This window comes from Paenarthrobacter nitroguajacolicus (assembly GCF_007786235.1).
In the GTDB taxonomy this organism is placed as follows: domain Bacteria; phylum Actinomycetota; class Actinomycetes; order Actinomycetales; family Micrococcaceae; genus Arthrobacter; species Arthrobacter nitroguajacolicus_A.
In genome coordinates this window covers 1-56301 of sequence record NZ_VNFK01000003.1, presented here as the reverse complement: position 1 = coordinate 56301, position 56301 = coordinate 1, and the positions used below count along the sequence as shown (strand labels likewise).

Here is a 56301-nt window from a genome sequence, read left to right as displayed (position 1 = left end):
AAGGCTTTTGGAAATTCGCCGGCCCTGCAGCGCGTCCTCCAAGCCCACTTTGGCTCGGCCTTGGGATGGGCGACCGACAGGATTGACGAATACGCAGACCTCGAGGCCGCGCGCGAGGCCAATGGCGTGACCCAGGTGCTCAACGAGATGGTGGAGGACCGGCTCCTTGAGGTGGGGCGCAGTTCCCGCGACTTTGAGCTCACCATTATCGAGCTGCCCCTTAGTGAACCGCGGGCCTGGTATCTGGAACCCAGCACCATGATCATGAGCCACCGGTTGCTGTCCGAGCCCGATGTTTTCCGCAGCTACGTCCAGCCCGTTGTGGAACTCCTCGCCTGACTGGAGTTTTTGTACATCTCCTGCCCTTATTGGCGGCTTTTGAGGGCAGCAGATGTACAAAAACTCACGTGGGTGGGGCGGATACGGTAATGGTGACGCCCGCGGAGGCCGCAGCCGAGGCTTGCCAACCGTCGCGCTTCTCGCGATTCCACGTCTGGCCCGCGACGTCAACTTGCGTGATGGCCAAGGTCTTGGCGTTCGCCACTGCCCAATGAGCCAGTGCCCAGGCTTGGGTGCCGGTCGCCTCCAGCTGGACCGAGCGGCCCTGAACCGTGGCCGCTTGGGTGCCGAACGCCGTCGTCAGTTCATTTACGACGGCGGCAGGGTCACCTGCCCCCTCGGGCATGCGCAGTTCGCAGCTTAGCGATGATTCCGAGTGCCCGGTCAACGCCGAAGCGAAGGCCCGGCCCATGGGTTCGTGTTGGGCGTAGGCGCGGGGGAACGCGGAGCGCTGGACTGCTTGGGCGGCCTGGGTGATCTCCATGGTCTCGTAGCCGGGTACTTTGACCAGGCCGTCGTAGAACGCGTTGGTGGCGTAGACGGGGTCCATGACTTGAGCCTCGGTGCCCCAGCCCTGGGACGGCCTCTGCTGGAACAACCCACGGGAATCGGGTCCCGCTTGGTCACCGTAGTTGATGTTCCGCAGCCTGGATTCCTGCATGGCGGTGGCCAGCGCAATGCTCGCCGCCCTGGGCGGCAGGCCACGTTGGACGGAGATGGCAGAGATCAGCGATGCGTTCGCTGCCTGGTCGGTGGCCAGTTCATGGGTTTCGGCGCCGACGACGGCGACGCAGCGCTCCGTGACCAGGGTCTCGGAGCGCTGCAGCACAGCAACGATCGCATAAATGGCACCTGCTACGAGGCCCAGAGCCAGCACCGCAACGATGGCGCGGCGGAACCGGCGCACGGATGTCCTCCTGCTAATTGGCGTGAAGTGCCTCGTTCAACTCCACCGTCTGGCCCTTGCGCGGAAGGACTTCCACGCCACCGGTGGTGGAGTTGCGGCGGAAGAGGAGGTTGGGGACGCCTGAGAGTTCCACGGCCTTGATGATCTTGCTGGTGTCTTCACCGTTTTCGTCTTTCGGACCCGGGACGCGGACTCGCGTTCCGGCCGTTACGTAAAGACCGGCCTCAACTACTGAGTCATCACCGATGCTGATGCCCACGCCGGAGTTGGCGCCCAAAAGCACACGCTCGCCGAGTGCGATCTTTTCCTTGCCGCCACCGGAGAGCGTGCCCATGATGGACGCGCCGCCGCCGACATCCGTGCCGTCGCCGGCCACGACGCCAGCGGAGATGCGGCCCTCCACCATGGAGGTGCCCAAGGTGCCGGCGTTGAAGTTCACGAAGCCCTCATGCATCACGGTGGTGCCTTCAGCGAGGTGGGCGCCCAAGCGGACGCGGTCGGCGTCTGCAATGCGGACGCCGGTGGGGACAACGTAATCAACCATGCGCGGGAACTTGTCCACGCCGTAGACCACCACGTTGCCGCGCTTGCGCAGGCGTGCACGGGTGAGTTCGAAGCCGTCTACCGCGGCCGGACCGAAGTTGGTCCATACAACGTTGGGAAGCTTGCCGAAAACGCCGTCGAGGTTGATGCTGTTCGGCTTCACCAAGCGGTGCGAGAGGAGATGCAAACGGAGGTAGGCGTCTGCGGTATCTGCCGGCGCGGCATCGAGGTCGATCTGGGCGAAGACCACCTTCTGCTCGGTGCCACGATCGGCATCGTTGCCTTCTTCAGCGAGGGCGGTGAGCGCAGGGTCGGCGTTTTCGACGTCGCGCAGGGTCTCGGCTGCAACGCCCAGGGCCGGAGCGGGGAACCAGACATCCAGCACGGTTGCTTCCCCGGAGGCCGAGGTGGCGATGGTGGCGAGGCCGAATCCGTAAGCTGATCGGTGGTTAGCGGGTGCGTTTGCGGGCACAGCAGAGGAAGCAGTTTCAGTCATGGGCCAAGTGTATCCAGCAGTCGGAGGTCGGTTAAAACCCGTCTCACACCGTGCAGGTCGCATTCGTGGTGCTTGCGGGGGATTAAGCTGTACGGGTGACCCTGAACCCTGCTCCCGCCCTCCTCGACCTGCGCCAGGACGTTGCCGTGCTGACGGCGGCGCTGATCGATTTCAACAGCGTCTCCGGCAACGAGACCGAACTCGCCGACGCCGTCGAGTCCGCCCTGCGCGCCATTCCGGCCTACACGGTAGTTCGGGACGGTGATGCCATCATCGCCCGCACCGAGCTTGGCCGTGCTGAACGTGTCATCCTGGCCGGGCATCTGGACACCGTGCCGCTGCCCACCGTTGAAGGCTCCTTGGGCACTGTCCCGGCGACGTGGGAGTCCGGTGTACCCGGCGAAGGCGTGCTCTATGGCCGCGGAACCACGGACATGAAGGGCGGTGTAGCGGTGCAACTCGCGCTGGCCGCAACACTGTTCGACGACGGCCGGCAGCCGGACAAGGATGTCACTTTCGTCTTCTACGACCATGAAGAAGTGGAAGCTGTGAAGAGTGGTCTGGGCCGTTTGGTCCGCAACCACGGAGATCTGCTCCGCGGCGATTTCGCGATCCTGTTGGAGCCAACGCACGGCACTGTGGAGGGTGGTTGCAATGGAACCAGCCGCTTCGAAGCCACCACCATCGGCGAAACGGCCCACTCTGCGCGCGCATGGATGGGCGTCAACGCCATCCATGCCGCAGCTCCCATCCTTGCCCGGTTGGCGGCATATGAGCCCAGGACCATCAACGTCGATGGCCTGGACTACCGTGAAAGCCTCAATGCGGTGAAGATCAATGGCGGCACAGCAGGCAACGTCATCCCTGACCGCTGCGTTGTGGAGATCAACTACCGCTTCGCTCCGGACAAGACTCCCGACCAAGCGGAGGCGCACGTCCGGGACCTTCTGGAAGGCTTCGACGTCGTCCGCACGGACGCCGCTGCCGGCGCGCGACCCGGACTGAACCACCCCGCCGCCGCGTCGTTCGTTGCCGCAGTGGGCGCCGAGCCCAAGCCCAAGTACGGGTGGACCGACGTCGCGCGTTTCAGCGAACTGGGCATCCCTGCTGTGAACTTCGGGCCGGGCGATCCGCTGCTGGCGCACAAGGACAACGAGCACGTCGACGCCGACGCTGTCCGTGAGTGCCTCCGTGCACTGAGGACGTGGTTGGCGCCGTAGCCAGGCTCCAACAAAAGAAGGTCCGCAGCCGGATGGCTGCGGACCTTCTTTGTATCGGGGTTGTTACTTCTTGTCAGGTCCCTCGACGGAGTCCTTTGCGATGGGGTCGTCTCCACCCACCATGAGGCCCGTTCGAAGGCTGGGGGCTGCTACGCCGCCGGCGGCTTTCTTGGAACCGCGGCGCTCGATCAGGATGGCGATCCTTGACACGGTGAGGTTGATCAGGATGTAGATCGCGGCGCCCACGAAGAACGCCGGGAACAGGAAATCCGGACCCAGGAAGTCCGCCATGATCTGGATCTTCCGCAGGAGTTCCTCGTAGCCCACGATGTAGCCGAGCGAGGTGTCCTTGAGCAGGACCACCAGCTGTGCAACCAACGACGGAAGCATGCGGCGTACTGCCTGTGGGAACTCGATGGACATCCGTGATTGGAAGCTGCGCAAGCCGATGGCAAGGCCAGCCTCGCGCTGCCCCTTGGGGAGGGACTGAATGCCTGCACGCAGGATCTCGGCGAAGATCGCGGCGTTGTAAAGCACCAAGCCAACCACCACGGCTTGGAACTGCCCTGTGGCGAAAACCAGCAGGACGAACAACATCATGAGGACCACGGGCATGCCGCGAAGGAACTCAAGCACTACCTGCGTGGGAACCCGGATCCACGCAATCAGGGAGATGCGCAGGAGGCAGAGGGCGATGCCGAGTGGGAAGGCGATCACGGCCGCTACGGCAGCCGCAGCCAGCGTGGAGAGGATGCCTTGACCAATCAAGCTCCAGACATCCGGCGCCATGGGGCCGTAGAAGATCTCCCAGCGGTCGGCGTCGAAAATGCCCTGCTGGGCCAGCGTCGTGACAGCGATGGCCAGGACACCGAGGATGATCAGGATTCCGGCCGCGGATCCAAGGAGTGAGTAGAGGCGGGCCTTGGGCCCGGGGACGTCGTACAGGACCGAGGTCATCGGGCAATCGCCACCTTTCGTTCAACAAAGTGCGCCAGGAGGCCCAGCGGCACCGTGATCAGGAGGTAGAAGAACGCCACCCCAAGCAGGATCCAGAGAACTTGATCGCCGTAGTCGTTGGAAAGCTGCCGACCGTAGCCGAAGAGCTCAAGGACGAAGAATGCGCCGGCCACGGAAGAGTTCTTGACCAGTGCGATCAGGATATTGATCAACGGGGGTATGACGGTACGGACGGCTTGGGGAAGAACGATGAAACCCAAAACCTGGGTAAACGTCATGCCCACGCTGCGGGCGGCTTCGGCCTGGCCAACGGGCACGCTGTTGACACCGGAACGGACGGCTTCGGCGATGAAGGCCGCCGTGTAACTGCTCAACGCGATGATGGCGGCAACTTCGAACTGTTCGAACTTGACGCCCAGCCGGGGGAGCACGATGGCTGCGAAGAAGAAGATGATGGTCAACGGGGTGTTTCGGGCGACTTCAACGTAGAACATGCTGAATCCGCGGAGTGCAGCCACGGGGGATACCCGCATGGCCGCCAGGAGTGTGCCGACGATGAGGGCAATGATTCCTGAAATGACGGAGAGATAGAGGGTTCGGAGAAATCCGTCCCAGTATTCGGGGAGGCTTGCTATGACGGCGTCCATGGCTTCCTTTGGCTGCAGCTAATCAGGGAACAGGGTCCTGGAGTCGTCAACTGCCGCCGTCCGGTTGGGCGGCGGCAGTTGACAGGTCTGACTAGTAGCGGTTGATCGCAGGAAGTTCAGGGGTGGTCTTGATGACCTTGCCTGCAGTGGCTTCCCAAGCCTTCTTGTAGGTGTCGCCCTTGGCGAAGCCCTCAAGCTGGTCGTTGATCCAGTTGCGGAAGACGGTATCGTCCTTCTTCAGGCCGATGCCGTAAGGCTCCTTGGTGAAGGTTTCATCCGAAGCGAGCTTGAAGGCATCCGGTTCCTTGTCCACGTAACCGGCGAGGATGACGTTATCCGTGGTGACGGCGACAACCTGCTTGTTGCGCAGCGGCTCCAGGCAAGCGGTATACGTGGCCGCAGGGACTACCTCGGCGTTGTACTTTTCGGCGATGGTCTTGGCCGGGGTGGAACCCGTGACGGAGCAAACCTTCTTGCCGGCAACGTCCTCGGGCTTGGTGATGGAGTTGTCGTCCTTGTTCACCAGCAGTGCCTGGCCTGCTTCGTAGTACGGTCCTGCGAAGGAGACCTTTTCCTTCCGGGCGTCATTGATGGTGTAGGTGGCAATGACGAGGTCAACGCGGCCCTGCTCAATGAACGATTCGCGGTTCTGGGAGACGGTCTCCACCCATTCGATCTTGTCAGCCGGAATGCCCAGGTTCGCAGCGATTGCCTTGCCGATCTCGACGTCGAATCCGACAGGCTTGCCGTCCAGGCCCTTCTGGCCGAAGAGCGGCTGGTCGAACTTGGTTCCGATGGTGATCTTCTGAGCCTTGTTCAGCTTCTCCATCGTGGTGCCGGCCTCGAAACTTGCCGAGGCAACAGGGGCAGGCGTCGAGCCGCTTCCGCCACCGCAAGCGCTCAGCGAGAGAGCAAGCGCAGCCGATGCGGCCACCAGGAGTGACTTCCTCCGGGTAATAAGAGACTTCATGACGTTCCTTTCATTGGATGGCCGCCTTACGGCCGGGGTGCGGGCGGTAAGGAGCTAGTGGGTCAAGAGCTTGGACAAGAAGTCCTTGGCTCGGTTGCTCTTGGGGTTGGTGAAGAATTCCTCGGGGGTGGCATCTTCCACGATCTGGCCATCAGCCATGAACACCACGCGATCGGCAGCCTTGCGGGCGAAGCCCATCTCGTGAGTGACCACGATCATGGTCATGCCTTCCTTGGCCAGCTGGATCATGACGTCCAGGACCTCATTGATCATTTCCGGGTCCAACGCCGAAGTGGGCTCGTCGAAAAGCATCACTTTCGGCTTCATGGCCAGTGCGCGGGCGATGGCTACACGCTGCTGCTGGCCACCGGAAAGCTGGGCGGGAAGCTTCGGTGCCTGGTGCCCGACGCCTACGCGTTCCAGGAGTGCCATGGCCTCTTTGTCAGCCGTGCCCTTGGCCACTTTCTTCACCTTGATGGGGCCCAGGGTGACGTTCTCAAGAATCGTCTTGTGGGCGAACAGGTTAAAGGACTGGAAGACCATTCCGACGTCGGCCCGCAGGTGGGCGAGGTCCTTGCCTTCCTCGGGGAGCTTCTTCCCGTCAATGGCAATATCGCCGTCGTCAATCGTTTCCAAACGGTTGATCGCGCGGCACAGCGTGGATTTACCGGAGCCGGAAGGTCCGATTACCACCACGACTTCACCCTTCCGAACCTGAAGGTTGATGTCCTTCAGGACGTGCAATTGACCGTAATGCTTGTTGACGCCATTCAGTGAGACGAGGGCATCGCCGGACGCTTGAGTAGTCATACGACGAATCTAGCGAACAAAGAGGCAAATATGACCACGGTCACGGCAACTTCCCCAAGATCGTGACTGAACAGAAACCTGCTCTCCAGCGATATACCAGACTGCAATGCAACAACCGGGTCGCTGCGACGGAGCTGGCGTCCATAAGCGCTAGCCTTGGGCAATGAGCATCAGCCAGCACTCAATTCCCAACCCGGATGCCAACGGCCACGGCAGGACCACCCATGTGCCCCTGCCTTCGGAGATTGCGCCCGCCAAGCACAAAGGCTCCCTGGAGCTTCGGCGCAAACAGGCCGATACGGGAATGTCGGACCAGCATTTGCTGGATACGAGCGGTGCCGGACAATTCATCCATACCGATCCGTGGCGCGTCCTTCGGATCCAAAGTGAGTTCGTGGAAGGCTTCGGTGCCCTGGCTGATCTCGGTCCCGCCGTCAGTGTCTTCGGCTCTGCCCGCACCAAGCCGGGGACCGAATACTACGAAATGGCCGTGGACGTAGGGCGGAAGCTGGCGGAGGCCGGCGTCGCAGTCATCACCGGCGGAGGGCCGGGTTCCATGGAAGCAGCCAACAAGGGTGCCGTGGAAGGCAACGGAGTCTCCGTAGGCCTTGGCATAGAACTGCCGTTCGAGCAGGGACTCAACCAGTGGGTAGACCTGGGGATCAACTTCCGGTACTTCTTCGCCCGGAAGACCATGTTCGTCAAATACGCTCAAGGATTCGTTGTCCTTCCGGGTGGGCTCGGAACTCTCGACGAACTCTTTGAAGCGATGGTCCTCGTCCAAACCCGCAAGGTGACATCTTTCCCCATCGTGCTGTTGGGCGTACGGTTCTGGGGCCCGATGATCGAATGGATCAGGGAGACACTCGTGGCCGAGGGCATGGTGTCGGAAAAGGACCTCGACCTGATCCAATTGGTGGATGACCCCGCCGACGCCGTGCACCGCGTCCTGCACGGGGCGCCGCTTCCTCCCGTTCCTAACGGAAACCAACGCCCGGAATAGGTATCCCTTTCTGGCACGATGGACCTTGTGAGCTTTTTCCTGGTGTTTCTCGCCATTGTCCTGGTCGGCGCTGCGCTGTATGTCGGAGCCGGGATCGTCCGGGGCCGCACGATGGGTGCGGGGTTGGACGACCCCGTTCCCAACCTGCCCCCGGTGCTGTTGCCGGCCGAGGCGCGGCCGTCCGACGTCGATTCCCTGCGCTTTGCCCTGGGGTTGAGGGGATACCGAATGGACCAGGTGGATCAGGTTCTGGACGAGCTCAGAGATCAGCTGCAGGCCAAGGACCGGGAAATCGAAAGACTTGGTGTCCTCGCACAGCAGCGGCCTGAGGATGGCGAAGCCAGCGGGAACCCCGAGTGACTGCAGAAGCCCCGGTAAGGGATGCGGAGGGCCTCACGGCGCGGTTGTCCCGTGCGGTGGCAGCCACGGGAGCAAGGATGGCCAGGTGGCCTTGGTGGTTACAGGTATCCATCGTTTTCGTTGCAGCACGGCTGGTGAGCGCCTGCATCTTCATGGCGGCCGCCATCCATCAAGGAACCAACCCCTGGTTCCCGCCGGCTCCGGATTACTGGAACTTCATCACTATCTGGGACGGACGCTGGTATCAGCAGGCCGCGGAGAAGGGGTATCCCTCCGTCCTGCCGGTAGACGGCAACGGGGTGGTCACGGAAAACGCCTGGGCCTTCTACGCACTCTTCCCTTTCCTGGCAAGGGCTCTTTCCGCCCTGACCGGGTTGGGTACCTTCCAAGCCCTCACTGCCATCGCGATGGTGGCCGGGCTGGGAGCAGCACTGGTGATTTTCAAGCTTTTCCGCGAGTTTGCAGGCAAACAGGCAGCCATGTGGGGCGTCATCTTCGTCTCCACTTTTCCGGTCTCGCCGATTCTCCAGGTTCCCTATGCGGAGTCGCTGAACCTCTTGCTCCTCTCCGCCTCCTTGCTGCTCATTGTTCGCCGCCACTACGTGGCCGCAATCCCCGTGGTTCTCTTGATGTGCTTGTCCCGGCCTACGGGTGTGCCGTTCGCGGCCATGGTGGGGCTTCTGCTCCTGTGGCGTTTGTGGCAACGGTTCGGGCCCGCGAAGACGGCGTTGGATGCCAGGCGTGACAATGATCCGACTTCGGCCCGCAGCCTGCTGTCCCTGGCAGCCTTGGTGGTCGCTGCGGGCGTCGGAGCCTTGGTATGGCCCGCAGTCGCCTGGGCAGTGACCGGCGACCCGGCAGCCTATACACGTACGGAGACGGCGTGGCGCGGCCATGACCTGGTGCCGTTCAAGCCGTGGTTCGACACCGGCCGAATGCTGTTTGGGCCGGTTCTGGGGGTGCTGGCGCCGTTTGTCTTTGCGGCCCTGTTCGTCCTGGTCATGATCTCCAAGCCGGTCCGGGCCATCGGAACGGAGCTGCGACTGTGGTGTGCGTGCTACATGGGCTATTTGCTGGTTTTCCTGCACCCACAAACCAGCACGTTCAGGATGCTCCTGCCGCTGTTTCCGCTGGCGCTTGGTGCGGCCCTCTTGTCCAAGTCCAAGGCGTACCGGGGCACGGTAGTGGTGATGTTTGTCCTCCTCCAAATCGTCTGGGTTGTGTGGCTCTGGGCGTGGGCACCCCTGCCCGGCGGCGGTGACTATCCGCCCTGACGTGGACCTTTGTTGGGGAATGGCAATATGTACAAAGCCCGGACAAATACGCGGTTGATTTCGCTACGGGCGGGTAAGTACGGGATAATGGACTACGAGCAAGGACAAAGCACCTAAAAGTGCCCGGCCAAGGCGGCCTCCCAAACGGTGCCGCCGGCTGCAATTGCGACGCGGATCCAGCCCGGCCGGGTTGGGCGTGACTTGGGACAAATGGAGGGGATTTTCCTAATGGCGGCTATGAAACCACGTACTGGCGACGGCCCTATGGAAGTTACCAAAGAGGGACGCAGCCTCATCATGCGTGTGCCGCTGGAGGGCGGGGGACGACTTGTGGTCGAGCTCAACGCAGCCGAAGCGGAAAACCTCAAGGAATGCCTCGTAGGTGTGACCGAATAGATTTACAAGGCAGGGCCCAGCGTGAGCTGGAGCCCTGCTTTTGTTTAAGGACCGTTTTGTCCCGGGTCCAGCCCAGGCCAAGGGTGCCTACTTCTTGACAGCTACCAGGAGCCCGTCGCCGGTAGGGAGCATGGCCGAGGCCAGCCGCTCGTCATCGCGGATTGACTTGCCAATCTGCCGCAACACCACGGTGGTGGAGTCCCGCGCGGCGGGGTTGGCCACCCGGTCCTTGTCCAGTGCGTCGTTGATGACCAAGGTGCCGCCGGACTTAAGAAGGCGGATGGCCTGCTCAACATACTTGGGAAAATTGGGCTTATCGGCATCGATGAACACGAGGTCGTACGCAGAGTCAGTGAGGCGCGGCAGCACGTCCGCTGCCCTCCCGGAAATGGTGCGGGTGCGGTTGGCCGGGCTGCCTGACTCCAGGAACGCTTCCCTTGCGGCCTTGAGGTGCTCCACATCGACGTCGATGGTGGTCAGGACGGCCTGGGGGCTGAGTCCACGCAGGAGGCAGACACCGGACACCCCTGCTCCTGATCCAACTTCCACCACGGTCTGCGCTTTGGACGCGGCAGCGAGGACCGTGAGCACAGCACCCACGCCGGGGCTGATGGGCGTTACGCCAAGTTCGAAGGACCGTTCGCGGGCGCGCAACAAGACGTCATCCTCAGCCGGCAGATCTTCCGCATAGGACCAGCTGCTTGACTTGTCGGCACTCATGAAGGTTTCGCTTTCCGCGGGTAGGGGTGTTTGTACCAGACTACTGTGTCCAACCCCGTACCCCTGTTGTTGGGGAGCCGCTCCGGGCTGTGTCCATCGACGTTTTTCGCGTTGCGGGGAAAACGTCCACCAGTCAGGAAATTCCCAGACAACCTTGGGATGATAATGCTCCGGTCATCCATGAGGTGGACGGCACCGAGACTCGGTGAACCACAGTTTGAGGGGAGTGGACGATGCCGGCATCGCATGCTGCGCCAGTCCAAACATCGGAGGGCCTTGAGGCCGTTGCTGAGTGGGTCATGCCCAGCTGGGAGGAAGTGGTCGCGAACCACTCCGCCAAGGTATATCGGCTTGCCTACCGCCTGACCGGCAACAAGTTCGACGCCGAAGACCTCACCCAGGAGGTCTTTGTGCGCGTCTTTCGTTCCTTGGAGAACTTCAAACCAGGAACGTTGGATGGCTGGTTGCACCGCATAACCACCAACCTCTTCCTGGACCAGGCCCGCCGCAAGAGCCGGATTCGTTTCGATGCCCTCGCCGAGGATGCCGAGTCCCGCTTGCCTGGCCGTGAGCCGGGCCCCGAGCAGAGCTTCGAGCACAACAACCTTGACCTCGACGTCCAGCGGGCGTTGGAAGAACTGCCGCCCGACTTCCGCGCCGCCGTCGTGCTGTGCGATCTTGAGGGCCTCTCGTATGACGAAGTGGCAGAGGCTCTCGGTGTGAAGCTGGGGACCGTCAGGTCCCGGATCCACCGCGGCCGGACCATGCTGCGCGAGAAGCTTGCCCACCGCGATCCCCGTCCGGCGGAGGCCCGCAAGCCGCGCCTGAAGATGCCCCGCATCGCAAGCATGCTTTAGGTCGTCCATGCCTCGACGACCACTTGGTCCGGGAGCCCTTTCCCGGCGCAAACTGGCTGCGCTGCGCCACACACGAGTCCCGGAACACCTGCAGGAATGCGCGGAATGCCGCGCCGCACTTCGCCGGGAACGGCAGTACTTGGAACGCCTGCGCGGCGCAGCTGTTCCTGAAGCAAGCCAGGACCTCGCCGCGAGATTGATCCAGCACACTGAGCGCCTCGCCAACGAGCCAGGTCAGCCGCTCGGGAATCCGCCGTATCCGAGCGGGCTGCGGCGGAGTCTCCGGATCGCGGGAGTCGCTGCGGGCACGCTGGCGGTCAGCGCAGGTGCGTTGGCTGCGTCCGCCTACGTCGTGGCGGGAGATACCGAGCCGATGGCCCTAGCCGAAACCTCACATTCAGGAGCCCTTGCCGGACTGTGGACGGGCGGCAGCGCCGAGGCAATGCTCCTGCCCGCGGTTCCCGCCGGCGGCACGGTCAGCTTGGATGCTGCGCAGTTGGACGTTCTGCGGGACGAAGGGTGGGCCTGTCCTGAGCTGCTCGGGATGGGCTTCCAGGTAGTGTCTGCCAATGCGACAGTGCGGAACGGCCACCCTGCTGTGGAGATGAGGCTCGAAAGCAAGGGGCATTACGCCACCATCGTGGAAGAGCATCTGCCGGTGGATCGCGACCTGCGTGGGCAGTCGACGTCAGCACAGCTTTCTGTCACGCAGGGAACCCCGTGGAAGGCCGTCTACGCCATGCCGGATGCCGTGATCAGCTACGTCTCCGACCTCCCTGCCGACACCGCGGATGACGCCGTTCCCGAAATCGTCAGGGCCGGCGAGTCCATGGCGCGTGGGTCCTCCGACGAGACCTCCGAGGCATGGTATGCGAGGCTGCTTCGCGGACTCCAAACCCTGCTCCGTCCCGCCGGTTTATGAGCGGCACCACAGACAAGGTAATCTTCGTAGCGTGTTTGGAATCAACGGCCCGGAGTTCATACTCCTTCTGATTATCGGCGTACTCGTCATCGGTCCCAGCCGTTTGCCCGAATACACTCAAAAGCTTGCCAACCTGGTCAAGGAAGTCCGGCGGATGGCCTCGGGTGCCCGCGAGCAGATCAAGGACGAAGTCGGCATCGATATCGACGAAGTCGACTGGAAGAAGTACGACCCCCGCCAGTACGATCCTCGGCGCATCATCAAGGACGCCCTCCTTGACGACGAATCCAAGCCGGTCAGCGCAGGGGCGCCCGCCGTCGCAGCTACTGCCGTCGCCGCCGCTTCCGCGGACGCCAAGCCAAAGGCCCCTATACGGACCATCGAGCGCCTCGCTGAGGGCGAAGCTGCGCCTTTCGACTCCGAAGCCACCTGATTCCGGATCGGGTTTCCCGACCGGAGGATCTAGCGGGGTTGAATTCCCAGCGGCAGGCCGGACAAGCCCCGAGGCCGCGCAGCGAGGGCTGAGGCGATCTCCTCCATGGCCTTCGCAGCCGCTGTGTCGGGTGCAGCCAGTACCACGGGCTTCCCGGAGTCGCCGCCTTCCCGCAACCGGATGTCCAAGGGAATCTGCCCCAGAAGCGGAACGTCACTGCCTACGGAAGCGCTCAACCGCTCAGCCAGGATGGCACCTCCGCCACTGCCGAACAGTTCCATGCGTCCGCCGTCGGGCATGTTCAGGAACGACATGTTCTCGATGACGCCGGCCACCTTCTGGCCCGTCTGGGTGGCGATGGTTCCTGCACGCTCAGCGACGTCGGCGGCGGCTGCTTGAGGTGTGGTCACCACCAGGATCTCTGCGTTGGGGAGCAATTGAGCCACGGAAATGGCGATGTCCCCGGTGCCGGGGGGCAAGTCCAGGAAGAGGGCATCGAGGTCACCAAAGTAGACATCTGTGAGGAACTGTTCCAAGGCCCGGTGCAGCATGGGACCGCGCCACGCCACAGGCTGGTTGCCGGCAACGAACATGCCAATGGAGATGACCTTCACGCCGTAGGCCACAGGGGGCAGGATCATGTCGTCCACCTGCGTGGGTTTTTGCGTAATGCCCATGAGGGCCGGTACAGAGAAACCATGTACGTCGGCGTCCACGATGCCCACGCGGAGCCCCTGGGCGGCCAGTGCACAGGCCAGATTAACGGTGACGGATGATTTGCCCACCCCGCCCTTTCCGCTGGCTACGGCGTAGACCTTGGTCAACGATCCCGGCTTGGTGAAGGGGATGCCGCGCTGTCCACCCGGGCCGCGGAGCTGTTCCTTGAGAGCTTCGCGCTGGGCTGGACTCATGACCTTCAGCTCCACGTCCACGCCGGTAACGCCGGGCACCTTGGACAATGCCGCAGTGGCGTCTTCCGTGATGGTCTCACGCAGCGGGCACCCGGCGATGGTCAGCAGGACGGCCACGTGAACGGCGCCGGTGTGGTCGGCAGAGACCGATTCCACCATTCCGAGTTCCGTGATGGGGCGGCGAAGCTCAGGATCGATGACGGTTGCCAGGGCAGCGTGGAGCGCCTCGGCAGATGCGGTGCTCATACGATCAGGCTCGGCTTTCGGGGTTTTCAGGCGTTGGCTTGGCGGTGGAATGCTGTGGACCCGCGGTACGTGGCGGGCGGACCTTCGGGATCTGCTGTGTGCGGGGCCCACGCGACTTGTCGCGCTTCTCCTTCAGCTTCTCCTTGACCTTCTCGCCTGGCGACTCCGTGCCATCTGGGGAGCCTTCATTCTCACGGAGTTCTTCCTGGGCATCGATAATGTCTTCCAGGAGGCTTCGGAGCTCTGCACGGACGTAGTCACGGGTGGCTACCTCGCGCAGGGCTATGCGCAGTGAGGCCAATTCACGGGTGAGGTACTCGGTGTCGGAGAGGTTGCGTTCTGCACGCTGGCGGTCCTGCTGGAGCGAGACGCGGTCCCGGTCATCCTGCCGGTTTTGTGCCAGAAGGAGGAGCGGCGCTGCGTAGGAGGCCTGCAGGGACAACATGAGCGTCAACAGGGTGAAGCCAAGCTCCATGCGGTCGAACTGCCAGTCGGTGGGCGCGAACGAGTTCCACGCCAGCCAGAACACGCAAAACACCGTCATGTAGACAAGGAAGGTAGGCGTGCCCATGAAGCGGGCGAAGCCCTCCGTTGCGTTGCCGAAGGCGTCAGGGTTCGGCGAGAACTTGGGCAGGATGCGTTGACGCCCGCTCAGGGGCGTGTCCAGGCTGCTGCCGGAACGTCCGGTGGACTTGGGGGATCGGGTGGCGTTGTTATCAGCCAATGCGGCCTCCAAGTCTCCTTATAGGGGCGTCGTCCTCGTGGGCGCGCCAGTCATCCGGCAACAGGTGATCCAGCACGTCATCAACAGTCACCGCCCCCACGAGGCGGCCGTCGTCGTCGACAACTGGAAGTGAATTCAGGTTGTACGTGGCCAGGGTCCGGGCAACCTCGCTGATGTGGGCTTGGTCCGACAACGGCTCAAGGTTTTTGTCCACGAGATTGCCCAAGGGTTCCGGCGGAGGGAAGCGCAGAAGCTGTTGGATGTGCACCACGCCCAGGAAACGGCCCGTGGGCGTCTCCAAGGGAGGGCGGGCGATGAAGATGGATGAGGCCAGTGCCGGAGAGAGCTCCTCGCGGCGGACGTGGGCCAGGGCCTCGGCCACAGTGGCCTCCGGCGGCAGGATGACCGGGACGGGGGTCATCAGGCCACCAGCGGTGTCTTCGTCGTATTCCAGGAGCCGGCGGACATCTTCGGCTTCCTGGGGCTCCATGAGCTGGAGCAGCTCTTCGGCCTGCGCGGAGGGAAGCTCGGCGAGGAGGTCGGCGGCGTCGTCGGGATCCATCTCTTCGAGGACGTCAGCGGCGCGCTCCACGTCCAAGGCGGAAAGGATTTCAACTTGGTCGTCCTCGGGGAGTTCCTGGAGGACGTCTGCAAGGCGCTCGTCCTGGAGTTCGCTGGCGACTTCGAAGCGGCGCTTGTCGCTCATTTCCTGCAGGGCTTCGGCAAAGTCCGCAGGCTTGAGGTCCTCGTGGGTGGCAACGAACTGCGTGGCCGCCTGCGGCTCGTTATGGGCGCCAGTCTGGGCGTCGGCCCAATCAATGATCAGTGTTTCGTTGCGGCGCAGCCTGCTCAAGGGCGACAGAGAATGTCCGCGGCGCACGAACAGCTTGCTGACAAACCAGTCCTTGGACCGGTGCTGGTCCATGGCGATGTCCTCGATCGTTGCGTCACCGCTGCCGTCGGCTAGCGTCACACGGCGATCGAACATCTCCGCCACTACCAACGTTTCGGCGCCGCGCTGCTCAAAGCGGCGCAGGTTGACCAAACCGGTGCAAATGATTTGGGTCTGGTCGATGGACGTAATCCGCGTCATGGGGACGAAGACCCGCTTCTTCCCAGGCACTTCCACCACAATGCCCACCACGTGGGGCGCCCCACGCGTGCCGCGGGAGAGCACCACGACGTCGCGCAGCCGGCCCAGACGATCGCCCAAGGGGTCGAAGACGTCCAAGCCGAGCAAGCGCGCAACAAAGACGCGTGAGGGATGTGTGCTCATGTTTACAGGCTACCGAGTCTGCTCTCTTTTAGCTGAATTCCAGCCGCTTCACATGTCAATGGGACACAATGGGGCTATGTCTAACATTTTTGGTGCTCCCAAAGCCATTGAGGAATCCCGCAGCGTCCCCCAAGGCGACACTGTTGGTTCGTACACCTCGTATTTGGATGCCCAGAAGGCGGTGGACTACCTCGCGGACCAGCAGTTCCCGGTTCAGCTGGTGTCAATCGTGGGCAACGACCTCAAAATGGTGGAGCGGGTGACCGGCCGCCTGAGCTACCCAAGGGTGGCCTTGTCCGGTGCCTTGAGCGGCATGTGGTTCGGCCTCTTTGTGGGCGTCATGCTCTCCTTCTTCACTCCTGCCGGAGGTCCGTTCTCCATCATCACCTCGGTGCTGATGGGTGCTGCGTTCTTCATGCTGTTCGGCATCGTCACGTACGCCACCCAACGGGGGAAGCGTGACTTCACCTCAACCAGCCAGGTGGTGGCAACCAACTATGACGTCATTGTCGCGGTAGAGGCCGCCCACGAGGCACGCCGTCTGCTCCAGCAATTACCCATGAACCCTTCGCAGGCAGCCACGCCGCAGGCCACCAACTACAACCCGCACAATGCGCCGCTGCAGCAGCCGGGTCAGGCGCCTGAACGTCCGTCCACCTGGAATGACCCGTACGGCCAGCGTGGCCCCGAGTCAGGTGCCGCCGGCGCCCCGGACAGCCAGAACGCTCCCACCACCCAGCCTGCACCGAATCCTGCACCGGCGGCCGTCCGCTACCCGGACTTGCCCGATGGTCGCCCTCAGTACGGCGTTCGCGTGACCGAAGGCCAGAACGTGCCCCAGGACAACGGCCAGCAGTCCGACCCTGAAGGCCAACCCAAGCAGTAGAAGCGCCTCCGGCAATACACACAGGGAAGGCCACCGGATCTCCGGTGGCCTTCCCTGTGTGCGTGAGTCGTGCAGCGATCCAGCCCTAGGCTTGCGCTTCCTGGTAAATGCCGGCCATCCAGGACTCGACGTCCTCTGCCTTGCGGGGCAATGCGGCGCTGAGGTTCACTGGGCCGTCGGCAGTCATGAGGATGTCGTCTTCGATCCGGACGCCGATGCCGCGGTATTCCTCCGGGATGGCCAGGTCTTCATTCTTGAAGTACAGGCCAGGCTCGATGGTGAAGACCATGCCCTCGGTGAGGATCCCGTCCAAGTACAGCTCCCGCTTTGCCTGGGCGCAGTCGTGGACATCAAGGCCCAGGTGGTGGCTGGTGCCGTGCGGCATCCAGCGGCGGTGCTGCTGTCCCTCGGGACTGATGGCTTCCTCAACAGAAACCGGCAGGAGGCCCCACTCGGCGAGGCGTTCGGCCAGGACCGTGGTTGCCGCCGTATGGATGTCGCGGAACTTCACACCCGGCCGGGCAGCGGCGAAACCGGCATCAGCGGCGTCGAGCACAGCTTCGTAGACCTTGCGCTGGACATCGGTGAACGTACCAGTGGCGGGAAGGGTGCGGGTGACGTCGGCAGTGTAGAGGGAATCTGCTTCCACCCCGGCGTCGAGGAGGAGGAGTTCGCCCGCATTGACGGTTCCGGAATTGCGGTTCCAGTGCAGCACGGTGGCGTTGTTACCGGACGCCGCGATGGTGTCGTAGCCGAGCTCGTTGCCTTCCTCGCGGGCGCGGGCAAAGAAGGCGCCCTCAACAACGCGCTCACCCCGCTTGTGGGTCAAAGCGCGGGGAAGGGCACGAACGACGTCGGCGAAGCCCTCCACGGTAGCCGCGACGGCAATCTTCATCTGCTCGATTTCCCACTCGTCCTTGAGGAGGCGCAGTTCGGACAGTGCTTCGCTGAGCTTCTCATCCAAGGCGTCGAGCTCGCCGAGGTCCAGGGTTTCCGGGTCCTTTGCGGTGTTGTACCGGGCGGTGTCCACCAGTGCGTCAATGTTTTCATCCACCTTGCGGACCAGGCGGATGGAGATACCACCGATTTCCGGAGCTCCGACGTTCTTGGTAATCGCCATTTCGAGCTCGGAGATGTGTGCGGTGGGCAGGCCCAGGCGGGCTTCGAATTCGGCCAGCGTGGGGCGTGCACCGATCCAGAACTCACCAGCGCGGGAGTCTGCGTAGAACTGCTCGGTATCGCGGCCGGCGAGTGGACGGAAGTAGAGCGTCGCGCTGTGGTGACCGCCGTCGTCGCCCTTTCCAGCAGCAACCGGCTCCAGGATGAGGACGGCGTCGGGCTCATGGTCGAGGCCCAACCCGGTGAGGTGGGCGAAACCGGAGTGGGGGCGGAAGCGGTAGTCGCAGTCGTTGGAGCGGACCTTCAGCGGACCCGCCGGGATAACAAGCCGTTCGCCTTTGAACAGTTCGGAAATGGTACGACGGCGGCGGGCGGCATGGTCCGCGACGGCGTCACGCGCAGGGGTCACCTGCGGGGCGGGCGCCCAATTGCTGGCCATGAATGCCTTGAAGGCATCGGATGTGGGCCTCTGTGAGCGGTTGTTGACGCGCTCTTGCAGTGGCTGGGAGGACGAGTTCTGGGTGTTTTCGGCATCGTTCACCGTTACATCGTCCCACCAGTTAGGTGAGGAGGCCAACGGCGCAACGCTCCAAGCGGGCCCACATCCCATAGGCTGGGAAAGTGAGGATAGACCTGCATGCGCACTCCAATGTTTCCGACGGAACCGAGACACCGGCCGGGGTGATCATTTCCGCCGTCGCGGCAGGCCTCGACGCCGTAGCCTTGACGGACCACGATTCCACCGATGGCTGGGAGTCTGCGTCCGCGGCGGCACGCGAACACGGCATTGCGTTCGTTCCGGGAATGGAGATCTCGTGCCGGACAGAGCAGGGCATCAGCGTCCATCTGCTGAGTTACCTCCACGATCCCGCCCACGTGGGCTTGCTGGAGGAGATCACCAAGTCCAAGGACGCACGGCTGACCCGCGCCGAGCACATGGTCACCCTCTTGTCCGAGGATTACCCGCTGACGTGGGACGACGTCATCCACCACGTAGCTCCCGGTGCGACCGTGGGACGCCCGCACATCGCCGATGCCTTGGTGGCCGCCGGGGTAGTCGCGGACAGGACGGAAGCTTTCACGTCCATCCTCACGTCCCATTCGCGCTACTTCGTGCAGCACTATGCGCCCAACCCGGCAGTCGCCGTCGAGCTCGTCAGGGCCGCCGGCGGGGTTCCGGTTTTCGCTCATCCCGTGGCTTCGTCGAGGGGACGCATCGTGGGGGAGCGCACTTACCAGGACATGATCGACGCCGGCCTGCTGGGGCTTGAAGTGGAGCACCGGGACAATCCCGAGGAAGGACGCACTTTCCTGCGTGGGCTTGCGGCTGAGCATGGGCTGCTGATGACGGGATCCTCGGACTACCACGGAGCGGGCAAACCGAACCTGTTGGGCGAAAACACGACGCCGCCGGAGGTCTTGGCGCGGATCGAGGAGTTGGCAACCGGCAGCACGGTAATACGGTGAAGGGGTTCCGCTGATGGATCTGCAACTGCTCGCATCGGTGATCGTCACTCTGTTCGTGATCATGGACCCACCGGGAACCGTGCCGATTTTCATGTCGTTGACGGCTCAAATGTCGGCAAAGGACCGCAACCGTTCGGCGTTCCAGGCGCTCCTGGTGGCCACGGGCGTGATCGTGGTGTTCGCGATTTTCGGCCAGTCGATCCTGAACTACATGCACATCTCGCTGGCCGCATTGCAGGGCGCCGGCGGCCTGCTCCTGGTCCTGATCGCCCTGCAGCTGCTGACAGGATCCACCAGCGGCGAGGAAAACGCCGCCAAGTACAAGAACGTGGCCTTCGTTCCGCTGGGCACGCCGTTGATGGCAGGACCTGGCGCCATTGTGGCAGTCATGGTCTTCGTCCAGCAGTCCACTCAACTGGCGGAGTACTTGGCTGTTGGGCTGGGCATCGCGGTGGTGCTGGCGTCGTTGTACCTGGCCATGCGGTTCGCAGGTGTGGTGCAGCGGGTGCTGGGCGAGAACGGCGTGGAGCTTGTCACCAGGATCGCCGGCTTGCTGCTCTCAGCCATCGCCGTTCAGATGATCGCCGACTCCGTGACTGCCTTCGTGAAGGGCGTTGCCTGACTGAGCCCCCCCAGGAAGCGGGCTCAGGAGGCCGTCGGCTGGATCTGGTGGAACTCAGCTTTGCCACCTAAGCGTTTTTGCATGACTGCGATCGCCTGTTCGTTCTGGTCGACGCACACAAAGCTGCGGCCCAGTTTGGCGGCAACGGCGCCGAGGGTGCCGGAGCCTGCGAAGAAGTCGAGGCACCAATCGCCTTCACGGCTGGAGGCGGAGACGATCCTGCGTACCAGGCCCTCGGGTTTCTGGGTGGGGTAGCCGGTTTTTTCCCGGCCGGTTGGTGACACAATCGTGTGCCACCACACGTCCGTAGGCAGCTTGCCAAGCTCGCGTTTGGCCGGCGTGACCAGGCCAGGCGCCATGTAGGGCTCACGGTCCACTTCGGCGTTGTCGAAGTGGTACCTGGTGGGGTTCTTCACGTACACCAGGATGTTGTCGTGCTTGGTGGGCCACCTGTTTTTGGCGCGGGCGCCGTAATCGTAGGCCCAAATGATCTCGTTGAGGAAGCACTCCCGGCCGAAGATGGCATCGAGCATCACCTTGGCGTAGTGGACCTCGCGGTAATCCAAATGCAGGTAGAGGGTGCCGTCGTCGGCCAGTAGCCGCCAGGCCTCCACGAGTTTCGGCTCCAGGAAGGACCAGTAATCGCTGAAGGCGTCGTCGTAGCTGTGGAGGGCGCCCTTGATGGTGTCGTACGAGCGGCCCTTGAAGCCGACGCGGTCACCGTCGCCGTCCGCGTTACGGACCATGCGGGTTTCCTGGCGTCGCTGGACTCGGCCCGTATTGAACGGAGGGTCCACATAAATGAGTGTGAAGGCGCCGTCCGGCAGCGTAGGGAGGAACTCCGCGTTGTCCGCGTGCACCACCAAGTTGCCGCCGTCCGGCGCCCAAACAGTTTCAGTCATTGAGGGCTTTAGGCCTCGGCGTTGCTGGACTGGGCCGCAGTGGCCTCACCGGAAACCACTTCGCCGTTGCGGCGACGCGTGCGGGTACGACGCGTGCGCGCCGGCTTCTCGGCGTTGTCGGCGGTTGCTGTACGTGTTTCCGAGGCACCGGCAGCGGGGGCTGCTTCACCATCAGAGGTACGACGGCGGCGCGTACGGTTGCGTCCGCCTTCGCCCTTGGATTCGCTGGAGGCGGAGTCGCCGGACTTGCCGGAGCGGCCACGGCCGCCATCGCGTCCACGTCCACCATCCCGGCTGCCATTGCGGTCGGAGCCACCGGTGCGTGCATTCTTCTTGCCGGTCTCGCCCAGGTCTTCGAGGACCTCGGCGTCCACGCCTGCGAGGACGCGCTTGTTGCGCGGCAGGCGGCCCTTGGTGCCCTCGGGAATGTCGAGGTCCGTGTAGAGGTGCGGCGACGAGGAGTAGGTCTCGACGGGCTCCGGAACGCTGAGTCCCAAAGCCTTATTGATCAGGCCCCAGCGCGGCATGTCGTCCCAGTCAACGAACGTAACTGCGGTGCCCTTGTTACCGGCGCGTCCGGTACGGCCAACACGGTGCAGGTAGATCTTCTCGTCTTCCACGCACTGGTAGTTGATGACGTGGGTGACGTCATCAACGTCGATGCCGCGGGCGGCGACATCCGTGGCCACCAAAACGTCCACCTTGTTATTGCGGAAGGCGCGGAGCGCTTGTTCGCGTGCCCCTTGGCCGAGGTCGCCGTGGATGGCTGCCGCAGCGAAGCCGCGGTCGACGAGCTCCTCAGCGACCTTTGCTGCTGTGCGCTTGGTCTTGGTAAAGATGATGGTCCGGCCACGTCCGCGGGCCTGCAGGATGCGGGCCACCACTTCGGTCTTGTCCATGCTGTGCGCACGGTAGATGAGCTGGCGGATGTCGCGCTTGGTGAGGCCCTCATCGTTCGGGTCGGCTGCCCTGATGTGGGTGGGCTGCGTCATGTAGCGGCGGGCCATGGCGATGACCGGGCCGGGCATCGTTGCCGAGAAGAGCAGCGTCTGCCGAACAGCAGGGGTACCGGCGATCAAGGTCTCAACGTCCGGGAGGAAGCCAAGGTCCAACATTTCATCGGCCTCATCAAGAATCACCATCTTGACGTTTTTCAGGCTCAGGTGCTTCTGCTTGTAGAGGTCGATCAGTCGGCCAGGGGTGCCGACCACAATTTCGACGCCCTTTTGCAGGGCATCAATCTGGGGCTCGTAGGCACGGCCGCCATAGATGGTGGCGATCCGGGCATTGCGCTTGCGCGAGGCGGTCTGGAGGTCGTTGGCCACCTGGACGGCAAGTTCACGCGTCGGGACAATGACCAGGGCCTGGGGTGCGCCGGGAACAGCGAGCTTGGCGTAACCGGCGTCGTCACGGCCAGCGACACGCTGCAAGGCGGGAATGCCGAAGCCCAGCGTCTTGCCGGTACCCGTCTTGGCCTGGCCGATGATGTCGTGCCCGCTGAGGGCGACCGGCAGCGTCATGGCCTGGATGGGGAAGGGGTGCGTGATTCCGGCGTCGGCCAAGGACTCCACGATGTCGGCGCGGACGTTGTAGTCGGCGAACGACTTTTCTTCGATCTCGTGGGGCGTCTCATCCGAGATGATCGTTTCCTCGGGTTCGATGGTTTCTGTTCCGGTGGAGTCGGTCAGGACTTCATGGGTATGCAATTCACTCACAGGGAGTTTCCTTATTCATTTGGGCATTGGCGCTGCATGCTCAACGGGGGCGGCGGAGCCGTACCGGAGCACGAACGGGCGCGCAAGCAAGTCCAGTGGAAGCCGATCGCGGGCTATCTAAGTACTGGCACTGGTGACCAGTTGGTACATCTCAAGATCGCGTAGGGGCGGGCTTGTTGAGTTCAAAAATTAACTGAATCAACGACCGGGCATCCATTACTACAGGCCCAGTCTATCCTCTGGGAGCCCTAAAGCCCGGATCGCGTGTTTAAAGGGGTCACGCCAATAGTTCGAACCTGATCTCCCGGCTGGCGATGTCGGCCTTCAGGAGACGTACCCTGACCTGGGTCCCGGACTCCAGTTCGCCGTCACAGCGGGCCGTGACGGCCGGCTCGGCAATCTGGACAACGCCGTAAGGGCCATTGCCGTTCCCATTACTCCTGCCGTTGCCGTTTCCGTTGCCATTGGAAGGCTTCGATCCGGAAATCACCACAGCATCAAACTCCTGGCCAATATGGTTGGCGACGAGCGCCGCTTCCACGGTATCCAGGGCTGCGCGCTCAAGGCGTCCGGCCAGCTGGTCCGAACCCGCCATGATGTCGGGCAATGTCGGCAGGGCATCACGCGCCCACGCGGGGATGTCATGGTTGTTGCTGAGGGCTTCACAGATCACCAGGACGAACCGGTCAATCAGGCGGCGCAGGGGAGCTGTGGTGTGGGCGTAGGGTGCGCCGATGGCTGCCTGGACGATTGTGTCAGGCACCTCGCCGTCAAAGGGCGTGTAGCCGGCACCTCGGAAGAGGGTCCCAGCCGAATGCAGGATGGCCAGTTGCTTGGGATCGGAGGCATCCAAGGTCCGCAAATACTCGCCATACGTGACTTGTCCGTCCCACGGTTTGCCGAGGGCGGTGGTTTGCCGTTTGAAGTGCTGCAACGAACGCTCGTCAGGTGCGGGCATGGTGCGCAGGATGCCCACTTTGCCATCAAGCATCAGCCGGGCTGCGGCCATCCCGGTCATGAGGGAGATCTGTGCGTTCCAATCCTCTACGGGCAGCGAGGGAGCCGCGGCGATCCTGTACCCGCCGCCGTCGGTCGCTTGGACTATCTCTTGTTCCGGCATGTTGAGGCTCGCGCCACCACGGAGCCGTTCCAGTTCGACCCGCTTCAGCCCCACTTCCTTGAGAAGCGCCAGGACGGGCGGGGCCGAGCCGTCGTCGATCTGCTGTTGGGCGCCTTTGTAGCTGAGCTTGGCACGGCTTCGGACCGTGGCACGTGCCACGGAAACGGTGACAACCTCCGCGTCGGTGTCCAGGTCAAAATTCCACACGAAGGCGCTGCAGTCCTGATCCGGCAGCAGGCTGCCGGCATTCTCACTGATTACCTCCGGGTGCAGCGGGATTCGGCCATCAGGGGCGTAGAACGTCTGCCCCCGCTGTCGGGTTTCGGCGTCCAGGGCGCCGCCCGGAGCCACGAAGGAAGGCACGTCGGCGATGGCGTAGAGAACCTTGTAGCCGTCGCCTGCGCGGTCTATGAAGAGGGCTTGGTCCAGGTCCGTGGAAGTCGCCGGGTCGATGGTCACGAACGGAATATCGCGCAGGTCCCGGTCAGGGAGCTCAAGGGTGTCCACGGCTTCCTGGGCTTCCGCGACTGCCTCCGCTGGGTAGGCTCCAGGCAGCTCCAGCTCCGTCCTTAGCGCGGCAAGGGCCGCCGCGAGCTGGTCCGTTGAGTCGTCGACGTTGGGAGCTATCCGATGATGTGACACGAAAATCAGGTTAGCCCTAAACACACGGATAGTCTTGGACGCCCTCACGCAAATGCCCGCTGTCCAAAGGACAACGGGCATTCGAAGCGCAGTGAATCCGGAGGAGCTGCTAGCTGGCCGGCGTCAGCGTGACCGTGGCAGCCTTATCGCCCAAGTCGTCGTTGACCACCACCGAGGTGGGGCCTCTCTTGATGTCGAAGGCGATGACGCCCTGACGGACTTGTCCGGGTCCGACTTCCTCGGAAGGCAGGCTCCCCATGGCTTCCTCAAGGTAGATCTGCTCTCCCTTGTTGCCGTCAGCGTCGAAGACCTCGAAGTTTGTCGGAGCCGAAAGGCTGGTTCCCGTGACCGTTTCCCACGAAACCTCCATCAGGAGGAACCCTCCGTTTTTCGGCTTCATGTAGGACATGTCGGGAATCTCGGTGGTGTACCCGGAGTTGACGATGCTGACTTTCACCGTGTTGCCGTCGGAGACGGTGACCATGAAGGAGTTGGCATCAGTGACAGGCCCCGGCGACGGCAGAGGCGCTTCCTGGGAAGTCGAGGGGAGGGCCGGGACAGGCGTGGTACCTCCCTGGACTGCTGCCGCGACGAGCGTCAAAGACACCACCGTGGACACGATTCCAATGATGAGCCCGGCGAACCATACGACGATCGTGATGATCCAGGCCTTCTTCTTGTTCTCCGGATACCCCGCCAGCGGACGGCCTTGCTTATCGCGTGCATTTCCTGTGAGCGTGATGATGAGGTCCACGATGGACCAGATGCCCAAGCCGCCCGCCGTGAGCAACTTCGCAATGCCGGTACCGATCTTGCCCAAGTAGAAGCGGTCCACGCCGAGTCCACCCAAGAGCAGGGAGAGAATCCAGGTAACCATGAAGGACTTGGCGGGACCACCAAACCCTGGAGCCCCGTACTGTGCTGAACCCGGGCCGGGTTGGAAATCGTTCTGCGGCCCGGCCTGGTACTGGCCTCCGTAGCCGACGGGCGCGGTGGGGATCTGCGGAACTCCTGCTCCGGCATCGTTCTGGGGCGAGGGCGGGTAGCTCGGGTGACTCATTAATGATCCTTCAGTGGGGTGGGTACGAGGTGAGGGCAGGGGCACGTTTGGGACGCCTCGCTGCCAACTCACTTCGAGCCAGCCTAGTAGGCCTCAGGGTTAGTCTTGGACCATGGGCACTTCACCGGACCCACCCGCCTCGGCCGATCAACTCGCAGCAGAGCTCTTCGGAGCCATGGCATATGGCGAGTTGTCCGCGTTCGGGCGGCTCTCATTCGATTCCCGCTACGCGCCCACACTCCATGACCGGTCGGTACTGGCCAAGATAGCCGTGGGTGCCTACGGAAACTTCGCCCTCCTCAGCGATCGACTCTCCGAAATGGGGATCGATCCCGAGGAGGCCATGCTGCCCTTCCAGCGGTCCTTTGACCATTTCCACGAGCGCACCAAACCGGGGGACTGGCTCGAATCCGTGATGAAGGCCTACGTCATCGATACCGTTTCCTCGGACTTCTACCGTGCTGTTGCAGGGTTCCTCGATGCCGGGACGCAGCAGTTCGTTGAGCGGGTGGCATCTCCCGACCAAGCCACCGAAGTCCTCCGCGTCCTGTTGAGGCGGGCGTTGGCCGATGACCCGAGGCTGGCCTCCCGGCTGGCGTTATGGGGCCGCCGGTTGGTAGGCGAAGCCCTGACGCAGGCACAACGCGTGGGAATGGAACACCCCAGGGTGGGGCCAACGTTGAAGAACGGCGGCGACGCCCGGGCCGCGGTGAGGAAACTGACCGGCGAGCTCGCCGAAAGGCACGCGCGCCGAATGACGGAACTCGGACTGACCGCCTGACTGCCCGCCGCGTTGGCGCTACCCGGCGTCCAGGGCTTCGAGCAGCGACTTGGCTGCCGCCGTCGGGTCTTCCGCCTCGGTGATGGCGCGCACGACGACGATCCGGCTGGCTCCGGCGGCCACCACTTGTTCCACGTTGTTGAGGTCGATGCCCCCGATGGCGAACCACGGCAGCTCGACGGCGCCCTGGGTGGTTTCGTCTGCGCGCTTAGTGGCTTCTGCGGCATATGTGACCAAGTCCAGCCCCACTGCTGTCCGGCCCGGTTTGGTGGGTGTTGCCCAGACCGGACCAACGCAGAAATAGTCCAAGCCGTCGTTCCCGGGGGAGGCCGTGATTGCCGCATTCACCTGCTCCGGAGTGTGGGTGGAAAGGCCGATCACTGCGGGCTTGGGAAGGAAGGTGCGGGCAACCTTCAACGGAAGGTCCTTTTGCCCGATGTGGAACACGGGAGCCGCGGAAACACTGGCAACATCGGCGCGGTCGTTGACGGCCCAGAGTCGTCCGTGCCGCTGCGCAGCGCTGCGCAGGACGGCCAGTATTTCCAGTTCCTCGGCCGCTTCGATGGTCTTGTCGCGGAGCTGGATGATATCCACTCCGCCGGCAAACGCGGCGTCGACGAAGTCTTCAAAATCGCCCTGCCGTTTGCGTGCATCCGTGCACAGATAGAGGCGGGCTGAGGCGAGGGATTCAGGCTGGGTCATGGAAACCAGAGTAGTTCCTCTAAACTGGGCACGTACTGCGGGAGCCGCGACCTTCGTCATATGACTGTCCGGCTGAGAGGGCTTCAGCGCCGACCGCTTGACCTGATCCGGCTAGTACCGGCGTAGGGAAGGAACCGAATGGCAGAATCCCGCCACGCTCCAGGCAACACATCGACAGTTCGCGCGGACGTCGCCGTCATCGGCGGAGGCATCATCGGCCTTGGGATAGCCCACGAGGCCCGTCGGCAGGGTCGCTCAGTGGCGCTCATCGACCCAGCCCCGGCATCCGGCGCCACGTTCGCCGCCGCCGGAATGCTTGCACCGGTCAGCGAATTGCACTACCAGGAGGAAGACCTCCTGGAGCTCATGCTCGAGTCTTCCCGTCTGTGGCCGGCTTTCGTGGGCGGCCTTCCCCGAGCCGGGGAAGGCACCGGATACTGTACGACGCCGACCCTCGCCGTGGGTGCCGACGCCGCCGACCGTCGCGCGCTCGCCGATCTGCGGTTGGTGCAGCTCGCCGCTGGTTTGGACGTCGAGCCGCTGGCATTGCGGGCGGCACGGGAACGCGAGCCCCTGCTCAGCCCCCAAATTTCCTGCGCCTTCGACATTCCAGCCGACCACCAAGTGGATCCCCGGAAACTGGCAAACTGTCTGCTGGCGGGGTTGGCCGCCCATTCGCCCGGCGACGACACCTGGGTGGCCGGTGCCGACCATGGATTCGCCGTAGCCGACTCCGCGCGCGGAGTGCTGTGGAATGGGAACCGGGTTTGCGGAGTGGAACTCGAAGCCGGAGGCACAGTCCTCGCGGGTGAGACAGTGGTGGCCAACGGACTGGGTGCTGCGCACTTGCTCGGCCTCCCCGAGGGCACGGGCCTCCCGGTGCGGCCGGTCTACGGCGACATCCTCAGGCTTCGAGTCCCGGCGCACCTCCAGCCGTTGTTGACAGCTACCGTCCGGGGCATGGTCCGCGGGGTGCCCGTGTATATCGTCCCCAGGGACGACGGAACCGTCGTTATTGGAGCGACCCAGCGCGAGGATGCCCTGTCGGCGACGTCCAACGCAGTTTCCGCCGGCGGTGTCTACCAGCTCCTGCGGGACGCCCAGGTCCTGGTTCCGACAGTGGCTGAGCTCGAATTGCTCGAAGCCACGGCCCGTGCCCGGCCAGGCACCCCGGACAACGCTCCACTGCTCGGACGCGTGGCCGATTCACGCGGGGACATCGCGGGGCTGGTCATAGCCACAGGCTTCTTCCGTCACGGTGTTCTCCTCACACCTGTAGCCGCCAGGATCGTCTGCGAACTGATCAGCGGTTCGTCGGACTCCCGGTGGTCCCGCTTCCGGCCGGACCGTTTCGCGACCAACTTCCCGGAACCCCACACAACCACGCCAGCAGCCGCTCCCAGCAAGGAATCAGTATGAACATCAAACTCAACGGCGCCCACCATACAGTGGCGGACGACGCCTCGGTCAGCACCCTGGTCAGCTCCATCACCGGCCGGGTCCTGGACCACAAGGGACAGGCAGCCGACGGCGGAAAGCTGGGTGTCGCCGTCGCGCGTAATTCCGAAGTTGTACCGCGCAGCCAATGGTCGACGACGACGCTCGCCGACGGAGACGAACTCGAACTCGTAACCGCAGTCCAAGGAGGCTGAACCATGACCACAGCAAGTACTGAAATCCGCACAGACGCCTTGGTGATTGACGGCGTCGAATTCGGCTCCCGCCTGATCATGGGCACGGGAGGGGCGCCCAGCCTGGACGGCCTCGGAGCCGCCCTCCTGGCATCGGGGACCGAGCTCACCACAGTCGCCATGCGGCGTTATTCGCCGGCTGAGGCCGGCTCGCTGTTCCAGCTCTTGGTGGACAACGACATCCGGGTGCTGCCCAACACGGCTGGCTGCTTCACGGCCAAAGATGCCGTCATGACGGCGGAACTGGCACGGGAGGCACTGGAAACCGATTGGGTGAAGCTGGAAGTCATCGCGGACGAGCACACGCTTCTTCCTGACGCCGTTGAACTGGTGGACGCCACCGAGCAACTGGTGAACCGCGGCTTCAAAGTCTTCGCCTACACCAATGACGACCCCGTCCTGGCGCTGCGGCTGGAAAACCTTGGCGCCACAGCCGTCATGCCGCTCGGCTCGCCCATTGGAACCGGCTTGGGCATCCTGAATCCGCACAACATCGAGCTCATCGTGTCCCGGGCCTCCGTGCCGGTGGTTCTCGACGCCGGAATTGGAACCGCTTCGGACGCAGCGCTTGCCATGGAACTGGGCTGTGACGCCGTTCTGCTGGCCACAGCCGTTACCCGTGCGCAGAACCCCGTGCAGATGGGCGAAGCCTTCAAACACGCTGTCATCGCCGGTAGGCTGGCCAAACGGGCAGGCCGGATTCCGCGGCGGGAGCACGCACTCGCGTCCTCGGCCATGGAAGGCCGGGCGGAGTTCCTCTAGCCGAAGGAGCAGTCATGGCCGACCAGGCAGACCACCTGACTCAAGCCGCGGTCGACGCCGCCCTCAGGGACCTTCCGGATTGGAAACTTCACGGCGGCCTGGTAGCTGTCTACAAAACCTCGACGGCGGCCAAGGCGTTGGCATTGATCGCCGCGATTGGCCGGATCGCCGAAGAACAAAACCACCACCCGGATCTTGACTGGCGCTACAACCGGGTGTTCTTGCGCTATGTCTCACATGACGCCGGCGGTCAGGTGACCCGGCGCGACGTCGCGGCCGCGGCCTCCGTGAGTGCAGCCGCGGCGGCGGTTGAAGCCGTTGCGGAGCCCGGGCGTTACCCGGCCGCTTGAAAAAGACTTGAACGCCACAAGCAATGGCCACCACCCTGGGGGTGGTGGCCATTGCTGTTGTGTAGACGTGATGCGGGACCGGGTGTGAGCCTAGAGCCGGAGGGCCTTGGTCATCACCGCGGTATCGTGCTTGGTCCGCGTCCGGCCCAGATAGACCACCACGCCGGCAGCTGCGGCAGTACCCAGCACGATCGGCAGGATCCAAGGGATCCATGTCGCGCCCGGCTGGTACCCCAAGCCGGCGCTGATGAACGCGATCCAGCTCAGCGTTCCGACAGCCGCCGAGACACCTGCCGGCAATGCAATTCCATACTTGCCGTGCCGCTTGTCATTCGCCCACACAATGAAGCCGGTGGCAACGGTGGCGAGAACCACCACGACGAGTGAAAGCATGAAGACTCCTTAGCGGGCGACGCGGGGTGGGAAGACGCTAGAGTGCACCGAAACCGACGCGGCGGACTTCCTCGGCGCCGATCTCAACGTAACCCAGGACGTTTCCGGGAACGATGATCTGGCGGCCCTTCTCGTCAGTGAGGCGCAGTTCCGAGCCCTTGGTAACGGCCTCGGCCACGATCTTGGCTACGGCATCGGCATCCAGGGCGGATTCGAGCACAATTTCACGGCCAACGTTCTGAATGCCGATCTTTACTTCCACAGCAAGGCCTCCAAGCCAATCAAGTGTTAAGTCAGTCCTCTATTTGTAGCCTAGGACTCTTTGGGGAATCGACTGATTCCGCGCCAAGCTAAACGATAGATCAGATCGCTGGCCACATCGAGGTCCAGGTTTCCGTCCGTTTCAAGCCAATACCGGGCGCTGACCTGCGCCATTCCGGCCAGGCCGCGGCCCAAAAGCTGCGCCTCAAGGGGAGGAAGCTTGGTGTCCTCGGCGATCACGTGCGCCACCGCGTCAGCGAACGTCTTATTGAAAGTCTCCAGGCGGGAGCTGACATCGGGATCGTTAATAAGGTCCGATTCAAATACCAGGCGGTGGGCTTGGTCGTCGTCGGCAATGAACCTGTAGTAGGCCCGCATGACGGCTTTGACGCGCTCCTTGTTATCCGTAGTGGAGTTCAAAGCACTGAGCATCAAATCCGTCAACGTGGCCAGATGGCTGTCCAGGAGGGCCATGTAAAGCTCGCGTTTGGACGGGAAGTGCTGGTAAAGCACCGGCTTGCTGACATGCGCAGTTTCTGCGATTTCGTCCATGGCGGCGCCGTGGAAACCATTGGAGACAAACACTTCCAACGCGGCGTTGAGCAACTGTGCCCGGCGCTCGTCCCGCGGCAACCTTGGTGAACGAGGTGAACCTGTCCGTTCCTGCTTCGCGGGTGCCCCATCGTTTGCCCGTGTGCCGTCAGCCACAGTCTGCCGCCTTTCCTTTGCAGTTATGACCACTCTACCGGTGGGTAATATGACCGGGCGGCATCGGCAGGCATACATTGGGGTATGGCCTCAATTGTTGCTGCCCACTCTGCTGCGCCCACTGTCCTGCCGCCCCTTGTTGAACCGGCCGCCGAGCTTACGCCGGCCGAGGTGGAGCGGTACTCACGGCATCTCATCATTCCGGAAATTGGCGCTGTGGGCCAACGCAGGCTTAAGAATGCGAAAGTGCTTGTCATAGGGGCAGGTGGGCTCGGATCGCCCGCATTGTTGTACCTGGCCGCTGCCGGAGTCGGGACCCTGGGGATCGTGGACGACGACGACGTGGACCTCACCAACCTCCAACGCCAAGTGATCCACGGAGTGAAGGACGTAGGCACCCCCAAGATCGAGTCTGCGCGCAACGCCATTGCCGAGCTCAATCCGCTGGTCAACGTGGTCCTGCACAACGTCCGGCTCGATTCCTCCAACGCCATGGAACTGTTCGCGCAGTACGACCTCATCCTTGACGGTGCAGACAACTTTGCCACTCGCTACCTCGTCAACGACGCCGCTGCCATCCTTGGCAAGCCCTACGTCTGGGGCTCCATCTTCCGCTTCGATGGACAAGTCAGCGTTTTCTGGGCCGAGCACGGCCCCACGTACCGGGACCTGTATCCGGAAGCCCCTCCAGCCGGTTCCGTCCCGTCCTGTGGGGAGGGCGGCGTCTTCGGCATGCTGTGTGCAGCGGTTGGATCGCTCATGGTGACTGAAGCGGTGAAGCTGATCACCGGCGTCGGGCGTTCTCTGCTTGGCCGCGTGGCGCTGTTCGACGCCCTGGGTGGAAGTTGGCGCGAGATCAAGGTATCCAAGGATCCGGAAGCCGAACCCATCACCGAACTCACGGACTACGAGGCGTTCTGCGGCGTGACGCCTTTGGCGCCAACCGATCAGGACCACACGGTCTCTGCCAAGGAGCTCGCCGGGATGCTGGCGGAGCGGGAGTCGGGGGAGCGTGACTTCGAATTGGTTGATGTCCGGGAGTCGGGAGAACACAGCATTGTGAGCATCGACGGTTCAGTGCTCATCCCGCAGGGCCGCATCCTCTCAGGTGAGGCGTGGGTGGAGTTGCCGCAGAACAAAGACATCGTGTTCCACTGCAAGGCCGGGACGCGCTCTGCTGCTGTCCTGGAGGCTGCTCAGAGGGCGGGTTACACCCGGGTCAGCCATCTCGACGGCGGTATTCTCGCCTGGGTCCGGGACGTCGAACCCGGGAAGCCGGTCTACTAGGCGGCGTGGACCGCCCGGCCGTGGGGGAGCGGCCTGGGAAAGGGCCCGGGTAAGAGGGTGCCGCCTTGGAAATCCGTCAGGCGCTTTCGGAGCGGAGTTGCTCGTGGTCTACGGGGCATTCCGCAGCAGGCGCGGCGGCCCGGGGCTGTTCCACCTGGATGCCGTACAGAGCCTCAAGGGCTGCGACGTAGTCTTCCTGCTGGCCATTGGCCGCGAGTTCCCGCGCCCGAACCGTGGGGATGTGCAGGAGCTGCTTGACCATACGGCGCAGCGCGAACTCCACCTCTTCGGCAGCAGCAGTACAACCGTGGCGGGCACGGACCTTTTCCATCTCAGCGTCCAGGACGTTCATGGTGTGGCGGCGCAGCGCCACGATGGCCGTGTCCACGGAACGTGCTTCGCGCTCCGTCTCGAAGGACGTAGCAGCGCCGTTGACGATGGCGCTGGCCTGGGAGAGCGACTCTGCCTGCTCCTGGGGTGCGGCGAGTCGCACTGACTCCAGCGTCAGCAGTTCGACGCCGTCCAGCTCGCCCACGGCAGGATCGAAATCATGGGTAAGGGCGAGGTCGATCGCGATCAACGGCTTGCCGGAGTTCTCCCGTACGCGGGCAAGGTCTGCTGCTTCCACCCGGTTGTCCGAACCACTGCAACCGATCATGACGTCGGCTGCGGCAACGGCGGCGGGAAGCGTGTCGGCGTCGAGGGCCGTACCGCCACGGGTGGCTACGAAGCCTTCTGCCCGGCCGGAAGAGGAGTAGACGGAGATGTCCGTGCAACCGCGTTCCCGAAGAAGGGACATGGTGGCCCCGGCGTACGCCCCGGTGCCGAAGACCACAACCTTCTTGGTGGTCCAATCGTCGTTTTCGGCAAGATCGGTGGCAAGGTCCAAAGCGACGGAGACGATGGAAAGGCCACGGGAGCCCAGGGCGGTCTGTGCACCGACGTCCTTGGCAGTCTTGGAAGCCGCTTGGAAAAGCCGGACGAGGCCGGAGCTCGCGGTGCCTTCCTGCTGGGCGGTGATGAGGGCCCGGCGGACCTGGCCTGCGATCTCACGTTCACCCACGACGGCGGAGTCCAGTCCAGCGCTCACGGCGAAAAGGTGGCGGGTGACGTCAGGGCCCGTGTGGGTGGCGAAGGAACGGGAGACGAGTTGCTCGTTGAGGCCGCTCAGTTCGCTGATCTGGGAAACAAGGGCGGAGCGGGCTGCTTCAAGGTCAGCCCCGTTGGCCGTTTCGCCGTAAACCTCATAGCGGTTGCAGGTAGCCAGCACAACGGCTCCGGAAACCACCGGGGAATCCGTCAGGGCTGCCGAGGCAAGCTCAGAGGAACCGTTGCTCAACTGAGCGACAGTTTCGAGGTCGATGTCGGCGTGTGTAGCCACCAATGAGAAAAGAACCACAGCACCCCAATCATAGCTTTTTCGTAGCCCGGTAGAACAATGTGGCGCCGTGGTGATCCACACGCAGGTGGGTGATCCCCGCCACAACGGCCCGGGCGGGGCGCGACGTGACAGCTTGTCGTTATCTTTTGCCCCGGATTTTCGGCACAATCGAAGGCATGACTTCTAGCGCGGCAGCATCCAACAGTACGGCCTCCACCGCCCCGGCGGGAACCCTCGACGCCAACCACCCGCTGAGGGACGGCCGGACCTCGGATTCGCCGCTGATCACGGCTTACCGCGGTGGCAAGCCGTCCCGCAGGCCCGTGTGGTTCATGCGCCAGGCCGGCCGTTCGTTGCCTGAATACCTCAAGGTCCGTGAAGGTGTTGCGATGCTCGATTCGTGTCTCAGGCCCGAGCTGGCCGCCGAGATCACGCTTCAGCCTGTTCGCCGCCACGACGTCGATGCCGCCATCTTCTTTTCCGACATCGTGATCCCCTTGAAGCTGGCGGGAGTGGGCGTGGACATCGTCCCCGGCGTAGGCCCGGTGCTGGACAAGCCCGTCCGCACTGCCGCGGATGTCGCAGCCCTGCCCACCCTGACGTGGGAAGCCCTTGAGCCGATCCGTGAAGCCGTGCGCCTGACCGTTGCCGGGCTCGGCAAGACTCCGCTCATTGGATTCGCCGGTGCGCCGTTCACCTTGGCCGCCTACATGGTTGAGGGCAAACCGTCCCGCGACCACCTCGGTCCACGGACCATGATGCATGCCGATCCGGAAACCTGGACGGCGTTGGCCAATTGGGCTGCCGATGCTTCCGGCATGTTCCTCCAGGCGCAGCTTGAGGCGGGCGCCTCGGCCGGACAGCTCTTCGACTCATGGGCGGGTTCGCTCGGCTTGGCGGACTACACCAGGTTCGTGGCGCCGGCCTCGGCCCGCGCGCTCGACCATGTCCGCGGCCTCGGCGCGCCGCTGGTCCATTTTGGTACGGGCACATCAGAGTTGCTGGTTGCCATGCGCGACGTCGGCGTCGACGTGGTGGGCGTCGACTACCGCCTGCCGCTCGACGAGGCCAACCGTCGTTTGGGCGGAACGGTTCCGCTGCAGGGCAACATCGATCCCGCGCTGCTCTCGGCGCCCTGGGAGGTCCTTGAAGCCCACGTCCGTGAGGTCATCGCAGCAGGAGCGCATGCACCGGGCCACGTCCTGAACCTTGGTCACGGAGTTCCCCCCGAGACGGACCCCACTGTCCTGACGCGGGTGGTGGAGCTCATCCACTCGATCCCCGCAGAGTAGGAATCATGCGCGGGGGACGAGCAACGCCCAATCCGCACGCCGGACGGCCGGCGGCCGTGGTGGTGGGCGGCGGCATCTCAGGGCTGCTCGCTGCCCGGGAGCTGGCCATGGTGGGCACATCCGTTACGGTCCTTGAGGCCAGCGGGAACTGGGGAGGCTGCGTCGGGAGCCACGTTGTTGCGGGATTGCACCTGGACAGCGGCGCCGAGTCCTTCGCTACGCGGTCCACGGCCGTGGCCGACCTCGCGCGCGAACTCGGCTTGGAAGACAAGATCGTCGCTCCCCATCCGGGCGGCGCGTGGGTTCAGTTGCCGGACGGTCCTCAGGAACTGCCCAAAACGGGAGTCCTCGGCATTCCGGCCAACCCTTGGGATCCTGAGGTCCGGCGTTCGCTCGGGTTGGCGGGGGCGGTGCGCGCCTCTCTTGACCGTTGGCTGCCGGCTTCGCTGGGTACGTCAGCCGAGGTCACCAGTGTTTCAGCGTTGGTCCGTTCCCGCATGGGCAAGAAGGTTTTGGAGCGGTTGGTCGCCCCGGTGGTAGGTGGCGTTCATTCGGCCGATCCGGCCCTCTTGGATGTCGACATGGTCGCGCCTGGACTCCGTTCGGGACTCCGCGAACATGGCTCCCTGGCCGCAGCGGTTGCCGCCCAGCGCAAGGTCGCCCAACGCAAGGCAAGTGCAGGTTCGGGTCCCGCCAAGGCCGGTTCCGCCGTCGCCGGTCTGATGGGCGGTATGAATACGATCGTCGAAGCGTTGGTCGCTGACCTGCGGGAGCGTGGCGTGGAACTGCTGACGGGCAAGCGCGCCGAGGACATCGTCAAGACGCAAGGCGGCTGGCGGGTCGCCGCCGGCGATTCTACGTACGACGCCGGGCGGCTGGTGGTGGCGCTGGACGGTCCTGCTGCCGTCGGGCTGCTGGAAAAGTCCATGCCGGAGTTGTCCGGCTTGCGTCCTGCTCCCGGACCGTTGGTGAGCTTGGTGACCATCGTGGTGGACCTGCCGGAACTGGACCGCCGGCCTCGTGGCACCGGAATCCTGGTGGCACCGCAGACTCCCGGGGTGAAGGCGAAGGCATTGACCCATGCCACCGCCAAGTGGGACTGGTTGGCCGAAGAAGCAGGTCCTGGAACGCATGTCCTGCGTCTTTCCTATGGTCGGCGCGAGGAAGCCGGTGGGGGAGCCGACCTTGTCCTTGATGACGACTCGCTCCTGGCCGCAGCCCTGGAGGACGCCTCCACGTTGTTGACTGTTCCGGTGACCCAAGCTGACATTGTGGATTGGGACGTGGTGCGGTGGGCGGGTGCCTTGCCGTTTGCCGCCGTCGGTCATAAACAGCGCGTAGCGCAAGTGCGGAAGGCCTGTGCCGCCGTGGAGGGCCTGACGGTCGTCGGGGGCTGGTTGGCCGGTAATGGCTTGGCGGCCGTGGTCGCAGATACGAGGTCGCAGCTTGCCGCCGGAAATGCCGAGGGGCCGTCGATTCCGTGATTTGCGTCACTTCTACGCCTTGTAGAACTGATCCGTTTCGACTTAGTGGCTGGCACGGGGCAAACTTGAACCATGAGCCACACTTCTGCCGAATCTGTCACTAAAACTGCTGGTACCGAAGAGCAGTTCTTCACGCTCTGGACCGTCTTCAAGCGCTCGGCCGATGTCCTGCGCAGCGGCGATGCTGCCCAGGAATTCGAAGCCCTCGTGGAAAAACTTGCCGAAGATGGCGTGATCCTGCGCGGCAGCTACGACGTTTCCGCCATGCGCTCGGACGCCGACATCATGGTGTGGCTCCACGGCGCCAAGCCGGAAGACCTGCAGTCCGCCGTCCGCTCCATCCGCCGCAGCAAGCTTTTCGCGGGAACCGAGATCGTCTGGTCCGCCATGGGTGTGCACCGCGAAGCAGAGTTTGCCAAGAGCCACGTGCCGGCTTACGCCCGTGGCGTCGAGCCGAGCACCTGGCTGTGTGTCTATCCCTTCGTCCGTTCCTACGAGTGGTACATCCTGCCTGCCGAAGAGCGTGGCGCCATGCTCCGCGAGCACGGCATGCTCGGCCGTGAATTCCCGCAGGTCATCTCCAACACCGTTTCCTCGTTTGCCCTGGGCGACTGGGAATGGATCCTTGGCCTTGAGGCCCCTGAACTGGTGGACCTCGTTGACCTGATGCGCCACCTGCGGGCCACCGACGCGCGCAACCACGTCCGCGAAGAAATCCCCTTCTACACCGGCCGCCGGGTGACCGCAGCCGAGATTGCCGAGGTCCTGGCGTGAACGAGCTTGCAATCTCCACCGCCCGTAACGACGTGACCGAGCGCGGCCGGCAGGAACCGAAGCAGTACGATGCCGTGTTGCTTGCCTCCTTCGGAGGTCCCGAAGGGCAGGAAGACGTCATTCCCTTCCTCCGCAATGTCACCCGTGGCCGCGGAATCCCGGACGAGCGCCTCGAAGAGGTCTCGCACCACTACCGCGCCTTTGGTGGCATCAGCCCCATCAACCAGCAGAACCGTGAGCTGAAGGCCGCCATCGAGGCCGAACTGGCTCAACGCGGGATCGAGCTCCCAGTGCTCTGGGGGAACCGGAACTGGGACCCGTACATCGCGCCGGTCCTGCAGGACGCCTACGACGCCGGCCACCGCCGCATCCTGATGCTCACCACCAGCATCTACTCCTGTTACTCCAGCTGCCGCCAGTACCGCGAAGACATCGGCATCGCGTTGACGGAAACCGGTTTGGACGGCAAGCTGCAGGTCGACAAGATCCGGCAGTACTTCGACCACCCCGGCGTGGTCCAGCCCTTCCTTGAAGGCACCGCCTCCGGACTGCAGGAAATCCGCGAGAAGCTGGCAGCGGCGGGTGAAGCCGACCCGGACTCGAAGATCCGCGTCCTATTCGCCACGCACTCCATCCCCACCCGTGACGCCGAGGCAGCTGGCCGCTCCGAGGACGAGCCCCGCGAGTTCGCGGAGGGTTCCGCCTACGCCGCCCAGCACCTGGCCAACGCCAAGGCCATCATGGATGTCGTCGCGCCGAACGTCGCATGGGACCTCGTGTACCAGTCCCGCTCGGGCGCACCCCACATTCCGTGGCTGGAGCCTGACATCAACGACCACCTGGAGGAGATCGCACCCCAGGGCGTTCGCGGCGTCGTTATCGTGCCGCTGGGATTCGTCAGCGACCATATGGAAGTCGCCTGGGACCTCGACACCGAGGCACTGGAAACCTGCAAGAACCTGGACATCGAAGCCACGCGCGTTCCCACTCCGGGCACGCATGCAGCTTTCGTGTCCGGCCTTGTGGACCTCATCTGCGAACGCACCGTGGACAACAACATTGCTGACCGTCCGCACGTGACCGACCTCGGTCCTTGGTACGACGTCTGCCGCCCGAACTGCTGTGAAAACTTCCGTGGTGCCAAGCCCGTCATCGCTGAGGTTGGGACCACCATCGGCAGCGGCCACGATGCCTACCCTGCGTCGGAGGCAGCCAAGTGACTGTTCGCATCGGCACCCGGGCGAGCAAATTGGCCCTGACGCAGACGCAGCAAACCGCCGATAAATTGGCTGCTGTTGGCGGCTTCCCGGTGGAGCTCGTGCATATCAAGACCGAAGGTGACGTCAAGACCGGGTCACTCTCGCAGATGGGCGGCACGGGCGTGTTCGTTGCGGCTTTGCGTGACGCTTTGCTGGCTGAAACCTGCGATGTCGCCGTGCACTCCCTCAAGGACCTGCCCACAGGGGCAGCACTCGGCCTCAGCATTGCCGCGACGCCCAAGCGCGTGGATGTGAGGGATGTTCTCTGCGCACGCGAGGGCATGACCCTCGCCGAACTGCCCGGTGGCGCCAGGGTGGGCACAGGCTCGCCCCGCCGCGCAGCGCAGCTTAGGGCAGCGCGCCCGGACATCGAGGTCCTGGATATCCGTGGAAACGTCGATACCCGCCTTGGCCGCGTGCCCGGACTTCCCGGCAATACCAGTGACGAGGTTGTTCCCGGTAAGTCCTGCGACCTGGACGCCGTGGTGCTGGCGGCCGCCGGCCTGGAACGGATCGACCGGCTGGACACCGTCAGCGAGTTCTTCGAATTCGACGTCATGCTGCCCGCGCCCGGGCAAGGAGCGTTGGCCATCGAGTGCCGCACGGACGACGCTCCGCGGCTGGCAGGTTCCACTGAAGGCTCCAGCGGGGTGCTGGCACAGGCCCTCGCTGCACTGAACGACGACGACACCCGCCTCGCGGTAACCGCTGAGCGTGCAGTACTGGCCAGGCTTGAAGCGGGGTGTGCAGCTCCCGTTGGTGCTTACGCCTTCCGCAAGGGCAGCATGCTGCACCTCGAAGCAGTGGTTTGCGCCGTGGACGGAACCAAGACCGTGCGCGAAAAGAAGGCCACGGACGGGCTGACCGAAGTAGGCGCCACTCTGCTCGGCATCGAAGTGGCTGAGCTGTTGCTCGCCGCCGGTGCCGCGGAGATCGCGGACCTTGCAGCATCCTGAGCGGTTGAAACTCAACGGCTTGGCAGGTCGGCGTGTCCTGATCACCAGGACCGCCGACCGTGCCCGGCCACTGGCTTCGCGCCTCAGGAAACTGGGTGCTGAGCCGCTGGTCCTGCCGCTCATCGACTTTGAGCGGGCAGAGGACCAAGCTTCGCTGGACGCAGGGCTGGACCAGCTTTCCGCGGGCAACTTTGACTGGCTGCTGATCAGCAGCACCACCACCGTGCGTGTCCTGCTGGAGAAAGCGGTTGGACGGAACACTACTGTCGCGCGCCTCGTCCCCTCCGGGACGAGGGTGGCCACCATCGGGCCGTCATCCCGGCAGGTCCTTGAAGCCGTCGGCCTGACCGTTGCCTTGGCCCCCAGCGAGCTGCAGTCGGCAGAAGGGCTGCTTGGCCAGTGGGGACAAGGTCCGGCAAGGGTATTCCTTCCGCAGGCCGATATCGCAGCGCCGAACCTGCGGGAAGGCTTGGCTGCCAAAGGCGCGGACGTAACAACCGTCATCGCCTATCGGACCGTTGACTACCCGGCCCGAGACGAACTCCGCCTTACAGCCGAACTGCCGTCCGCCGTCGCGTACTCCGACCCCGTCCAGCCGCTGACCGTCAGTCCGGAAGAGGCGAAGACTGCGGTGCACGCCGGCACTGTGGACGCGGTTGTTGCCGCCTCACCCAGCGCCGCCCGGCGCATCGCCCAGCTGTTTCCGACGCTGCGCACCTGCCGTTTCATCGCAATTGGACGCCCGACGGCGGCTGAAGCCGGCCGACTCGGCATCACCGTTGCAGCCATCGCCAAAGAACCAACCCCGGACGGCATCGTGGCCGCCCTGGAATCTGTTTTCGCTAACGAAGGGAACCTGCCATGAGCTTTCCAAACCACCGTCCCCGCCGCTTGCGCACCACGCCCGCCATGCGCAGGCTCACCGCCGAAAACCGACTGGCACCCGCAGACTTGATCCTCCCGGCGTTCATTCGGGAGGGCCTCACCGAACCGAGCCCCATCAGTTCCATGCCGGGCGTCGTCCAACACACCACTGATTCGCTCAAGCGCGCAGCTGCCGAAGCCGTTGAATTGGGCGTCGGTGGCATCATGCTCTTCGGTGTTCCCGCGGTTCGTGACGCGCAGGGAACCGCTTCCCTTGATCCCGACGGTGTCTTGAACAAAGCCATCCGCGACGTCCGGGCAGAAGTCGGCGATGACCTGGTGATCATGGGCGATGTTTGCCTGGACGAATTCACTGACCATGGCCATTGCGGCGTGCTGGATGCCGATGGCTATGTGGACAACGATGCCACCCTGGAGATCTACGGCCGGATGGCGGTGGCGCAGGCTGAAGCAGGCGCCCATGTGCTGGGCCCGTCGGGCATGATGGACGGCCAGATCGCCGTGATCCGCCAGGCGCTGGAGGAATCCGGCCACAAAAACACCGCCGTCCTTGCCTACGCCGCCAAGTACGCATCGGCTTTCTACGGCCCGTTCCGCGAAGCTGTCGATTCACAGCTCAAGGGGGACCGCCGCACCTACCAGATGGATGCGGCCAACCGCCGGGAAGCCATCCTGGAGGTTGAGCTGGACCTCGAAGAAGGCGCGGACATGGTTATGGTCAAGCCGGCCATGAGCTACCTCGACATCCTGGCCGATGTGGCCGCCATGAGCCCCGTGCCGGTCTCGGCCTACCAAATTTCAGGCGAGTACGCCATGATCGAAGCGGCTGCCGCCAACGGCTGGATCGACAGGCGTGGTGCCATTACCGAATCCGTGCTCGGCATCAAGCGTGCCGGAGCCGATACTGTCCTGACCTACTGGGCCTCCGAACTGGCAGGCTGGCTGAAGGAGTCCTGATGACATCCGATCCCACCGCACCCGTAGCGGCACACGAGATCCTGCTCGGCCTGAACACCTTCGGCGATGCAGGGCTCGACGCCGACGGGAACCCCAAGGAGCACGCGCAAGTCCTGCGCGAGCTGCTGGAGGAAGCAAAGCTGGCTGACGCCGTCGGGATTCACGCTTTTGGCGTGGGGGAGCACCACCGCCGCGATTTTGCGGTGTCGGCCCCCGAAGTCTTCCTGGCCGCGGCGGCTGCGGTGACGTCCCGGATCCGCCTTGGGTCGGCCGTCACGGTACTGAGCTCTGACGACCCCATCCGAGTGTTCCAGCGGTTCGCCACCGTTGATGCGATCTCCAATGGCAGGGCCGAAGTGATGCTCGGCAGGGGATCATTCATTGAGTCCTTCCCGCTGTTCGGCCTGGACCTGGCAGACTACGAGGTGTTGTTCGAGGAGAAGCTGGAGCTCTTCGACCAAGCTCGAGCGCAAAAGCCGCTCCATTGGGAAGGCCGCACCCGTCCCAGCGTCAACGGGCTTCAGGTCTACCCGCGGTTGCAGCACCACCTGCTGCCGGCATGGATCGGTGTCGGTGGAACTCCTGAATCCGTGCTGCGCTGCGCCGAATACGGGTACCCCATTATCTTCGCCATCATCGGGGGAGAGCCGCGCCGCTTTGCCCCGCTTGTCAACCTGTACCGGGACGCGATGGCCAAGCACGGCCACCCGATGCGGCAGATCGCAACGCACTCCCCCGGGTTCATCGCTGACTCGGACGAGGCAGCCCGCGAGGAACTCTTCCCGCATTGGCTCGAGCAGCGCAACCGGATAGGTGCGGAGCGAGGCTGGGGTCCGGGCAACAGGGGCGAGTTCGACGCCATGTGTGGACCTGAGGGGGCGCTCTACGTCGGATCCCCGGAAACCGTTGCGCAGAAGATCGCCCTGCTCAAGCGGAACCTCGGCGTGGACCGCTTTGACCTGAAGTACAGCAACGGCACCTTGCCGCACCAATCCATGATGCGCTGCATCGAGCTCTACGGCACCGAGGTAGCTCCGAGGGTTGCCGAGCTGTTGGCTGCCGCCTAAGCCTCTGCTACTGCCGGGCGGCCCGACTGCCTTGGAATCACTGAAAGAATAGGAACCATGACTTCAAACACCCCTGTGTCCGACCAGCTGTTCGACCGTGCACGGTCATTGATGCCCGGCGGCGTAAATTCGCCGGTCCGCGCCTTCGGGTCCGTGGGCGGCAACCCGAAGTTCATGGTCTCCGCGAAGGGCGCCTACCTTACTGACGCGGACGGCAAGGAATACGTGGACCTGGTGTGTTCATGGGGACCGGCGCTGCTGGGTCACGCACATCCAGCCGTGCTGGACGCCGTACACGCGGCTGTGGACCGGGGCCTGTCTTTCGGCGCCTCGACTCCGGATGAAGCGAACCTTGCTGCCATCGTGAAAGATCGCGTGTCAGCCGTCGAGCGATTGCGGATGGTCTCCACGGGTACCGAAGCCACCATGACCGCCGTCCGCCTGGCCCGCGGCTTCACCGGCCGCAACCTGATCATCAAGTTCGCTGGCTGCTACCACGGCCACCTGGACGGGCTGCTGGCAGCAGCAGGCTCCGGAGTCGCTACCCTGGCCTTGCCGGGCTCGGCCGGAGTAACGGAAGCCACGGCAGCTGAGACGCTGGTTCTGCCGTACAACGACCTCGACGCCGTCGAAGCCGCCTTCGCTGCCCACGGCAAGAACATCGCTGCCGTCATCACGGAAGCGGCTCCGGCCAACATGGGCGTCGTAACCCCGGGGGAGGGCTTCAACGCAGGGCTGTCCCGCATCACCAAGGAACACGGAGCGCTGCTCATCCTTGACGAAGTCCTTACGGGGTTTCGCACCGGCTACGCCGGCTACTGGGGGCTGACGGGCCGCCAGGAAGGCTGGGCACCGGACCTGCTGACCTTCGGTAAGGTCATCGGCGGCGGAATGCCGACGGCGGCACTGGGCGGCCGTGCCGACGTCATGGACTACCTCGCTCCCGTTGGCCCGGTGTACCAGGCCGGTACCTTGTCCGGGAACCCGGTGGCAATGGCCGCTGGAGTAGCAACGCTGACCCATGCAACTCCCGAGGTCTACGCCCACGTGGATGCCCGCTCACTGGAACTCTCGGCCGCGCTCTCCGCTGCGCTGGACGGTGCCGGTGTGGACCACTCCATCCAGCGGGCCGGAAACTTGTTCTCGGTTGCCTTCGGTACGTCCGCCCACGGTGTTCACAATTACGATGACGCCCAAGGCCAGGAAACCTTCCGCTACGCACCGTTCTTCCACTCCATGCTGGACTCCGGCGTCTACTTGCCGCCGTCCGTCTTCGAGGCTTGGTTCCTGTCCGCCGCCCACGACGACGCAGCGATGAACCGCATTTTCGACGCCCTGCCGGCTGCTGCGAAGGCCGCTGCCTCTGCATCTGCCTGATCCTCGTGATGCCCCGGGCGGCTGCGTAAAGCAACTGCCCGGGGCATTGTCGTGCTCGCAGGGGGTAGGCTCGTAGAGGAAACCCAACCCCAACGAACTTACGGTTTACCATGCGCAAGACCCAGACAATTGCATCCCTCGGCATGAGCATTGCGGCTGGAGTCTTCGTCGCCATTGCGTCAGCTTGCTCAGCCGGCAGCGGAAATTCCGACCAGACCTCACCGGAGGGGACGCCCTCGGCCGCTCCTTCGTCGGCCACAAGCACGCCGGTTCCCGCCACCTCCACAGCGGACCCCACCGCCCGGTCGTCAGGTCCTTCCCCGAACGCCTCGGACGCTACGAGCCCGCCGTCAATAGCGGAGCAACAGCTCGCCTCGTTGAGCCTTGAACAGCGCGTCGGGCAGTTGTTCATGGTGGCAGCCAAAGCCACCGGCGCGGAGCCTGGAACCATGGATGCGCTGAAGAAGTATCACGCCGGCAACGTCTACCTCAGCGGGCGAAGTAAAGCGGGTACTGCCGCTACGGCGTCCGTGGTGTCCTCATTGACGGGTACCGTCTCTCCGGCGACAACCGGCGGGGTACCCCTGTTCGTTGCCACCGACCAAGAGGGCGGGTACGTCCAAGTCCTCTCCGGTCCAGGGTTCTCCACGATGCCCACGGCCCTGGTGCAGGCATCGTCAGGTCCGGCCAAGCTCCGCACCGATGCTGCAACCTGGGGCAAGGAACTTCGAAGCGTTGGCGTCAATGTGAACCTTGCGCCGGTTCTGGACACAGTCACCAGCCCGGAGTTCGCCCCGTCCAACGCCCCGATCGGCCATTTCCAGCGTGAGTACGGCTATGCGCCCAGCACGGTCTCGGCCCTGGGCAATGCCTTTGCCGACGGCATGAAGGACGCCGGTGTCGCCCCTGTCGTCAAGCACTTTCCGGGCTTGGGCCGAGTGGTTCCCAACACCGACGTCACCAGCGATGTTCGGGATACAGCCACCACGCGGACAGACCCGGCGCTGGAACCGTTCCACGCCGCCATCAAAGCGGGCACCCAGTGGGTCATGGTCTCAAATGCCTACTACGACAAGATCGATCCCGCCAATATTGCGCCCTTCTCCCCGACGGTGATGGACACCATGCTGCGTGCGGATGCGGGGTTTAAAGGGATCGTTCTCTCGGATGACCTCTGCAGCGCTGCGCAATTGGAAGCCTGGTCGGACGCCGATCGTGCACTGAAGTTCTTCGCTGCCGGCGGAACCATGCTGGTGTGCGCCGATCCCGCGAGCATCCCCCTCATGCATCAGGCGGTCACGCAGAAAGCCCAGGCAGATCCGGCCTTCCGAGCCAAGGTGGACGCTGCTGCCCTGACGGTGCTGCGCGTCAAAGCAGGGCAATGAACGCAGCAAAGAACCCCGCCCTCCAGCTCAATCACCAACGTGACTGATCCGGAAGACGGGGTTCTTTGGAGCCTGTGTCCTGCTTAGAGGACGTCCGAAAGGAAGCCCTGAAGGCGTTCCGTTCGCGGATCGGTGAAGAGTTGCTCCGGAGGGCCGGATTCCACCACCACACCGGCATCCATGAACGTCACAACATCGGACACGTTGCGGGAGAAGCCCATCTCGTGGGTTACCACCACCATGGTCATCCCGCCCTTGGCCAAGTCCGTCATCAGGGCAAGAACGCCCTTGACGAGTTCAGGGTCCAGCGCAGAGGTTGCCTCGTCAAAGAACATGACCTCAGGCTTCATGGCCAGCGCGCGGGCAATGGCCACACGCTGTTGCTGTCCACCTGACAGGTTGGCCGGACGTGAGTCGGCCTTGTGCTTCAACCCCACCAAGTCCAGCTGGGCGAGGGCCTCGTTCCGCGCCTGCTCCTTGGACATGCCACGGAGTTTGCGCAGGGCCAGCGAGATGTTCTCGGCCACTGTCTTGTGCGGGAACAAGTTGAACTGCTGGAAGACCATGCCGATGCGGCGGCGCAGCTCGTCGGGGTTGTCCTTGAGCACCGAGCGTCCATCCAGCAGGATGTCACCCTGGTCCGGTTCGATAAGCCTGTTCATCACACGGAGCAGCGTTGACTTGCCCGAGCCTGACGGGCCGATCACGGAGGCCGTGGTGCCCTTCTCGACGTGCAGGTCGATGCCCCGCAACACATGGTTGCTGCCGAACGACAAGTGGATGTTCTTCGCCGTCAGCGTGCCTGATGCGAATTCACTCATGCCTGGGCTCCTTTTCCTACGACGGCTGCTGCCTCGTCAGGCTCCTTCTTCTCCGGACGGCCGGCACGCATGCGGGCGTCAATCCAGTTCACGAAGTGCGTGAGGGGGATGGTCAGGGCCAAGTAGAAGATGGCCGCCGCCACGTACGGGGACAGGTTGCCGCTGTTGGCAGCTGCGTCCTTGCCGATCTGGAAGATTTCGCGCTCCGTTGCCAGCAGGCCCAACATGAACACCAGGGACGATTCCTTGATCAACGCAATGAACTGGTTGACCAACGCGGGAAGGACGCGACGGATGCCCTGGGGCACTACCACCAAGCGCATGGATGAGCCATAGCTGAAGCCCAGCGCACGCGTGGCCTCCAACTGGCCTTTGTCCACGCTCTGGATGCCGGAGCGGAAAATCTCGCCGATGTACGCACCAGACATCAAGGACAGCGCCGCGATGGCCATAGGGTACGGGCTGGTGGAGCCCGTCAGTTCGCGAATGATCGGGCCGAAACCGAAACCGATCACCAGGATGGTCAGCACCGGGGGGAGCCCGCGGAGAATGTCCGTGTAAATACGGGCTACCCACCGTGCTGCTGCATTCCGGGAAATCCCCATCAGGGCGAGCAGCATCCCGAGCGCGGTCCCGATGATGCCCGAGACGACGGCCAGGACGATGGTGTTGGGCAGGCCGACGGCGAACATCTTGGGGATGACTTCGCCCATTGCCTCCCAGTCGAAGAAGGTCTCGGCTAGTTGATTGAGGATATCCATGGAACGCCTTGGTTACTTGGCGGGGAGCTGGACGGCCTTGCTGCCCGGCTTCCAGCCCTGGGGGGTCTGCTCGGCGGCAGTCGGACGGTCCTTGTACCACTCAGCGGTGAGCTTGGCCCAGGTGCCGTCGGCAATGACAGCGTCCAAGCCGGAGTTCAGGGCGTCGATCAGCGGCTGGTTGTCCTTGTTCACGGCGTACGCGGTGAAGTTCTGGGTGTTGACAACCTTCTCGGCGATCTTGGTGTTGTCGCCTTCCTTGACCTGGCCTTCGGCCTGCTGCGACGGAGCAACCCACGCGTCGATCTGGCCGTTCTTTACGTTGCCGTAGACCGTGTTGTAGTCGGGGAATCGGACCGGCTCAATCTTGAGCGTGTTCGTCATGTAGTCATCCTGGACGGTGCCCTGGACAACGCCGATGCGGAGGCCTTCCTTGACGTCGGCGAAGCCGGTGACCTTGGAGTCGCTCTTGGTCACGATGGCCATGTAGCCAAAGTCGTAGCCGTTGGTGAAGCCGACCGTCTTGCGGCGGGCGTCCGTGGTGGAGATCGAGGAGGATCCGACGTCGAACTGCTTGTTGCCCACCTGGGACAGCAGCGCGGAGAAGTCGGTGGATGCGAACTCGACCTTGAGGCCCAGCTTGTCGCCGATGGCGCGCAGGAGCTCGTTGTCGTAGCCGGTGAATTTGCCGGACGGATCGATGAAGATGTTCGGCGGTGCGTCAGACAGGGTGCCCACGCGCAGGGTGCCGTCGGTGATGAGGCCCAGCTTGGACTTGTCGATCTTGTCCAGCGCCGTCACGTCGGCGGTGGTGAAGGTGTCCAGGGACTTCTGGTCGCTGCCGGCAAGAGCGTCGGTGGGCGTGCCGCTGGGCTCGGAGGTTCCTCCGCCGCATGCTGCCAGGGAAATCACCAGGGCTGCGGCCACGGGGGCAACAGACAGCCACTTAGGGGCTTTGAATTTCATGAAGAAATCACTTTCATCGGGTCACGGAGACGTTTCGCGGTGGGCGGGGAATGCGGCAGCAATACGAAGGTTGGCTGCCCTAGCAGACTTCAACCCGCCAAACTTAATTATGTCACCAGCCCACCAGCGCACGGTGAATCGAAGAAATGGTTGCTCACGCTCGATTCTGCCGAACAAAGTACCCTCAGAGGGGCCGCGCACCTCCGGACTATTCCAAGGGCGCGCCCACTAGTGGAATCCTCGCTCAGCTGGGGCGCTTTTCGGGGTTCCCGAAATCCTTGTGACTTGCGTCGCAGAACGTAACCTGACTGGCGGCTGTCCCGGACTTAGAAACCGCCGCGGCTTGCATCCTCGGGCGGAAGGACCGGCCACTCACCCTCAATTACAGCTGTGGGTTTGCTGCGCCTCAAGTACTGCTGGAAATCGGCGGCCTGCGACGCTGCCCAGTCTACTTGCAACTGGTGCAGCGTGGACGCCGGCATCTGAAGCTTGGGAAACTTGCCCGCCATGGCGTCGAGGACCCGGAGAGTGGCCAAGGCGTCGGCGGCAGAGGTATGCGCGTTGGTCAGGTCCACTCCGTATTCCTCGCACAGGGCAGTAAGGGTGCGCTTGCCCTTGCGGTAGCGGTCAACCTGCTTGTTCATCACGTAGGGATCCAGAACCGGGAAGCGGGTGAGCTGCGGAACACCGTACCGTGCGGATTCTGCCGCCAACACGGTGAAATCGTAACTGGCGTTGAAAGCAATGACGGGGGTGCCGTCGTCGAACAGTCGCTGAAGGACGCCCGCGACCTCGCGGGTCACCTCGGCAGCCGGGCGGCCCTCCGCCCTGGCTTTCTCCGTGGATATGCCATGGACTTCACTGGCTTCAAGCGGGATCTCGACGCCGGGATCCGCAAGCCATTCGTGCTCCGCGATCAGTTCCCCGTGGGCGTCCACTACGGTGATGGACGCAGTCACGATCCGCGCTGAACGAGAGTTCTTCCCGGTGGTCTCGAGGTCGAATGCGGCGCGGGAGAGGGTGTTCCAGGAGCTCATGTTTTTACGCTACCGGCTGGCCCTGACAGTCTTGGGTACCAACACTCCTGCCGTTACGCTGAACACATGCGGATGGAGTATGTGACGGCGGTACTGGCCGTTGTGGACCTCGTTCCGTCCGGAACCGCCGTGTCCTACGGTGACGTCGCGGAACTGTTGGGCGCTGGTGGCCCGCGGCAGGTGGGCGCAGTGATGAGCCACTATGGCAGCTCCGTGGCGTGGTGGCGTGTCCTGCGGGCGAGCGGCGAGGCGCCCCCAGGCCATGAGGCCGACGCACTGCGACACTACCTGGCAGAATCCACACCTCTTCATGGCGCGTATGAAGCGTTCCAACGGACAGGTGAAGGCCGTTGGAGAGTGGATCTGGCGGCGGCTCGTTGGGCACCCACAGACGCCGATTTCGACCAACTTGATGTGATCTCGGACCAGTTGGAGCGTCAACTCCATATTTTGTCGGTGCCCGATGATGAAATGACTGTGTGACCGCGACTCCCACCAAAACCCGCCAGGCACCTGCAGCTCTCCGACTGCTGCCGCCGCGTGAGACCCACTACGCGGCACCCGTTCTTTCGCCGGACCAAAGTGCAGTCGTTTCCCTGCGGCAGGGGAGCGGCCCTGTCCTTGTCCCAGGAGGCCCGGGAACGGGCAAGTCCACGGTACTTGTCGAATCCGCAGTGCGCCGCGTCCACGAGGATGGCCTGAACCCTGAACAGATTCTCATTCTCGCTCCTGGTCGGCACGCAGCTGCGGCTTTGCGGGACTCCTTTACGGGGCGGCTGGACCGGAGCCTCAGTACGACGCCGGCACGCACCTGGGCGTCGTACGCCTTCGATGTCATCCGGCGCGCCAAGGCCGAAGGCGTTCTGCCGCTGACGCGGCCGCCGAAGCTCCTGTCGGGTCCTGAGCAGGACCTCATCATCAAAGAATTGCTTGAAGGACATTCCCGGCCCGGCTCCCGGCTCCCGTGGCCTGAGGACCTCGCTGCGGCCCTTCCCACGCGCGGCTTCCGCCATGAAATCCGCCAATTGTTCGACCGCGTGATCGAGTCCGGCAGAACGGCCGAAGACCTGGTGGGATTGGCCTACGAATGCGGGCGGCCGGATTGGATGGCGGCCGCCGAGCTGTACAGCGAGTACAGGGACGTCTTGGACCTTCGCATGCCTGAGGCCTTCGATCCCGCCGGGATCATCACCACTGCCCGGCAGATCTTCCAGGATGCGCCGGAATTCCTCGCTGCTGAACGCGATCGACTCCAGCTCATCCTGGTGGATGACGCCCAGGAATCCAACCCGGCCGTTTTCGAGCTCCTGGCTGATGTGGCGGAGGGCAAGGACGTCGTGGTGACCTACTCGCCGGATACCGTGGTGCAGGGCTTCCGTGGAGCACGCCCGGATCTGGTGGCGGAGTTGCCGTCCCTGCTGGGCGGGCCGCATCAAACGGTCCTTGAACGTCCGCTGTCCGTTACCCACCGCCACAGGCCACAGCTAGCCGAAGCTTGGACGAGGGTTGCTGCAAGGATCTCGCAGCGCTCGGGCGGCCAGCTGGCCCGGCAACTGGAACAACCGGTACATCGGGATCCGGCCACCCACGACTCCGGCGGGGAGGGCCGGGTTGAGGGGCACGTGCTGCCGTCTGCTGTCCATGAAATGCGCTACGTGGCGCAGCGCATCCTTGAAGCGCAACTGCGTGAATCCAGGGAGTTCAGCGACATTGCCGTGATCGTCCGTAACGGAGGGCAAATCTCGCAGCTACAGCGGTACCTGGGCGGCCAGGGGATTCCCGTTCGGGTTCCAGTGGCGGACTCCGCCGTCCGTGACGAAGTCGCAGTACGCCCTTTGTTGGAAGCCTTCGCCGTTGTCCTGGACCCGCAGAAACTGACCCCCGAAACAGCGGTTTCCCTCCTGACGTCCCGCATTGGAGGAGCAACTGCCATTGAGCTCCGCAGGCTCCGGCAGTCCCTCCGCCGCGAAGAACTCCTGGGTGGTGGCGGCCGTTCAAGTGACGCCTTGCTGGTGGAAGCCCTGCTTCAGCCGGGAGCGCTGGCTACGTTGGGAATTGAGGGCAGCTCCGCCCGGCGTCTCGCCCGTATGTTCGCCGCAGGCGTCGAGGCCGCTAACGGGCCGGGGGCCAACGCCGAGTCGGTCTTGTGGGCGTTGTGGCAGGCCACCGGTTTGTCCTCCCGTTGGGCCGAAATGGCCCTTGATGGTGGTGCCTCAGGGGCTCGTGCCGATCGCGACCTCGATGCCATGATGGCGTTGTTCCATACGGCCGAGCGCTTTGTGGACCAGTTGCCTGGTTCCGGTCCTGAGCAATTTCTGGACTACTTGTTGAACCAGGAACTGCCCATGGATACCCTCGCGGCCCGCGCCCAGCTGGAAGCCTGCGTGGAAATAATGACCCCTGCCAGTGCAGCCGGCCGTGAGTGGCCAGTGGTGATCGTCCCCGGCCTCCAGGAAGGTGTCTGGCCGAATACGCGGTTGCGCGGCGAACTTCTGGGTAGCACGGTCTACGCCGATGCTGTGGAACACGGGGTGGAGTACGCCCTTCGACGGGGACCCCTGAGCAGGCTCCGCGACATCCGCTACGACGAACTCAGGAGTTTCTCAACGGCCGTCTCACGTGCCCGGGAGGTACTGATTTGCACCGCAGTGTCCTCGGAAGATGAACAGCCCTCTTCATTCTTGGACTACGTGGCACCGCTGGGTCCGGGGGAGTACAAGCGCGACTATACGCCCGTAGACCGGCCCATGACGCTCAGGGCTCTCGTCGCAGAACTCCGGCAGCATGTCCAGTCAGTCGATGCCGTATCCGGCAACGCCCGCGCGGCGCACGAAGCGGCCCGGGTTTTGGCCAGGCTTGCCAGTACGGAACCGCCTGTTCCCGGAGCGCATCCGGATACGTGGTGGGGCTTGGCTCCTTTGAGCTCCGAAGAAGCCGTGGTGCCGCCAGGGGGCACCGTCTCCGTCTCGCCGTCCAAAGTGGAGGCTGTCCATAAATCTCCCCTTGATTGGTTCGTCCAGGCCGCAGGAGGAGAGGCGGCCACCGACTTCGCCCGCAGCCTGGGCACGCTGGTCCACGGCATCGCCCAAGAGCTTCCCGATGCTTCAGGCGCCGAGTATGTGGCTGAACTCGTTCGGCGCTGGCCCACCTTGGGCATGAAAGACAACTGGGAAGGCAAGCTCGATTTCCAACGCGCAGAGCTCATGGTCCGCAAGTTGGCCCAGTATGTCCTCATCATGCGCAGTGAGGGCCGGAGCCTTCTGGCAGTAGAACACGACTTTGAGGTCCGACTACCTGATGTCCAGGTGGACGTGGTTTCACCCGAAGGGCCTGAAATGGAGGCCACCCGGCACGCAGTCCTCCGCGGCCAGGTGGACCGTCTTGAAATCGATGCGGAGGGTCGGCTGGTGATTGTCGACCTCAAGACTGGCAAGCGCCAACCGGGTAAGGCCGAAGTGGCCAAACACCCCCAACTGGGTGCGTATCAGGCGGCCGTCCTCAACGGCGCCTTCCAGGACGTCGGAACAAGGGAAGAAGATCCGGGCACCGGATCACTTGCTGAGTCGGCGAACGCGTTCGTCCCCGGTGGCGCAGTGCTGGCCCAACTGGGAACCAAGGCCAAGAGTCCCGCCGTCCAGCAGCAGGAACCGCTGGAAGCCGCCGACAATTGGGCGGAAGGCATGGTCAATGAAGCCGCTGCCTTGATGTCGGGCGCCACTTTCGAAGCTCGGCACGACCCCAGCAAAGGTGGTCACGGCGGACACGGTTGCCGCCTGCCTGATATTTGCCCGTTGTGCGCCAGAGGAAAGCAGGTCACCGAATGACAACCGAGCTCCTGGACGGCTTTGCCTCCAGCACTCGTGGCGAGGCGGACGTTCCGGAACCCCGGTTCTCACCGTCGCAGCTCGCGGACATCCTTGGTGAGAAGAACCACCCCACATCCGAGCAGTCAGACATCATTGCCTCATCCCTCACCCCACGCCTGGTGATCGCCGGAGCCGGTTCCGGTAAGACCGCAACCATGGCTGACCGGGTGGTGTGGTTGGTGGCTAACGGCTGGGTGCGGCCGGAGGAAGTCCTCGGCGTGACCTTCACCCGCAAGGCTGCCGGGGAGCTCGCCAGCCGAATCCGGACCAAGCTCGCCACTCTTCAGCGGATAGCGGCTGAGGACGACGGCAGCATTGGGTTTCCCGAAGGCCTCCTCGGCGCTGACGACCTCGAACCCAAAGTGTCCACTTACCACTCCTATGCAAGCGGAATCGTCTCGGACTACGGCCTGAGACTTGGCATCGAGCGCGACGTCGTCTTGTTGGGTGGGGCTCAGTCCTGGCAGTTGGCCAGCGAGATCGTGGAGGCCTACGACGGCGACTACGAACATTTCACCGCTGCCAAGTCCACTCTGGTCAATGCCGTCATCCAGTTGGCGGGAGAGTGCGCGGAGCACCTTCAGGATCCGGCCGCTGTTCGGGACTGGGTCTTGGAACGCGTCCAGACCTTTGAGGAGCTTCCCTATGTTGCAGGAGCCAAAAAGTCCCCGACGCAGGCCGCCGGAGACTTGGCAGCCATGCTGAGGACCCGGGCCAGCGTGGCAGATATGGTGGTTCGCTATCAGGAAGCAAAGCGTCAACGCGGCGTCCTCGACTTTGGAGATCTCGTGGCCCTGGCGGCCCGTATTGCCAGCGAAATTCCGCTCGCGGCCACTACTGAGCGTGCGCGCTACAAAGTGGTCCTGTTGGATGAGTTCCAGGACACGTCCCATGCCCAGCTCGTACTGTTCTCGCGCCTTTTCGGGCAGGGACACGCAGTCACGGCAGTTGGTGACCCCAACCAGTCCATTTACGGATTCCGGGGTGCCTCGGCGGGCCAGCTCTTCCACTTCGTTCAAGAATTCCCGGTACGGCACACTGACGGGTCCGGCGCCGCTGAGGCCTATTCCGTGGCCCCAACCTCGTACCTGACCACGGCATGGCGCAACGGCAGGAACATCCTGGAAGCCGCCAACACCATTGCCTCGCCTTTGAACAGGGCAGCAGCACTGGAAGGTCCGGCAGGGGAGCGGGAGACCTCCAGCCACGTCTCGGTTCCGGCATTGGTCCCGAGCCCTGCCGCGGTGGACGGGAGCGTTGTCATCGGCCGCTTCGGAACCGACGAGGACGAGGCAGCCGTCATAGGCCGCGATGTCCGGCGCTACCAGCGGACGGTCTTTGAAGAAGAAAAGGACGGCACACCGGTCAAACCCACCATGGCGGTCCTGTGTCGCCGGCGGGCGCAGATGGAGTGCATTCGCCGCGAGTTTGAGCTCCAGGGAATCCCCTACGAGATCGTCGGATTGGGTGGGTTGCTCGACACGCCGGAGATTGTGGATTTGGTGGCAACCTTGCGGGTCTTGGCCGATCCGGGCCGATCCGATGCCCTGATGAGGTTGCTTGCCGGGGCCAGATGGCGGATCGGACCGGCGGACTTGATGGCCTTCAACGATTGGTCGCGTTTCCTGGCCCGTCGCCGCTCAGCTCCGGACGCCCACCAAGGAAACATGGACGCCGACGAGGACCCGTCCTCCGTGGTTGTCGAGAGCGACGTCACCGATGCTGCCAGCCTGGTGGAAGCACTTGACTACCTCCCACAGCCCGGCTGGACATCAGGACAGGGGAGGAGCCTGAGCGCTGCTGCCTTGAGCCGGCTCTCCAGCCTGGCTTCGGAACTTCGCTCCCTCCGCAGCTACATCGGAGACGACCTCACAACGCTCCTTGGAGAAGTCGAACGCGCCATGCTCCTGGACATCGAAGTTGCGGCAAAGCCAGGCACCAGCATTCACCAGGCACGCCGTAACCTCGATGCCTTTCAGGACGCCGCAGCGGGATTCCTTCAGACATCACAGCGCATCGATCTGCTGGCTTTCCTGTCGTGGCTGGAAGCTGCAGCCTCCGAGGAAGGCGGCCTGGACGTCGCCCCGGTTGATACCAATCGCGAAGCCGTCCAATTGCTGACTGTCCACGCCTCCAAGGGATTGGAGTGGGACGTTGTCTTCGTCCCGGGTCTCAACGCAGGATCGTTTCCCAGCAACAGGGATTCACGGTGGAGCAGCGGTGCCGCAGCGTTGCCGTGGCCTCTGCGGGGGGATCGCGGCGATCTTCCCCAGTGGGACCTCGATCAACCTGACCAAAAGGGCTGGCTGGACGCGGAGAAGGACTTCAAATCCGAGGTTCAACACCACGGAGAAGCAGAAGAACGGAGGCTTGCGTACGTCGCCTACACACGGGCGAAGTTCGTACTGGAGGTCTCCAGCGCTGCGTGGAACGGCTCGCGCTCGGGGATAGCGGACATGTCTACCTTCCTCTCCGAGTTGGCCCCCCTTGCAGGATTGGAGGGCGCTGGCCGTGAAGCCAGTCTTCTTCCGGTTGGACGGGCAGTTATCCATCCGGAGTCCGTTGCCGAGGAAGCCCTGCCGGAGGCCAGCCCGTTGACGGCAACGCTTGAGGTTGCCCAATTTCCTTATGACCCCCTCGAGGGACCTTCGGATCCGCGGACCGGCGCTCGTCTGAGGCTTGTTCCCGGCCGCAGGCTTGCCATGGACCAGGCCGCGGCCATGGTCCTTGAATACATCGAGAGACCTAACAGCCAAGGACCTTCGGCCGAACGGGAAGCAGCTGCGGGCGAACTCAGCGCACCAGCCGGGAAGTGGTCCCAAGAAGCTGAGCTCCTCCTGGATAGGCAGAGGCAACGCAAGACCATCCAGGATGTGCACCTGCCGAGCCACATCTCGGCGTCCCTCTTCGTCGATTTGGGCGCCGATCCGGCGGCGGTCCTGTCCCAGCTCCGCAGGCCGGTGCCCCGGGAACCGGGCATATCAGCGCGGAAAGGTACAGCTTTTCACGCGTGGGTGGAGGAGTACTTCGGGACGACGGGCATGCTTGACCTTGATGAAGCGCCGGGGTCCGATTCGCATATCGACGAGGCCTATGGCCTGGATGACATGGTGGCTGCGTTCAAACGGTCAGAGTGGGCCCAGCGCGCCCCGGCCTTTGTAGAAGTGCCGGTTGAAACGCGAATTGGTGACGTCGTAGTCCGTGGACGTATCGACGCCGTGTTCCGTGATGCCGATGGCCGCTGGCAGCTCATCGACTGGAAAACCGGTCGGCGACCCGCAGGCCAACAGTTGGCGACGCGGGCGGTGCAACTTGCCGTTTACAGGCTGGCGTGGGCGCGACTCAAGGAAGTGCCCCTCGAAGACGTCAGCGCCGCGTTCTACTATGTGGCGGATGATTCCGTGGTGCGCCCGCACGATCTGGGCAGTGCCGAGGAACTGGAACGAATCGTGGCAAAGGCGTTGGAGGACGACGCCTAGCTGTAGTGTCCCGGCAGGTTGGTGACACGGGATTGATGTGACGCAATAAGAGGACCTCCGGGTGTTGTGTGGTGCTTG

55 protein-coding genes and 1 riboswitch (1 of these 56 only partly in view) are annotated in these 56301 nt (G+C 63.7%); of the genes, 31 read left to right on the top strand and 24 right to left on the bottom strand.

The features are described 5' to 3' along the window. On the top strand, window positions 1-339 hold the 3' portion of the coding sequence (locus FQP90_RS04180) for a hypothetical protein (protein WP_144648481.1). Its footprint begins 273 nt before the window's first position; 339 of the gene's 612 nt are visible here — the last part of the coding sequence; its start codon lies off the left edge, out of view; its stop codon occupies window positions 337-339. 64 nt (window positions 340-403) lie between these two features. On the opposite strand, the gene FQP90_RS04175 is transcribed toward FQP90_RS04180, so the two are convergent. Continuing rightward, window positions 404-1264: a hypothetical protein gene (locus tag FQP90_RS04175; RefSeq protein WP_439898636.1), complete on the bottom strand. Its 861-nt coding sequence runs from the start codon at window positions 1262-1264 to the stop codon at window positions 404-406. Beyond that, window positions 1260-2285: a 2,3,4,5-tetrahydropyridine-2,6-dicarboxylate N-succinyltransferase gene (gene dapD, locus FQP90_RS04170; protein WP_144648479.1), complete on the bottom strand. Its 1026-nt coding sequence runs from the start codon at window positions 2283-2285 to the stop codon at window positions 1260-1262. Before dapD ends, FQP90_RS04175 begins: the two co-directional genes overlap by 5 nt. A 95-nt stretch (window positions 2286-2380) precedes the next feature. Here dapD and dapE point away from each other — a divergent pair, with 95 nt between their 5' ends. Next, window positions 2381-3505 carry a succinyl-diaminopimelate desuccinylase gene (gene dapE / locus FQP90_RS04165; RefSeq protein WP_144648478.1) on the top strand — a complete coding sequence of 375 codons (1125 nt, stop codon included), beginning with the start codon at window positions 2381-2383 and terminating at the stop codon, window positions 3503-3505. A gap of 63 nt (window positions 3506-3568) precedes the next feature. Here the strand turns inward: dapE and FQP90_RS04160 are convergent, their stop codons facing one another. The 4 genes from FQP90_RS04160 to FQP90_RS04145 form a co-directional block, all read right to left on the bottom strand. After that, entirely contained in the window at window positions 3569-4462 is an 894-nt protein-coding gene (locus FQP90_RS04160) for an amino acid ABC transporter permease (RefSeq protein ID WP_144648477.1), read from the bottom strand. Further along, window positions 4459-5109 carry an amino acid ABC transporter permease gene (locus FQP90_RS04155; protein WP_090818089.1) on the bottom strand — a complete coding sequence of 217 codons (651 nt, stop codon included), beginning with the start codon at window positions 5107-5109 and terminating at the stop codon, window positions 4459-4461. Before FQP90_RS04155 ends, FQP90_RS04160 begins: the two co-directional genes overlap by 4 nt. 91 nt (window positions 5110-5200) lie before the next feature. Further along, window positions 5201-6079, bottom strand: coding sequence for a glutamate ABC transporter substrate-binding protein (locus FQP90_RS04150; protein ID WP_144648476.1), 879 nt, complete (start codon window positions 6077-6079; stop codon window positions 5201-5203). Window positions 6080-6133: 54 nt separating this feature from the next. Beyond that, complete coding sequence (locus FQP90_RS04145; RefSeq protein ID WP_144648475.1) at window positions 6134-6889, bottom strand: amino acid ABC transporter ATP-binding protein; 756 nt, start codon at window positions 6887-6889, stop codon at window positions 6134-6136. 163 nt (window positions 6890-7052) lie between these two features. On the opposite strand from FQP90_RS04145, the gene FQP90_RS04140 reads away from it, so the two are divergent. From FQP90_RS04140 to FQP90_RS04125, 4 genes are all read left to right on the top strand, one after another. Continuing rightward, window positions 7053-7892 (top strand): TIGR00730 family Rossman fold protein, encoded by an 840-nt coding sequence (locus FQP90_RS04140; RefSeq protein WP_208759939.1) that lies wholly within the window; start codon window positions 7053-7055, stop codon window positions 7890-7892. An 18-nt stretch (window positions 7893-7910) separates the two neighbouring features. Further along, window positions 7911-8252 (top strand): DivIVA domain-containing protein, encoded by a 342-nt coding sequence (locus FQP90_RS04135; RefSeq protein WP_144648474.1) that lies wholly within the window; start codon window positions 7911-7913, stop codon window positions 8250-8252. 77 nt (window positions 8253-8329) lie between these two features. Continuing rightward, on the top strand, window positions 8330-9526 hold the full coding sequence (locus FQP90_RS04130; protein ID WP_144648716.1) for a hypothetical protein: 1197 nt from the start codon (window positions 8330-8332) through the stop codon (window positions 9524-9526). 228 nt (window positions 9527-9754) lie between these two features. Next, window positions 9755-9922, top strand: a complete 168-nt coding sequence (locus tag FQP90_RS04125; protein WP_064721643.1) for a DUF3117 domain-containing protein — start codon at window positions 9755-9757, stop codon at window positions 9920-9922. Window positions 9923-10009: 87 nt separating this feature from the next. Here FQP90_RS04125 and FQP90_RS04120 read toward each other — a convergent pair whose 3' ends face one another. Then, window positions 10010-10642, bottom strand: coding sequence for an O-methyltransferase (locus FQP90_RS04120; protein WP_144648473.1), 633 nt, complete (start codon window positions 10640-10642; stop codon window positions 10010-10012). A gap of 233 nt (window positions 10643-10875) precedes the next feature. On the opposite strand from FQP90_RS04120, the gene sigE reads away from it, so the two are divergent. From sigE to FQP90_RS04105, 3 genes are read left to right on the top strand one after another with little or no spacing between them, the layout of a single operon-like run. Next, window positions 10876-11499: an RNA polymerase sigma factor SigE gene (sigE, locus tag FQP90_RS04115; protein WP_144648472.1), complete on the top strand. Its 624-nt coding sequence runs from the start codon at window positions 10876-10878 to the stop codon at window positions 11497-11499. A 7-nt stretch (window positions 11500-11506) separates the two neighbouring features. Next, the gene (locus FQP90_RS04110; protein ID WP_244296482.1) at window positions 11507-12421 is read left to right on the top strand and encodes a hypothetical protein; all 915 of its coding nucleotides are present in this window, start codon (window positions 11507-11509) and stop codon (window positions 12419-12421) included. Between the two features lie 31 nt (window positions 12422-12452). Further along, entirely contained in the window at window positions 12453-12854 is a 402-nt protein-coding gene (locus FQP90_RS04105) for a Sec-independent protein translocase TatB (protein WP_144648471.1), read from the top strand. A 29-nt stretch (window positions 12855-12883) separates the two neighbouring features. On the opposite strand, the gene FQP90_RS04100 is transcribed toward FQP90_RS04105, so the two are convergent. From FQP90_RS04100 to FQP90_RS04090, 3 genes are read right to left on the bottom strand one after another with little or no spacing between them, the layout of a single operon-like run. Next, complete coding sequence (locus FQP90_RS04100; protein WP_144648470.1) at window positions 12884-14011, bottom strand: Mrp/NBP35 family ATP-binding protein; 1128 nt, start codon at window positions 14009-14011, stop codon at window positions 12884-12886. Between the two features lie 4 nt (window positions 14012-14015). Then, complete coding sequence (locus FQP90_RS04095) at window positions 14016-14747, bottom strand: DUF1003 domain-containing protein (RefSeq protein ID WP_144648469.1); 732 nt, start codon at window positions 14745-14747, stop codon at window positions 14016-14018. Continuing rightward, window positions 14728-16011 carry a magnesium transporter MgtE N-terminal domain-containing protein gene (locus FQP90_RS04090; RefSeq protein WP_144648468.1) on the bottom strand — a complete coding sequence of 428 codons (1284 nt, stop codon included), beginning with the start codon at window positions 16009-16011 and terminating at the stop codon, window positions 14728-14730. Before FQP90_RS04090 ends, FQP90_RS04095 begins: the two co-directional genes overlap by 20 nt. A 76-nt stretch (window positions 16012-16087) precedes the next feature. On the opposite strand from FQP90_RS04090, the gene FQP90_RS04085 reads away from it, so the two are divergent. Next, a complete protein-coding gene (locus FQP90_RS04085) occupies window positions 16088-16897 on the top strand; it encodes a general stress protein (protein WP_208759938.1) in 810 nt (269 codons plus the stop codon). 85 nt (window positions 16898-16982) lie between these two features. On the opposite strand, the gene FQP90_RS04080 is transcribed toward FQP90_RS04085, so the two are convergent. Beyond that, complete coding sequence (locus FQP90_RS04080) at window positions 16983-18557, bottom strand: aminopeptidase P family protein (RefSeq protein ID WP_144648466.1); 1575 nt, start codon at window positions 18555-18557, stop codon at window positions 16983-16985. 80 nt (window positions 18558-18637) lie between these two features. Here FQP90_RS04080 and FQP90_RS04075 point away from each other — a divergent pair, with 80 nt between their 5' ends. Both FQP90_RS04075 and FQP90_RS04070 read left to right on the top strand, forming a co-directional pair. Further along, window positions 18638-19483, top strand: coding sequence for a PHP domain-containing protein (locus tag FQP90_RS04075; protein WP_144648465.1), 846 nt, complete (start codon window positions 18638-18640; stop codon window positions 19481-19483). A gap of 13 nt (window positions 19484-19496) precedes the next feature. Then, window positions 19497-20105, top strand: coding sequence for a MarC family protein (locus tag FQP90_RS04070; protein WP_144648464.1), 609 nt, complete (start codon window positions 19497-19499; stop codon window positions 20103-20105). A gap of 23 nt (window positions 20106-20128) precedes the next feature. Here FQP90_RS04070 and FQP90_RS04065 read toward each other — a convergent pair whose 3' ends face one another. The 4 genes from FQP90_RS04065 to FQP90_RS04050 all read right to left on the bottom strand — a co-directional run bounded on the left by FQP90_RS04065 (window position 20129) and on the right by FQP90_RS04050 (window position 25544). Beyond that, entirely contained in the window at window positions 20129-21007 is an 879-nt protein-coding gene (locus tag FQP90_RS04065) for a DNA-methyltransferase (RefSeq protein WP_144648463.1), read from the bottom strand. 8 nt (window positions 21008-21015) lie between these two features. Then, entirely contained in the window at window positions 21016-22722 is a 1707-nt protein-coding gene (locus tag FQP90_RS04060; protein WP_144648462.1) for a DEAD/DEAH box helicase, read from the bottom strand. Window positions 22723-22999: 277 nt separating this feature from the next. Then, entirely contained in the window at window positions 23000-24484 is a 1485-nt protein-coding gene (locus FQP90_RS04055; RefSeq protein ID WP_144648461.1) for an RNB domain-containing ribonuclease, read from the bottom strand. Window positions 24485-24593: 109 nt separating this feature from the next. Next, on the bottom strand, window positions 24594-25544 hold the full coding sequence (locus FQP90_RS04050; protein ID WP_144648460.1) for a TM2 domain-containing protein: 951 nt from the start codon (window positions 25542-25544) through the stop codon (window positions 24594-24596). A gap of 112 nt (window positions 25545-25656) precedes the next feature. On the opposite strand from FQP90_RS04050, the gene FQP90_RS04045 reads away from it, so the two are divergent. Next, entirely contained in the window at window positions 25657-26325 is a 669-nt protein-coding gene (locus tag FQP90_RS04045; protein ID WP_144648459.1) for a ferritin-like fold-containing protein, read from the top strand. An 18-nt stretch (window positions 26326-26343) separates the two neighbouring features. Here the strand turns inward: FQP90_RS04045 and thiE are convergent, their stop codons facing one another. Beyond that, entirely contained in the window at window positions 26344-27027 is a 684-nt protein-coding gene (gene thiE, locus FQP90_RS04040; protein WP_144648458.1) for a thiamine phosphate synthase, read from the bottom strand. A gap of 27 nt (window positions 27028-27054) precedes the next feature. Continuing rightward, window positions 27055-27174, top strand: a riboswitch (TPP riboswitch). Here thiE and thiO point away from each other — a divergent pair. The 4 genes from thiO to FQP90_RS04020 all read left to right on the top strand — a co-directional run bounded on the left by thiO (window position 27166) and on the right by FQP90_RS04020 (window position 29830). Then, a complete protein-coding gene (thiO, locus tag FQP90_RS04035; RefSeq protein ID WP_144648457.1) occupies window positions 27166-28446 on the top strand; it encodes a glycine oxidase ThiO in 1281 nt (426 codons plus the stop codon). Its footprint overlaps the riboswitch before it by 9 nt. Next, window positions 28443-28679, top strand: coding sequence for a sulfur carrier protein ThiS (gene thiS, locus FQP90_RS04030; protein ID WP_144648456.1), 237 nt, complete (start codon window positions 28443-28445; stop codon window positions 28677-28679). Before thiO ends, thiS begins: the two co-directional genes overlap by 4 nt. A 3-nt stretch (window positions 28680-28682) precedes the next feature. Further along, complete coding sequence (locus FQP90_RS04025) at window positions 28683-29480, top strand: thiazole synthase (protein ID WP_144648455.1); 798 nt, start codon at window positions 28683-28685, stop codon at window positions 29478-29480. 14 nt (window positions 29481-29494) lie between these two features. Further along, window positions 29495-29830 carry a 4a-hydroxytetrahydrobiopterin dehydratase gene (locus FQP90_RS04020; RefSeq protein ID WP_144648454.1) on the top strand — a complete coding sequence of 112 codons (336 nt, stop codon included), beginning with the start codon at window positions 29495-29497 and terminating at the stop codon, window positions 29828-29830. Between the two features lie 90 nt (window positions 29831-29920). Here the strand turns inward: FQP90_RS04020 and FQP90_RS04015 are convergent, their stop codons facing one another. The 3 genes from FQP90_RS04015 to FQP90_RS04005 are packed head-to-tail and all read right to left on the bottom strand — an operon-like array spanning window position 29921 to window position 31270. Next, on the bottom strand, window positions 29921-30223 hold the full coding sequence (locus tag FQP90_RS04015; protein ID WP_144648453.1) for a hypothetical protein: 303 nt from the start codon (window positions 30221-30223) through the stop codon (window positions 29921-29923). A 37-nt stretch (window positions 30224-30260) separates the two neighbouring features. After that, the gene (locus FQP90_RS04010; RefSeq protein WP_011775412.1) at window positions 30261-30485 is read right to left on the bottom strand and encodes a DUF3107 domain-containing protein; all 225 of its coding nucleotides are present in this window, start codon (window positions 30483-30485) and stop codon (window positions 30261-30263) included. Between the two features lie 50 nt (window positions 30486-30535). Beyond that, window positions 30536-31270: a TetR/AcrR family transcriptional regulator gene (locus FQP90_RS04005; RefSeq protein ID WP_244296480.1), complete on the bottom strand. Its 735-nt coding sequence runs from the start codon at window positions 31268-31270 to the stop codon at window positions 30536-30538. Window positions 31271-31276: 6 nt separating this feature from the next. On the opposite strand from FQP90_RS04005, the gene moeB reads away from it, so the two are divergent. After that, window positions 31277-32479: a molybdopterin-synthase adenylyltransferase MoeB gene (gene moeB / locus FQP90_RS04000; protein WP_144648451.1), complete on the top strand. Its 1203-nt coding sequence runs from the start codon at window positions 31277-31279 to the stop codon at window positions 32477-32479. 76 nt (window positions 32480-32555) lie between these two features. On the opposite strand, the gene FQP90_RS03995 is transcribed toward moeB, so the two are convergent. Continuing rightward, complete coding sequence (locus tag FQP90_RS03995) at window positions 32556-33878, bottom strand: glutamyl-tRNA reductase (RefSeq protein ID WP_144648450.1); 1323 nt, start codon at window positions 33876-33878, stop codon at window positions 32556-32558. Between the two features lie 158 nt (window positions 33879-34036). On the opposite strand from FQP90_RS03995, the gene hemE reads away from it, so the two are divergent. The 10 genes from hemE (at window position 34037) to FQP90_RS03945 (ending at window position 45296) form a co-directional block, all read left to right on the top strand. Then, on the top strand, window positions 34037-35152 hold the full coding sequence (gene hemE / locus FQP90_RS03990) for a uroporphyrinogen decarboxylase (protein WP_144648449.1): 1116 nt from the start codon (window positions 34037-34039) through the stop codon (window positions 35150-35152). A 5-nt stretch (window positions 35153-35157) separates the two neighbouring features. Then, window positions 35158-36636, top strand: coding sequence for a protoporphyrinogen oxidase (gene hemG, locus FQP90_RS03985; RefSeq protein ID WP_144648448.1), 1479 nt, complete (start codon window positions 35158-35160; stop codon window positions 36634-36636). Between the two features lie 72 nt (window positions 36637-36708). Then, window positions 36709-37410, top strand: a complete 702-nt coding sequence (gene hemQ / locus FQP90_RS03980) for a hydrogen peroxide-dependent heme synthase (protein WP_144648447.1) — start codon at window positions 36709-36711, stop codon at window positions 37408-37410. Further along, on the top strand, window positions 37407-38630 hold the full coding sequence (locus tag FQP90_RS03975) for a ferrochelatase (protein WP_144648446.1): 1224 nt from the start codon (window positions 37407-37409) through the stop codon (window positions 38628-38630). The genes hemQ and FQP90_RS03975 overlap by 4 nt, the downstream gene beginning before the upstream one ends. Then, window positions 38627-39625 carry a hydroxymethylbilane synthase gene (hemC, locus tag FQP90_RS03970; protein ID WP_144648445.1) on the top strand — a complete coding sequence of 333 codons (999 nt, stop codon included), beginning with the start codon at window positions 38627-38629 and terminating at the stop codon, window positions 39623-39625. Before FQP90_RS03975 ends, hemC begins: the two co-directional genes overlap by 4 nt. 4 nt (window positions 39626-39629) lie before the next feature. Beyond that, complete coding sequence (locus tag FQP90_RS03965; RefSeq protein ID WP_244296478.1) at window positions 39630-40490, top strand: uroporphyrinogen-III synthase; 861 nt, start codon at window positions 39630-39632, stop codon at window positions 40488-40490. Next, window positions 40487-41467: a porphobilinogen synthase gene (gene hemB, locus FQP90_RS03960; RefSeq protein WP_144648443.1), complete on the top strand. Its 981-nt coding sequence runs from the start codon at window positions 40487-40489 to the stop codon at window positions 41465-41467. The genes FQP90_RS03965 and hemB overlap by 4 nt, the downstream gene beginning before the upstream one ends. After that, window positions 41467-42534 carry an LLM class flavin-dependent oxidoreductase gene (locus FQP90_RS03955; RefSeq protein ID WP_144648442.1) on the top strand — a complete coding sequence of 356 codons (1068 nt, stop codon included), beginning with the start codon at window positions 41467-41469 and terminating at the stop codon, window positions 42532-42534. Before hemB ends, FQP90_RS03955 begins: the two co-directional genes overlap by 1 nt. 57 nt (window positions 42535-42591) lie before the next feature. Beyond that, entirely contained in the window at window positions 42592-43911 is a 1320-nt protein-coding gene (gene hemL, locus FQP90_RS03950; protein WP_144648441.1) for a glutamate-1-semialdehyde 2,1-aminomutase, read from the top strand. A 110-nt stretch (window positions 43912-44021) separates the two neighbouring features. Beyond that, a complete protein-coding gene (locus FQP90_RS03945) occupies window positions 44022-45296 on the top strand; it encodes a glycoside hydrolase family 3 N-terminal domain-containing protein (protein WP_144648440.1) in 1275 nt (424 codons plus the stop codon). 83 nt (window positions 45297-45379) lie between these two features. Here the strand turns inward: FQP90_RS03945 and FQP90_RS03940 are convergent, their stop codons facing one another. The 4 genes from FQP90_RS03940 to FQP90_RS03925 form a co-directional block, all read right to left on the bottom strand. Further along, window positions 45380-46117: an amino acid ABC transporter ATP-binding protein gene (locus tag FQP90_RS03940; RefSeq protein ID WP_144648439.1), complete on the bottom strand. Its 738-nt coding sequence runs from the start codon at window positions 46115-46117 to the stop codon at window positions 45380-45382. Continuing rightward, window positions 46114-46878 carry an amino acid ABC transporter permease gene (locus FQP90_RS03935; protein ID WP_011775398.1) on the bottom strand — a complete coding sequence of 255 codons (765 nt, stop codon included), beginning with the start codon at window positions 46876-46878 and terminating at the stop codon, window positions 46114-46116. Before FQP90_RS03935 ends, FQP90_RS03940 begins: the two co-directional genes overlap by 4 nt. Before the next feature lie 12 nt (window positions 46879-46890). After that, window positions 46891-47841, bottom strand: a complete 951-nt coding sequence (locus FQP90_RS03930; RefSeq protein WP_144648438.1) for an ABC transporter substrate-binding protein — start codon at window positions 47839-47841, stop codon at window positions 46891-46893. A gap of 326 nt (window positions 47842-48167) precedes the next feature. Then, a complete protein-coding gene (locus FQP90_RS03925) occupies window positions 48168-48878 on the bottom strand; it encodes a 3'-5' exonuclease (RefSeq protein WP_144648437.1) in 711 nt (236 codons plus the stop codon). A gap of 66 nt (window positions 48879-48944) precedes the next feature. On the opposite strand from FQP90_RS03925, the gene FQP90_RS03920 reads away from it, so the two are divergent. The 3 genes from FQP90_RS03920 to FQP90_RS03910 are packed head-to-tail and all read left to right on the top strand — an operon-like array spanning window position 48945 to window position 56223. Further along, the gene (locus FQP90_RS03920) at window positions 48945-49361 is read left to right on the top strand and encodes an MGMT family protein (protein ID WP_144648436.1); all 417 of its coding nucleotides are present in this window, start codon (window positions 48945-48947) and stop codon (window positions 49359-49361) included. After that, window positions 49358-52702 (top strand): ATP-dependent helicase, encoded by a 3345-nt coding sequence (locus FQP90_RS03915; protein ID WP_144648435.1) that lies wholly within the window; start codon window positions 49358-49360, stop codon window positions 52700-52702. Before FQP90_RS03920 ends, FQP90_RS03915 begins: the two co-directional genes overlap by 4 nt. After that, window positions 52699-56223 carry an ATP-dependent helicase gene (locus FQP90_RS03910; protein ID WP_144648434.1) on the top strand — a complete coding sequence of 1175 codons (3525 nt, stop codon included), beginning with the start codon at window positions 52699-52701 and terminating at the stop codon, window positions 56221-56223. The genes FQP90_RS03915 and FQP90_RS03910 overlap by 4 nt, the downstream gene beginning before the upstream one ends. The last annotated feature ends 78 nt before the right edge of the window (window positions 56224-56301 follow it).

Coding starts and splice junctions, on each gene's coding strand:
- hemE (WP_144648449.1), top strand. CDS start 34,037: ATGACTTCTAGCGCGGCAGCATCCAACAGTACGGCCTCCACCGCCCCG.
- FQP90_RS04160 (WP_144648477.1), bottom strand. CDS start 4,462: ATGACCTCGGTCCTGTACGACGTCCCCGGGCCCAAGGCCCGCCTCTAC.
- FQP90_RS04130 (WP_144648716.1), top strand. CDS start 8,330: ATGGCCAGGTGGCCTTGGTGGTTACAGGTATCCATCGTTTTCGTTGCA.
- moeB (WP_144648451.1), top strand. CDS start 31,277: ATGGCCTCAATTGTTGCTGCCCACTCTGCTGCGCCCACTGTCCTGCCG.
- FQP90_RS03945 (WP_144648440.1), top strand. CDS start 44,022: ATGCGCAAGACCCAGACAATTGCATCCCTCGGCATGAGCATTGCGGCT.
- dapD (WP_144648479.1), bottom strand. CDS start 2,285: ATGACTGAAACTGCTTCCTCTGCTGTGCCCGCAAACGCACCCGCTAAC.
- sigE (WP_144648472.1), top strand. CDS start 10,876: ATGCCGGCATCGCATGCTGCGCCAGTCCAAACATCGGAGGGCCTTGAG.
- thiS (WP_144648456.1), top strand. CDS start 28,443: ATGAACATCAAACTCAACGGCGCCCACCATACAGTGGCGGACGACGCC.
- FQP90_RS04045 (WP_144648459.1), top strand. CDS start 25,657: ATGGGCACTTCACCGGACCCACCCGCCTCGGCCGATCAACTCGCAGCA.
- hemQ (WP_144648447.1), top strand. CDS start 36,709: ATGAGCCACACTTCTGCCGAATCTGTCACTAAAACTGCTGGTACCGAA.
- FQP90_RS04140 (WP_208759939.1), top strand. CDS start 7,053: ATGAGCATCAGCCAGCACTCAATTCCCAACCCGGATGCCAACGGCCAC.
- FQP90_RS04120 (WP_144648473.1), bottom strand. CDS start 10,642: ATGAGTGCCGACAAGTCAAGCAGCTGGTCCTATGCGGAAGATCTGCCG.
- FQP90_RS03930 (WP_144648438.1), bottom strand. CDS start 47,841: ATGAAATTCAAAGCCCCTAAGTGGCTGTCTGTTGCCCCCGTGGCCGCA.
- FQP90_RS04135 (WP_144648474.1), top strand. CDS start 7,911: ATGGACCTTGTGAGCTTTTTCCTGGTGTTTCTCGCCATTGTCCTGGTC.
- FQP90_RS04065 (WP_144648463.1), bottom strand. CDS start 21,007: ATGACTGAAACTGTTTGGGCGCCGGACGGCGGCAACTTGGTGGTGCAC.
- FQP90_RS04100 (WP_144648470.1), bottom strand. CDS start 14,011: ATGAGCACCGCATCTGCCGAGGCGCTCCACGCTGCCCTGGCAACCGTC.
- FQP90_RS04110 (WP_244296482.1), top strand. CDS start 11,507: ATGCCTCGACGACCACTTGGTCCGGGAGCCCTTTCCCGGCGCAAACTG.
- FQP90_RS04090 (WP_144648468.1), bottom strand. CDS start 16,011: ATGAGCACACATCCCTCACGCGTCTTTGTTGCGCGCTTGCTCGGCTTG.
- FQP90_RS03935 (WP_011775398.1), bottom strand. CDS start 46,878: ATGGATATCCTCAATCAACTAGCCGAGACCTTCTTCGACTGGGAGGCA.
- thiO (WP_144648457.1), top strand. CDS start 27,166: ATGGCAGAATCCCGCCACGCTCCAGGCAACACATCGACAGTTCGCGCG.
- FQP90_RS04020 (WP_144648454.1), top strand. CDS start 29,495: ATGGCCGACCAGGCAGACCACCTGACTCAAGCCGCGGTCGACGCCGCC.
- FQP90_RS04085 (WP_208759938.1), top strand. CDS start 16,088: ATGTCTAACATTTTTGGTGCTCCCAAAGCCATTGAGGAATCCCGCAGC.
- FQP90_RS04125 (WP_064721643.1), top strand. CDS start 9,755: ATGGCGGCTATGAAACCACGTACTGGCGACGGCCCTATGGAAGTTACC.
- hemG (WP_144648448.1), top strand. CDS start 35,158: ATGCGCGGGGGACGAGCAACGCCCAATCCGCACGCCGGACGGCCGGCG.
- FQP90_RS03955 (WP_144648442.1), top strand. CDS start 41,467: ATGACATCCGATCCCACCGCACCCGTAGCGGCACACGAGATCCTGCTC.
- hemB (WP_144648443.1), top strand. CDS start 40,487: ATGAGCTTTCCAAACCACCGTCCCCGCCGCTTGCGCACCACGCCCGCC.
- FQP90_RS04070 (WP_144648464.1), top strand. CDS start 19,497: ATGGATCTGCAACTGCTCGCATCGGTGATCGTCACTCTGTTCGTGATC.
- thiE (WP_144648458.1), bottom strand. CDS start 27,027: ATGACCCAGCCTGAATCCCTCGCCTCAGCCCGCCTCTATCTGTGCACG.
- FQP90_RS03940 (WP_144648439.1), bottom strand. CDS start 46,117: ATGAGTGAATTCGCATCAGGCACGCTGACGGCGAAGAACATCCACTTG.
- FQP90_RS04145 (WP_144648475.1), bottom strand. CDS start 6,889: ATGACTACTCAAGCGTCCGGCGATGCCCTCGTCTCACTGAATGGCGTC.
- FQP90_RS03920 (WP_144648436.1), top strand. CDS start 48,945: ATGCGGATGGAGTATGTGACGGCGGTACTGGCCGTTGTGGACCTCGTT.
- FQP90_RS03925 (WP_144648437.1), bottom strand. CDS start 48,878: ATGAGCTCCTGGAACACCCTCTCCCGCGCCGCATTCGACCTCGAGACC.
- FQP90_RS04150 (WP_144648476.1), bottom strand. CDS start 6,079: ATGAAGTCTCTTATTACCCGGAGGAAGTCACTCCTGGTGGCCGCATCG.
- FQP90_RS04015 (WP_144648453.1), bottom strand. CDS start 30,223: ATGCTTTCACTCGTCGTGGTGGTTCTCGCCACCGTTGCCACCGGCTTC.
- FQP90_RS03910 (WP_144648434.1), top strand. CDS start 52,699: ATGACAACCGAGCTCCTGGACGGCTTTGCCTCCAGCACTCGTGGCGAG.
- FQP90_RS04025 (WP_144648455.1), top strand. CDS start 28,683: ATGACCACAGCAAGTACTGAAATCCGCACAGACGCCTTGGTGATTGAC.
- FQP90_RS04005 (WP_244296480.1), bottom strand. CDS start 31,270: ATGTATGCCTGCCGATGCCGCCCGGTCATATTACCCACCGGTAGAGTG.
- hemL (WP_144648441.1), top strand. CDS start 42,592: ATGACTTCAAACACCCCTGTGTCCGACCAGCTGTTCGACCGTGCACGG.
- FQP90_RS04050 (WP_144648460.1), bottom strand. CDS start 25,544: ATGAGTCACCCGAGCTACCCGCCCTCGCCCCAGAACGATGCCGGAGCA.
- FQP90_RS04155 (WP_090818089.1), bottom strand. CDS start 5,109: ATGGACGCCGTCATAGCAAGCCTCCCCGAATACTGGGACGGATTTCTC.